The sequence below is a fragment of the Virgisporangium aurantiacum genome (assembly GCF_016863635.1).
GTDB classification, from domain to species: Bacteria; Actinomycetota; Actinomycetes; order Mycobacteriales; family Micromonosporaceae; genus Virgisporangium; species Virgisporangium aurantiacum.
Window position 1 is genome coordinate 1 of record NZ_BOPG01000089.1, and the last position, 57,671, is coordinate 57,671.

47 protein-coding genes and 3 pseudogenes are annotated in these 57,671 nt (G+C 67.6%); 27 read left to right on the forward strand and 23 right to left on the reverse strand.

Going from position 1 to position 57,671, the window contains the following annotated elements; translation table 11 throughout:
• Positions 1 to 143 precede the first annotated feature (143 nt).
• The 7 genes from Vau01_RS53050 to gntD form a co-directional block, all read right to left on the reverse strand.
• A complete protein-coding gene (locus Vau01_RS53050) occupies positions 144 to 1,163 on the reverse strand; it encodes a class I SAM-dependent methyltransferase (protein ID WP_204009187.1) in 1,020 nt (339 codons plus the stop codon).
• A gap of 25 nt (positions 1,164 to 1,188) precedes the next feature.
• Positions 1,189 to 1,425 carry an MbtH family protein gene (locus Vau01_RS53055; protein WP_204009189.1) on the reverse strand — a complete coding sequence of 79 codons (237 nt, stop codon included), beginning with the start codon at positions 1,423 to 1,425 and terminating at the stop codon, positions 1,189 to 1,191.
• Between the two features lie 4 nt (positions 1,426 to 1,429).
• The gene (locus Vau01_RS53060) at positions 1,430 to 3,019 is read right to left on the reverse strand and encodes an MBL fold metallo-hydrolase (RefSeq protein WP_204009192.1); all 1,590 of its coding nucleotides are present in this window, start codon (positions 3,017 to 3,019) and stop codon (positions 1,430 to 1,432) included.
• 87 nt (positions 3,020 to 3,106) lie between these two features.
• A complete protein-coding gene (locus Vau01_RS53065) occupies positions 3,107 to 4,960 on the reverse strand; it encodes an AMP-binding protein (RefSeq protein ID WP_204009193.1) in 1,854 nt (617 codons plus the stop codon).
• A gap of 14 nt (positions 4,961 to 4,974) precedes the next feature.
• Complete coding sequence (locus Vau01_RS53070) at positions 4,975 to 5,937, reverse strand: COG3415 family protein (RefSeq protein ID WP_204009194.1); 963 nt, start codon at positions 5,935 to 5,937, stop codon at positions 4,975 to 4,977.
• Between the two features lie 22 nt (positions 5,938 to 5,959).
• Positions 5,960 to 7,369 carry a CUAEP/CCAEP-tail radical SAM (seleno)protein gene (locus tag Vau01_RS53075; RefSeq protein ID WP_239152724.1) on the reverse strand — a complete coding sequence of 470 codons (1,410 nt, stop codon included), beginning with the start codon at positions 7,367 to 7,369 and terminating at the stop codon, positions 5,960 to 5,962.
• A gap of 81 nt (positions 7,370 to 7,450) precedes the next feature.
• Positions 7,451 to 8,449 (reverse strand): guanitoxin biosynthesis L-enduracididine beta-hydroxylase GntD, encoded by a 999-nt coding sequence (gntD, locus tag Vau01_RS53080; protein WP_204009196.1) that lies wholly within the window; start codon positions 8,447 to 8,449, stop codon positions 7,451 to 7,453.
• Between the two features lie 147 nt (positions 8,450 to 8,596).
• On the opposite strand from gntD, the gene Vau01_RS53085 reads away from it, so the two are divergent.
• A complete protein-coding gene (locus Vau01_RS53085) occupies positions 8,597 to 8,962 on the forward strand; it encodes an ArsR/SmtB family transcription factor (protein ID WP_204009197.1) in 366 nt (121 codons plus the stop codon).
• On the opposite strand, the gene Vau01_RS53090 is transcribed toward Vau01_RS53085, so the two are convergent.
• Together Vau01_RS53090 and Vau01_RS53095 are read right to left on the reverse strand one after the other, a co-directional pair.
• Positions 8,879 to 10,468, reverse strand: a complete 1,590-nt coding sequence (locus Vau01_RS53090; protein ID WP_204009198.1) for a pyridoxal phosphate-dependent decarboxylase family protein — start codon at positions 10,466 to 10,468, stop codon at positions 8,879 to 8,881. The genes Vau01_RS53085 and Vau01_RS53090 overlap by 84 nt on opposite strands.
• 318 nt (positions 10,469 to 10,786) lie before the next feature.
• Complete coding sequence (locus tag Vau01_RS53095) at positions 10,787 to 11,224, reverse strand: cold-shock protein (protein WP_204009199.1); 438 nt, start codon at positions 11,222 to 11,224, stop codon at positions 10,787 to 10,789.
• Positions 11,225 to 11,334: 110 nt separating this feature from the next.
• Between Vau01_RS53095 and Vau01_RS53100 the strand changes: the two genes are divergently transcribed.
• The 3 genes from Vau01_RS53100 (at position 11,335) to Vau01_RS53110 (ending at position 13,850) form a co-directional block, all read left to right on the forward strand.
• Positions 11,335 to 11,742, forward strand: coding sequence for a four-helix bundle copper-binding protein (locus Vau01_RS53100; protein ID WP_204009201.1), 408 nt, complete (start codon positions 11,335 to 11,337; stop codon positions 11,740 to 11,742).
• Between the two features lie 125 nt (positions 11,743 to 11,867).
• Positions 11,868 to 12,191 (forward strand): MbtH family protein, encoded by a 324-nt coding sequence (locus tag Vau01_RS53105; RefSeq protein ID WP_444546057.1) that lies wholly within the window; start codon positions 11,868 to 11,870, stop codon positions 12,189 to 12,191.
• A 69-nt stretch (positions 12,192 to 12,260) separates the two neighbouring features.
• Positions 12,261 to 13,850, forward strand: coding sequence for a tryptophan halogenase family protein (locus Vau01_RS53110; protein ID WP_204009203.1), 1,590 nt, complete (start codon positions 12,261 to 12,263; stop codon positions 13,848 to 13,850).
• A 25-nt stretch (positions 13,851 to 13,875) separates the two neighbouring features.
• Here Vau01_RS53110 and Vau01_RS53115 read toward each other — a convergent pair whose 3' ends face one another.
• Positions 13,876 to 15,168 carry a cation:proton antiporter gene (locus tag Vau01_RS53115; protein WP_239152709.1) on the reverse strand — a complete coding sequence of 431 codons (1,293 nt, stop codon included), beginning with the start codon at positions 15,166 to 15,168 and terminating at the stop codon, positions 13,876 to 13,878.
• Positions 15,169 to 15,333: 165 nt separating this feature from the next.
• Between Vau01_RS53115 and Vau01_RS53120 the strand changes: the two genes are divergently transcribed.
• Genes Vau01_RS53120 through Vau01_RS53130 form a run of 3 tightly spaced genes read left to right on the forward strand, consistent with a single transcriptional unit; the run spans position 15,334 to position 17,569 of the window.
• Positions 15,334 to 15,729, forward strand: coding sequence for a GntR family transcriptional regulator (locus tag Vau01_RS53120; protein ID WP_204009208.1), 396 nt, complete (start codon positions 15,334 to 15,336; stop codon positions 15,727 to 15,729).
• Positions 15,726 to 16,619: an ABC transporter ATP-binding protein gene (locus Vau01_RS53125; RefSeq protein WP_204009209.1), complete on the forward strand. Its 894-nt coding sequence runs from the start codon at positions 15,726 to 15,728 to the stop codon at positions 16,617 to 16,619. Before Vau01_RS53120 ends, Vau01_RS53125 begins: the two co-directional genes overlap by 4 nt.
• Positions 16,520 to 17,569, forward strand: a complete 1,050-nt coding sequence (locus Vau01_RS53130) for an ABC-2 membrane transporter-related protein (protein ID WP_204009210.1) — start codon at positions 16,520 to 16,522, stop codon at positions 17,567 to 17,569. The genes Vau01_RS53125 and Vau01_RS53130 overlap by 100 nt, the downstream gene beginning before the upstream one ends.
• A gap of 16 nt (positions 17,570 to 17,585) precedes the next feature.
• Here the strand turns inward: Vau01_RS53130 and Vau01_RS53135 are convergent, their stop codons facing one another.
• The 3 genes from Vau01_RS53135 to Vau01_RS53145 are packed head-to-tail and all read right to left on the reverse strand — an operon-like array spanning position 17,586 to position 20,857.
• Positions 17,586 to 18,764: a cytochrome P450 gene (locus tag Vau01_RS53135; RefSeq protein ID WP_204009211.1), complete on the reverse strand. Its 1,179-nt coding sequence runs from the start codon at positions 18,762 to 18,764 to the stop codon at positions 17,586 to 17,588.
• A 40-nt stretch (positions 18,765 to 18,804) separates the two neighbouring features.
• Entirely contained in the window at positions 18,805 to 19,998 is a 1,194-nt protein-coding gene (gene vioD, locus Vau01_RS53140; protein ID WP_204009212.1) for a capreomycidine synthase, read from the reverse strand.
• Between the two features lie 16 nt (positions 19,999 to 20,014).
• Positions 20,015 to 20,857, reverse strand: a complete 843-nt coding sequence (locus tag Vau01_RS53145) for an AfsR/SARP family transcriptional regulator (RefSeq protein WP_204009213.1) — start codon at positions 20,855 to 20,857, stop codon at positions 20,015 to 20,017.
• A 434-nt stretch (positions 20,858 to 21,291) separates the two neighbouring features.
• Between Vau01_RS53145 and Vau01_RS53150 the strand changes: the two genes are divergently transcribed.
• Positions 21,292 to 21,657 carry a SaoD/DsrE family protein gene (locus Vau01_RS53150; protein ID WP_204009214.1) on the forward strand — a complete coding sequence of 122 codons (366 nt, stop codon included), beginning with the start codon at positions 21,292 to 21,294 and terminating at the stop codon, positions 21,655 to 21,657.
• Between the two features lie 449 nt (positions 21,658 to 22,106).
• Here the strand turns inward: Vau01_RS53150 and Vau01_RS53155 are convergent, their stop codons facing one another.
• Entirely contained in the window at positions 22,107 to 23,243 is a 1,137-nt protein-coding gene (locus Vau01_RS53155) for a M20 family metallopeptidase (RefSeq protein WP_204009215.1), read from the reverse strand.
• Between the two features lie 116 nt (positions 23,244 to 23,359).
• Here Vau01_RS53155 and Vau01_RS53165 point away from each other — a divergent pair.
• A protein-coding gene (locus tag Vau01_RS53165) for an IS3 family transposase (RefSeq protein ID WP_373320457.1) occupies positions 23,360 to 24,795 on the forward strand; the annotation gives its coding sequence in 2 pieces (ribosomal slippage) (positions 23,360 to 23,699 and positions 23,699 to 24,795; 1,437 coding nt in all).
• 311 nt (positions 24,796 to 25,106) lie between these two features.
• Here the strand turns inward: Vau01_RS53165 and Vau01_RS65110 are convergent.
• Positions 25,107 to 25,567: pseudogene (locus Vau01_RS65110) on the reverse strand (hypothetical protein); the annotation flags it as partial.
• 242 nt (positions 25,568 to 25,809) lie between these two features.
• Between Vau01_RS65110 and Vau01_RS53170 the strand changes: the two are divergent.
• Positions 25,810 to 27,510, forward strand: coding sequence for a hypothetical protein (locus tag Vau01_RS53170; RefSeq protein WP_204009221.1), 1,701 nt, complete (start codon positions 25,810 to 25,812; stop codon positions 27,508 to 27,510).
• Between the two features lie 560 nt (positions 27,511 to 28,070).
• Positions 28,071 to 29,675 carry a hypothetical protein gene (locus Vau01_RS53175; protein ID WP_204009223.1) on the forward strand — a complete coding sequence of 535 codons (1,605 nt, stop codon included), beginning with the start codon at positions 28,071 to 28,073 and terminating at the stop codon, positions 29,673 to 29,675.
• 52 nt (positions 29,676 to 29,727) lie between these two features.
• On the opposite strand, the gene Vau01_RS53180 is transcribed toward Vau01_RS53175, so the two are convergent.
• A complete protein-coding gene (locus Vau01_RS53180; RefSeq protein WP_204009224.1) occupies positions 29,728 to 30,141 on the reverse strand; it encodes a hypothetical protein in 414 nt (137 codons plus the stop codon).
• A gap of 774 nt (positions 30,142 to 30,915) precedes the next feature.
• Here Vau01_RS53180 and Vau01_RS53185 point away from each other — a divergent pair.
• From Vau01_RS53185 to Vau01_RS53200, 4 genes are read left to right on the forward strand one after another with little or no spacing between them, the layout of a single operon-like run.
• Positions 30,916 to 31,395 carry a VOC family protein gene (locus Vau01_RS53185; protein ID WP_204009225.1) on the forward strand — a complete coding sequence of 160 codons (480 nt, stop codon included), beginning with the start codon at positions 30,916 to 30,918 and terminating at the stop codon, positions 31,393 to 31,395.
• Positions 31,392 to 31,733 carry a YciI family protein gene (locus Vau01_RS53190; RefSeq protein WP_204009226.1) on the forward strand — a complete coding sequence of 114 codons (342 nt, stop codon included), beginning with the start codon at positions 31,392 to 31,394 and terminating at the stop codon, positions 31,731 to 31,733. The genes Vau01_RS53185 and Vau01_RS53190 overlap by 4 nt, the downstream gene beginning before the upstream one ends.
• Positions 31,734 to 31,776: 43 nt before the next feature.
• Positions 31,777 to 32,940, forward strand: a complete 1,164-nt coding sequence (locus Vau01_RS53195; RefSeq protein WP_239152714.1) for an RNA polymerase sigma factor — start codon at positions 31,777 to 31,779, stop codon at positions 32,938 to 32,940.
• 16 nt (positions 32,941 to 32,956) lie between these two features.
• A complete protein-coding gene (locus Vau01_RS53200; protein ID WP_204009228.1) occupies positions 32,957 to 33,394 on the forward strand; it encodes an SRPBCC family protein in 438 nt (145 codons plus the stop codon).
• Positions 33,395 to 33,424: 30 nt separating this feature from the next.
• Here the strand turns inward: Vau01_RS53200 and Vau01_RS53205 are convergent.
• A pseudogene (locus Vau01_RS53205) lies at positions 33,425 to 33,553 on the reverse strand (flavodoxin-dependent (E)-4-hydroxy-3-methylbut-2-enyl-diphosphate synthase); the annotation flags it as partial.
• A gap of 1,337 nt (positions 33,554 to 34,890) precedes the next feature.
• Between Vau01_RS53205 and Vau01_RS53210 the strand changes: the two are divergent.
• Positions 34,891 to 35,463, forward strand: coding sequence for a helix-turn-helix domain-containing protein (locus tag Vau01_RS53210; protein WP_204009229.1), 573 nt, complete (start codon positions 34,891 to 34,893; stop codon positions 35,461 to 35,463).
• Here the strand turns inward: Vau01_RS53210 and Vau01_RS53215 are convergent.
• The gene (locus Vau01_RS53215) at positions 35,452 to 38,961 is read right to left on the reverse strand and encodes a tetratricopeptide repeat protein (protein ID WP_204009230.1); all 3,510 of its coding nucleotides are present in this window, start codon (positions 38,959 to 38,961) and stop codon (positions 35,452 to 35,454) included. The genes Vau01_RS53210 and Vau01_RS53215 overlap by 12 nt on opposite strands.
• 80 nt (positions 38,962 to 39,041) lie before the next feature.
• On the opposite strand from Vau01_RS53215, the gene Vau01_RS53220 reads away from it, so the two are divergent.
• Complete coding sequence (locus Vau01_RS53220; protein WP_204009231.1) at positions 39,042 to 40,091, forward strand: hypothetical protein; 1,050 nt, start codon at positions 39,042 to 39,044, stop codon at positions 40,089 to 40,091.
• Between the two features lie 316 nt (positions 40,092 to 40,407).
• Here the strand turns inward: Vau01_RS53220 and Vau01_RS53225 are convergent, their stop codons facing one another.
• Positions 40,408 to 40,605 (reverse strand): hypothetical protein, encoded by a 198-nt coding sequence (locus tag Vau01_RS53225; RefSeq protein WP_204009233.1) that lies wholly within the window; start codon positions 40,603 to 40,605, stop codon positions 40,408 to 40,410.
• A 352-nt stretch (positions 40,606 to 40,957) separates the two neighbouring features.
• Entirely contained in the window at positions 40,958 to 42,013 is a 1,056-nt protein-coding gene (locus tag Vau01_RS53230) for an integrase core domain-containing protein (protein ID WP_239152716.1), read from the reverse strand.
• Positions 42,014 to 42,665: 652 nt separating this feature from the next.
• Here Vau01_RS53230 and Vau01_RS53235 point away from each other — a divergent pair.
• Together Vau01_RS53235 and Vau01_RS53240 are read left to right on the forward strand one after the other, a co-directional pair.
• Complete coding sequence (locus Vau01_RS53235) at positions 42,666 to 43,529, forward strand: GAF domain-containing protein (RefSeq protein ID WP_204009237.1); 864 nt, start codon at positions 42,666 to 42,668, stop codon at positions 43,527 to 43,529.
• A gap of 214 nt (positions 43,530 to 43,743) precedes the next feature.
• Complete coding sequence (locus tag Vau01_RS53240; RefSeq protein ID WP_204009239.1) at positions 43,744 to 43,920, forward strand: hypothetical protein; 177 nt, start codon at positions 43,744 to 43,746, stop codon at positions 43,918 to 43,920.
• Positions 43,921 to 43,943: 23 nt separating this feature from the next.
• Here Vau01_RS53240 and Vau01_RS53245 read toward each other — a convergent pair whose 3' ends face one another.
• The gene (locus tag Vau01_RS53245) at positions 43,944 to 47,777 is read right to left on the reverse strand and encodes a P-loop NTPase fold protein (RefSeq protein ID WP_204009241.1); all 3,834 of its coding nucleotides are present in this window, start codon (positions 47,775 to 47,777) and stop codon (positions 43,944 to 43,946) included.
• 1,392 nt (positions 47,778 to 49,169) lie between these two features.
• On the opposite strand from Vau01_RS53245, the gene Vau01_RS53250 reads away from it, so the two are divergent.
• Together Vau01_RS53250 and Vau01_RS53255 are read left to right on the forward strand one after the other, a co-directional pair.
• Positions 49,170 to 49,457, forward strand: a complete 288-nt coding sequence (locus tag Vau01_RS53250) for a hypothetical protein (RefSeq protein ID WP_204009242.1) — start codon at positions 49,170 to 49,172, stop codon at positions 49,455 to 49,457.
• The gene (locus tag Vau01_RS53255) at positions 49,450 to 49,623 is read left to right on the forward strand and encodes a hypothetical protein (protein ID WP_204009243.1); all 174 of its coding nucleotides are present in this window, start codon (positions 49,450 to 49,452) and stop codon (positions 49,621 to 49,623) included. The genes Vau01_RS53250 and Vau01_RS53255 overlap by 8 nt, the downstream gene beginning before the upstream one ends.
• On the opposite strand, the gene Vau01_RS53260 is transcribed toward Vau01_RS53255, so the two are convergent.
• On the reverse strand, positions 49,598 to 50,677 hold the full coding sequence (locus tag Vau01_RS53260; RefSeq protein ID WP_239152718.1) for an integrase core domain-containing protein: 1,080 nt from the start codon (positions 50,675 to 50,677) through the stop codon (positions 49,598 to 49,600). The genes Vau01_RS53255 and Vau01_RS53260 overlap by 26 nt on opposite strands.
• Between Vau01_RS53260 and Vau01_RS53265 the strand changes: the two genes are divergently transcribed.
• The 6 genes and pseudogenes from Vau01_RS53265 (at position 50,580) to Vau01_RS53290 (ending at position 56,002) form a co-directional block, all read left to right on the forward strand.
• Positions 50,580 to 51,197 (forward strand): ATP-binding cassette domain-containing protein, encoded by a 618-nt coding sequence (locus tag Vau01_RS53265; RefSeq protein ID WP_204009245.1) that lies wholly within the window; start codon positions 50,580 to 50,582, stop codon positions 51,195 to 51,197. The two genes, Vau01_RS53260 and Vau01_RS53265, sit on opposite strands and share 98 nt — an antisense overlap.
• A 3-nt stretch (positions 51,198 to 51,200) precedes the next feature.
• On the forward strand, positions 51,201 to 52,193 hold the full coding sequence (locus Vau01_RS53270) for an ABC transporter permease (RefSeq protein WP_204009246.1): 993 nt from the start codon (positions 51,201 to 51,203) through the stop codon (positions 52,191 to 52,193).
• Between the two features lie 7 nt (positions 52,194 to 52,200).
• Complete coding sequence (locus Vau01_RS53275; protein WP_204009247.1) at positions 52,201 to 52,722, forward strand: Gfo/Idh/MocA family protein; 522 nt, start codon at positions 52,201 to 52,203, stop codon at positions 52,720 to 52,722.
• Complete coding sequence (locus tag Vau01_RS53280) at positions 52,719 to 53,381, forward strand: gluconate 2-dehydrogenase subunit 3 family protein (protein WP_204009248.1); 663 nt, start codon at positions 52,719 to 52,721, stop codon at positions 53,379 to 53,381. The genes Vau01_RS53275 and Vau01_RS53280 overlap by 4 nt, the downstream gene beginning before the upstream one ends.
• Positions 53,371 to 55,014 (forward strand): GMC family oxidoreductase, encoded by a 1,644-nt coding sequence (locus Vau01_RS53285; RefSeq protein WP_204009250.1) that lies wholly within the window; start codon positions 53,371 to 53,373, stop codon positions 55,012 to 55,014. Before Vau01_RS53280 ends, Vau01_RS53285 begins: the two co-directional genes overlap by 11 nt.
• Positions 55,015 to 55,188: 174 nt before the next feature.
• A pseudogene (locus Vau01_RS53290) lies at positions 55,189 to 56,002 on the forward strand (IS5 family transposase).
• Positions 56,003 to 56,080: 78 nt separating this feature from the next.
• Here Vau01_RS53290 and Vau01_RS53295 read toward each other — a convergent pair.
• Positions 56,081 to 56,320, reverse strand: a complete 240-nt coding sequence (locus tag Vau01_RS53295; RefSeq protein WP_204009251.1) for a hypothetical protein — start codon at positions 56,318 to 56,320, stop codon at positions 56,081 to 56,083.
• Positions 56,321 to 57,671: the final 1,351 nt, after the last annotated feature.

A 57,671-nucleotide genomic window follows, 5' to 3' on the forward strand; every position in this document is an offset into this window, starting at 1 on the left:
AGGGATGCCGTACGGCCGACGCGGTATGGCGCCGGCTAGCGGAGCGCCAACTCCGCCGAGAGCCCGTTCGAGCAGTCGTTGCCGGGACGCCGAGAGAGCCGGTCGACTCCCGTCGCTGCGCGGACCGCTCGCGGTGGCGTCGCTCACGACACCCCACCGGGGCGGAGGTGGAAGATCACTGTGGCGGCGGGGATCGTCGCCTGGTGCTCGGCGACGCAGTCCCATCCACTGTCCTCGAACACGCCGCGCCACTCGGCGATGGTGGGCAGGTACTGGCCCATGGCCGCATGCGTGAGCTCGAACCCGAGACTGAAGATCTGGTCGGTCGCCGACGGCACCGCCGCGCAGCGGTGGGTATCACACAGCAGCAGGTGCTCGGCCTGCGGGAAGGCGGCCCGGATCCGGCGGAGGGTGCGGACGCACCGGTCCCGGGGCCAGAAGTCGTGGCCCAGGAAGAAACAGGTTACGAGCTGCACGCCGGTGAAGTCCGGGCGGCGGCGGAGCGTGGACACGTCGGCCTCCACCAACGTGATCCGCGACGCGAGACCGGCGGCGGTCACCGCGGTCGCGGCCACATCGAGTGCCGCCGGTGCGACGTCGACGCCCACGCCGCGGAGTTCGGGCCGCTGCCGCGCCATGGTGATGAGCCGCTGGGCGGATCCACAGCCGAGATCGGCGCAGACATCAAAGGTCAACGACTCGATGACCGATCGGAAGAGGCCGTCCACGTTCACCGCGCTCATGTCGGCGGATGCGATGCTGACCGCCCGGACGTCCCGGCGCGCCACGTCGCCGCCGCGGCCGGCCAGACGCGCGGTGGTGGGAAGGTTGGTCAGAATTTCGCCGTAGCCGCCGATCAGCCAGTAGAAGAACCCTTTGAGCCGACTGATCTCCGCGAAGCACGGCCCCGGCAGCACCTTCTCGCGACCGTCGTCCAACTCGACGATCCGGAAGCTCGCCAGCGCCACGAGAATCGCTTCCAATGTCGGGCGGTGCAGAGCGTTGGCCAGAGCGAACGCGCGAACCTCGAGGTGACCGTCGCGCTCCAGACGGCCGAACACTCCGAGTTGATGGGCCGCGTTGATCGCGGCGGCGGTCACCGCCGAGTTGAAGATGGCAGCGCCGGACATGACGCCGTCAGAAGTCGGTTCATGCGTCGCCATGTCGTCCCCTCCCCGCGTGAGGTGGCTAGCCCGGTTCCGCGGCCCGCCCTGTACCGTCCATCACCTCGCGCAGCGTTCGCGGACGCATGTCGGTCCACACCTCGTCGACGTAGGCCATGCACTGCGGCCTCGTGCCCTGCTTGCCGGTCTCCCACCAGCCACCCGGCGTGTCGAACGACGCCGGCCACAGCGAGTACTGGCCCTCGTCGTTGATGAGCACCTTGAACCGGCGAGCGCCGTCCTCGTCGTCGAAAACGCTCATGCGGTTACCACCGCAGCTCTTTCTGGACCAGCAGATGCTCGCCCTTGACACCTCGCGCGGTGCACGCCTCGAGGAACTCGGCCACCTGCTTCAACTGGTAGGACTGGGGCGTGTAGCTCGTGGCCATGATGTGCTGAACCCACTCCTCCTCCCCCATGGCGTACACGTACGCCTCGTTGACGCCCAGCTTCTCCACGATTCCCATCGCCTGCTCGGCGTTGGAGCCGGACAGCTTCCGGGTGATGCTCATCTTGCGGCTCACCGGCTGGGTGAACAGCGCCCCGTACAACCAGGTCAACGGGGCACCGTCACACTCCATGCCGAGGAACGCGATGTCGGTGGGTCCTACGGCGTCACGGACCCGGCCGTACAGCTCCGGCTCGATGCCCGACGAGTCGGCGTCGACGAAAACGGCCCGACCGCCGATGCGGATCCAGTACGTCGACTTGGCCCGGATGTCGAGATCGGAGTGCTCGCCGAGGAAGGGGCAGGCGATGATCTCGCCGCCGTCCAGCGGCAGCCGGTCGAAGTCGTCGACCTCGCGCACGGCGAAGCCCATGTGCTCGAGGTAGAGCCGCAGCGACGGGTCCTGTAGCTGGCCACCGCCGTTCTTCGGCACCACCACCACGTCGGCCCGACCACGCAGCTGCAGCAGCGACTCCAGCACGGCATGGTCCTGGTGGCCATGGGTGATGAGAACGTAGTCGAAGCGGTCGGGCAGATCGACGTAGGTGTAGTGGTCGCCGGCGGCGTGGTTGGCGTTGATGAAGGGGTCGACGATGATCGACGCGGTCGGGCTCTGCAGCACGAGGCAGGCGTGTCCGAAGTAGCGGATCCGCGCACCGGTCGACACGTGCCGGTCGTCGGGAATCGTCGGTTCTTCGGTCAGGAACGTCCGCAGGGTCGTCGCATCGCTGTCGTCGTCGATCTCCAGCGCCTCCCGGATGCGACTGAACGGCTGCGGCGTGAGCCGCGTGGCGAACAGTGTGTCGATGCCCGGGTGTCGTAGCGGGAGGGGCAGTTGGACGTGACCCGGTGCGGGAAGGCGCGGGGTGCTGAGGATGAACGGGCGCTCGGTGCCGTCGTCGAGCGACAGGTCGATCGACTGGCGCTCCTCCCGGTGGTACCGGCTGCGGTAGAGAAGTGGCTCCAGGAAACGCATCGACGGGTGATGGTTGATGTCGTAGGCGAGCTCGATGAAACCGCGAAGCGCGGCGGGCACCTGCTGGTAAAGCCCGGTGAGTTCGTAGCCGGTCGCCTGTGCCCGGAGCAGTTCGTCGGTCTGCTTGATCGCCGCCGCGAGCTCCACCAGCGCGGCGCTGCCGCTGACGATCCGGTCGCGGAGCCCCCTGATCTCCTCCGTCCGCTTGCCGCCGTAGTTGACGAAGAAGCCGCCCTTCATCTTCGGATTCGCGACGGCGGCGGCGTGTACCTGAGGCTGTTGCACATACGAGTCGAGCATCGACAGGTGCAGATTGGCTAGGTTCATGGCGGCCGGTGCCGGCGGCACGAGATGAAGCCACGCGTAGAACTGGTCGACCAGGCCTTCCACGATCAGGTTGGGCTTGGCGAACAGGATGTCGTCGCTAGGCATCGGGGTCCTCCGTTCGTGCGGGGCCCTTCGCGACCATACCGCCGCGGCTACCTCGATACAACAGGTTATCCGGATCTGTCAGGGCCGTTACGAGGGGCTTCGAGGCTGTGTCAACGGGACTCGGGGCAGTCGCCGGATGGGTGGTGGGGCGGGCCGCCCAGCGCGTGCGACGTCGGAGATCAGATCGGCGACGGCGCCAACGGTCGGATGCTCGAACAGTTCACCCACGGTCAACCGCACGCCGAACTCGTCGCAGATCCGGGCAGCGAGTTGACTCGCGCGCACGGAATCACCGCCCAGGTCGAAGAAGTTGTCATTCGGACCCGGCTCGGTGCCCAGTACCTGGCTCCACAGCGCGCGCACGACACGCTCGCGATCGGGCTCCGATGCCTTCGCGGACGAGGACCGGTCGGGCAACTCGTCGGTCGTGGCGTCGGTTGGCGTCGCGTCCACGGAACCGAAGCGGTCGCGCAACTCGCGTTTCAGCGGCTTCCCGTTCCGGTTTCTCGGTATCGCCTCGACGGCGAAGACGAGCCGGGGGACCTTGTGTCGGGAGAGCCGATCGGCGACGAAGGCGCGCACCTGCTCCACGGTGGCCCCACCGTCGTTGAGCACCACAGCGGCGGCTACCTCCTCGCCGTGGATCCGGTGCGGCAGGCCGAACACGACGGCCTCGCTCACCGCCGGATGCTGGAACAGCACGTCTTCGATCTCGACCGACGAGATGGACTGGCCGGCGGAGATGATCACGTCTTTGAGCCGGTCGACGAGCGTGAGGTGGCCGTGTTCGTCCAGGCGCCCGGCATCACCGGTGCGGGTCCAGCCGTCACCGAACACCGCGTCCGTGGCCGACGGGTCCCGGTAGTAGCTATGTGGACCGAGCCCCGCCCAGCGCAGGCGGATCTCACCGATCTCTCCCCGCGACACCTCCCGGCCGTCGCTCCCGGTGATTCTGACTTCGGTCGCGCCACGGGGACGGCCAACCGCGGCGTTCGGCCCGTCGCCGCACACGGCGTAGGTGCCGACATGCCGGGCCTCGCTGAGCTCGTACATGTTGACCAGCGTCGCGGCGGGGAATGCGCGGGCCAGGTCGGGTACCGCGCTGGCCGGCAGCGGGGCGCAGCCGAACACCACCGTTTGCACACCGGACAGGTCGTGCCGCTCGTGCGCGCCGATGTCCAGGATGGTCAGGGCCATAGTGGGCACGAGCTGCACGACGGCCACGCGGTGTTCGGCGAGGAGCGTGCAGAAGCGTTCGGCGTCGAAGACCGGCAGCGCCAGGGTCGTCATGCCCAGGGGTCCCAGCGGTTCCAGCAGGCGTAGCTGCCCGGCCGCGGACCCGATCGAGTTGGCGTGCAGGTACGTCCGGCCCGCACTCGCCGCCCACCGCTCCGGGTACCAGTGCGGTGCCTCAACCAGCGGACGGACGGAGTGCTGGTGGGTACTGGCGACACCCTTCGGCCGGCCGGTGGTGCCGGACGTGTAGAGCACCTCGCAGATGTCGCCCGGTCGGACGGAACCGGGTACCGGGCCGAGGACACCGTCATCGACAAGGTCGGCGACGGAGGCCACCCAGCCGGAAACGCCGGAGACGGTCCGCCTGCCGGCGTGAACGAGCCCGACCGGCGTGCAGTGGTCAAGGGCCAGAGCGAGTTCCGGCTCCGTCATCCGTCCCGACAGCGGCACCGCGATTCCGCCGACCTTGAGCACACCCAGGTAGGCGACGGCATACTCGATCCACTCGCGGTTGTCGAAGAGCAGAGCGGCGGCGTCACCGGGTCGCAGGCCCCGCCCGAGCAGGCCGTGCGCAACGGCGTTCGACCGTTCCTCCCAGCCGCGGTAGGTCAACGTCCCACCGCCGTCGACGGCGAGAGCGACGCGGTCAGGGTCGGTTCGTACCCACCGGCGCAACAGGTCGGGAACGGTGTGGATCGATTCCATCGGTACGGTCCCCCTCAACCGGTGGTCGCGACGGATGGCTGCCGCAGCAGCGCGCCAGCCGCATCCAGCTCGATGTCCTCGACGGCCCCGTCGGCGACTAGAAAATCCGCGAGGCACCGCGCGGTCCAGGCGGGCTCGGGTACGCCCACTTCCGCAGGCGGACTCGATGCGATCGCCCGGGCGGCGTCCAGTTCGTCCGGACGCAGCGAAACGCGACGCCCGCCCGTGTAGTCGACGGCCAACGACGCCATTCCGTCGGCGTTGAAGTTCTCCACGATCGCGGCGACCCGGTGCTCGCTCATCAATGCCTGCCGAGCCACCGCAGCGATGCTCCAGCCCGAACCGCTCCACAGGACGATCTGCGCGCGCTGCCAGGTGATCACCGATCGGGCACCGTCCTCGACCAGCGACCACAGGTGCTGTACTTCTTCCCCGCGCAACTGACGCACGCCCGGCGTCGGCCCCGGTCCCCGCCGGCGGTCCGGCAGCCGTCGACCGACCCGCCGCCGGCCCACGGTCGGATAGGCCAGCCAGCGTTGTGACCGGTGGTGCCACTCGACGTTCGCCGGCGGCGACGACCGGTCGAAGCCCGACAGGTCGACGGCGAGCAGACCGGCGTAGGCGTGCTCCGGCAGATCGCCCGGCAGCAACACGTTGAGCCCTCCGTGCGAGTCCTCCAGCCGCAGGCCGTGCGGACGGCCCCACCGACGGGCGTCGGCCCGCATGCCGAGCAGGCTCAGCGCCAGTCTGCGGAACACCGTCACACCGTCGCCCGTGCGCACCGCGAAGGTGTCCAGGAACTCGACGAGCGGGACGTTGACCACGATGAGGAACGCCGACGACGGCGGCGGTCCGCCGTAGGAGTGCCCTTCGGCTGCGGCGTCCATTCCGAGCTGGTCGAAGAGCGCCTCGATGTCGGCGATCTCCCCGTCCGACGGGCCGGTATCCAGCAGCACGCGTACCTGCAGTCGACTCACCCGCGTTCCCCCGGCACCTGGATCAGATTCCCGAACGGTTCAGACCCGGACCGGCCAACTGCTGTTCGGTCGGTTCGGCGCAGCAGTACCACGGCTCCGTCGCGTGAGGCGCCGGCGACGGATCCCCGAACAGCGACGCGGGCACCGGCACCGGGTCGGCGTCGAGCGTGGCGTGCGTGAGCGTCCATATCGATCTGAAGACCTCCCGTCGGTTGCGCCCCGCGGCTGCGCCGTCCTCCACGGCGGAACGCACCGCCTGGTACAGGTCATCGACCCGCCGGTCCGGGTGGTGCCACGGATAGCACAACGCGGCCTGGTCGAACGGGTCCAACAGCGCACGGACCCCGGCCAGCTCCAGCAGGCGGGATCCCGCGGGTACAAGCAGGCGGATCGCCAATTGGATCGACGCCACGTTGTCGACGAGGTCGAGCTCCACGAGCAGCCGCAGCAGGTCCGCGTAGCTGTCCAGCGTGGTCCACGGCGAGAACGTGACGAAGGTGGGATTGAGAGTCAGTCCGACTCTCCGGAACTCCGTAACCACCTCGACGAAGTCGGCGCGGGAGTGGTTCTTCTCGTAGATCTGGAGTGTGGCGTCGTCGACCGCCTCGACAGCGGTGGTGACGTAAAGGCAACCGGTGTCGCGCAGCAGGGGCAGCAGGCGACGGTGGGCTAGGAGGTGCTCCACCTTGATCGTGACGTCGTAGGACACCCCGGGGTGCTCGGCGTGCAGCGCTCGGACGATGGTCTCGGAGTGTCGCGGGGCGTTGAAGAAGTCCGGGTCCCCGAAGGTGATGTGGGCGGCGCCGGCGGCAACCTGCCGGCGAACGTCTTCCATGACCACGTCGCGCTGGACGACCCGGAGCCGTCCGCCGTAGACCGGGACGACGGGGCAGTGTCGGCACAGGTGCAGACAGCCCCGCGACGCCTCCGTGCTGCCGGCCATGAGCAGTGTGCCGTCGGCCGTGACGACGTGTGCGTAGCGGTCCGGGGTCGGCAGGCCGTGCCGGTCCGGCACCAGGAACTGCTGGCGGGACAGCGAGATCACCGGCTCCGCCTGTTCAGGTCCGTCGCCGGTGGCCAGCCGGCGGACGAGGGACAGCAGCCCTTCCTCGACCTCGCCACCGAGGACCGTGCCGACGCCCAGGCTTCGCAGGTATCCCTCGTTGACCGGTGCGTACAGGCCGAAGAAGCACAGGTGCGCGGCGGGGTTGATCGCGCGGACCACCGGCAGTTGCGCGACCGCGATCCGCGTGGCCGTGTGCATCGGGACGTAGAAGGCCACCAGATCGGCGGCGGCGACGAGCCCTTCGTCGATCTGCTGGATCGCCAGGTCCAGGCAGTCGACCTCGAACCCGGCCGTACGCAGCCAGGCCGCCGGGGAGGCCAGCCCGAACGGCTGGCGGCCAATCTCATATGTGGAGATCAGTAACACACGCAAGGCTTCGTCAACCTTCCCGCCACGGGAGTCGTCCGCTGCCGATCCGGGCACGTGGCTACCCGGTGACCTGACCGGTCAGCCGATGATCTGGCTCGTCAGGGCGGTGCGGGCGGTGCGGGACTTGCGAAGGTCTCGGGTCGCACAGACCCGCTTGAGCCAGCGGTCGGAGCCGTCGAACCGGGCGGAGAAGGGCCTTCTGCCGTGGACCACCTTGAGGTTGTCCAGGAAGCAGAAGTCACCGGTGGTCAGGACGACGTCGGTCAGGCAGCGTTCCATGGCCGTCTCCAGGGCGTGGAGGGCCTGGGCCGCGCGCTCGTCACCGTCGGGGACGTCCATGAAGTAGGGATCGGCCCGGATGTACGGCCGGTCGGCCGCGCCGAACAGCACCGCAACCGGTGGTGGCGCGGCGTTCAGCGCCTCGATGTGGCTGAAGTCGGTCCCGCCGGATGCGGTGTTGTTCTTGGTCAGATGCGACTCGTCGGGCCGGATGATGAAGCGTTCCTGGAACAGCACCTCGCGGTCTGCCTCGTCGAGTTCGAGATCGTCGACGTTACCGACCGTGGTTGCCGCTCCGTTGGGGTTACGCAGGCAGGCCAGCACGACGTAGTCGCCGCGGTACGGGTGGAACGCATCCTCGGTGTGCCAGGTGAGCAGGGTCTTGCTGCCCGAACCGAGTTGCTCGTTCTCGTGGGCCCGGATGGGCAGCACGTCATGCACGAGCCGGCCGTCCTGCTGCGTCGCCCAGCCGAAGACGTCGCCCAACAGGGAGGTGTAGAGGACGAGGAGGATCTCGTACCTCAGGCTCGACGACGGATCCGGGATCGCGTTCCAGTGGTGCGGAGTGGCGCCGAGTGCCGCGTCGTCGATGACGTGTCCGCCGATCATGCAGCTGCCGATCTCGGCCCGGCGGAAATGGTTGAGGAACGAACGGATCCGCGGCGGAAGGTCGTGGGCGAGTACCGGCGCGGCAATAAGGAAGTCCGGGTCGTCGACCCGGCCGTAGCGCTCACCGATCGAGTCGGCAAGCTCGTAGGCATGGTGCAGTTCTGCGCTGTTCAGGCGAAGCTGCTCCATGGGCCACTCCTCGCTAGCGGTCTAGCCTATCGGTGGTTGGCGGCTGATACAACAGGTTTTCGTGGACTGTCAGCGAACGTGTACGGTCGGCCGGCAACCGGCCCGCAGCCGCGTGCCGCGGGCCTCGTTGTCGCATAGCATCTGAACATGACCGTGGTAACGACCGAAGACGCCGCGAACGCTGACGTCGCGTTAACCGACGCCGCGAACGCGCGCCTGTTCCGTGTGCTGGGTGACTCGACGAGACTGGCCATCGTCCGTCTGCTGCTCACAGGACCGCAGACGGTCGGCGAGGTCGTCGCAGCGCTCGGCGTTCCCCAGAGCCGCGTCTCCAATCACCTGGCGTGCCTGCGGTGGTGCCAGTTCGTCACCACCGAGCGGCGCGGCAGGCAGGTGATCTACTCCATCAAGGACCTCCGACTGCGTAAGCTACTCGACCTCGCCGGACGGTTGTCCAGTGAAAACCGGGACCACCTGGCGACCTGCGGACGTATCGGCCCGGACTGGGCCTAGCCGTCCTTGCTCGGCCCCCGCCGAGCACGCGCCCTCCTGAAAGTCGTCCGTCGTGGATGCGCCGTCGTCGTCCGCTCGCGCGAGCGCCTGTCCACGGACGTCGCCGAGCAGTTCGACCAGCAGGTCGACGTCCTCGGCGGTCGTGGCGTAGTTCGTGATGGCTGCCCGCAGCACGGGCCGGCCGGCGAGTGTCGCGACGAAGATCTTTGCCTGGCCCGACCGGCTCACGCCTCGTGCCACCGTCCGGAGAAAGCGATGGCGCTCCTCCGGCTCGTCTGGTCCATCGACAAAGCAGACGACGGGAAGCCTGGTGTCGTTCACCACGGCCCAACCGTCCGCCATCAGGCCGCCGCGCAGGCGTTCACCCAGCCACACCTGCTGCCGCAGCGCCGACTCGTAGCCGCTCCAGCCGGCCACCGCCAGCGACAGCAGGAGCTTCAAGCTCCCGAAGCTGCGCGACCATCGGATGGAGCGCGTGCACGGATCGGGGGCGGGCGCGTCGTCTCCGTCGGCCACAAAACCGTCCACCCCGAGACCGAACACCCGCTCGAGCAGCCCGCGCCGACGGGTGAGGAACAGGCCGCACCCCAACGGAACCGACATCCACTTGTGGGGATCAAACGTTATCGAGTCGGACCGCTCGACTCCGGCGAACTCGGCGCGCAGCTCGGGCACGAGCATACCCGCGCCGCCCCACGCAGCATCGGTGTGCAGCCACAAGCCGTGCCGGCCCGCCACCTCCGCGACGTCACGGATGGGGTCGACCAGGCCGGCACCAGTGGTACCCGCCGTGACCACGACGAGCAGGGGCGTGCCGCCACGGATCCGGTCCGCTGTCACCATGGCGTCCAGGGCGCGCGGGTCCATCCGGTGCCGGGAGTCGGTCGGTACCTCGCGCACCGCCGCGGCACCCAGGCCGGTCACCTGTGCGGCCTTGCGGATCGAGGGGTGGGCCCCGGACGTCTGGTATATCAACGGACGCGCGTGCGGACCGGGCAGGCCCGACTCGCGATGATCGGGGAACCGCGCCGTCAGCGCGAGCAGGACGGCGTTGAGGTTGGCCTCGGAGCCGCCACCGGTCACGACTCCGTCGGCGGCGTCGACGGGATAGCCGAAGACCCGGGCGAATGCATCCACCAGCATTCCGTCGGTTTCTACCCCCAGCGGGCTGCCGGCCCACGATGCCAGGCAGGGATTGAAGGCCGCGGCCAACGCGTCGGCCACGACGCCGATCGCGGTCGGAGCCGGATCGAACAGACCGAAGTGTCGTGGATGGCTGACGTGCGGCTGGAACCGTCGCAACCCGTCGACCACGCGATCCAGCGCAGCCGCCGGATCCATCGGCCGGTCGAAGTCGAAGCCCGCAAGAAACTGCCGCACCTCGGCCTGATCGACGGTTCGCCCGGCAGGCAATGCCTGAACCTGGCGGACGTAGGTTTCGACCGACTCGCCGAGCACCGACCACAACTGGCCTCGGGCGGCGCCATCGAGCCGGAACGGATCCACGCCGCGCCGGACCGCGGCAGTCTTTTCCCCCCGTGGCGACATACCACGCCTTCCCCATGCCGGACGCGGGCTACCGCTCCTGGTGTAGAGGCGACCAGGACGGGCCCACCGTCCTTGATTGATTGATGGGCGGCTCAACTCACGATAGCCATGGGGCGTTCCGCTTTCAACAGGAAGTGCTGATTTATCGCCGGGCCGGCGCTACCCTGAGCGCAACCTAGGGAGCCGTCCGAGGGAGGCTAAGTGAACGCTGTCGCGCTGGATCGCCGGCAGCTCAACGCCGTTGGCGTCGCCCCGGGTCTCCATCGCTCGCCAGGGTCACTCGACCCACCCGTGCGCCCTGGCGAAGCCGGCCAGAGCCTTGCGGATGTCGACGATCTGGCCGGCTGTCAAGGTCGGTCCGGCGTTGACGAGCAGCTCGGTTACCTCCGCGACGAACTCCTTCTCGGAGAGCACGTCGAACTCGTCGTCGACCTCCGGCGTCGGCGGTGCCGGCACCACCTGAGGCGCCCGCACTACGGGGGTTGCGGCCCCGTTCGACCCGTCGTCGGCCAACACCCGCACGTCGAAGGCCTTCAGCCCCCGCCCGCCGTCGACGATCTGGAACCTGACCCGGGTTCCGACGGCGACCGCGTGGCCGTCTGCCTCCAGATCGTTGGTGTGGACGAACACATCGTCGCCACCTCCGTCAGGCGCGATGAACCCATAGCCGCGCCCGCGGTCGAACCGCACCACCCTGCCCGTCGTCACGTCCATCGTCCCACCCACCAAAGAGAACCGAACCAACCAAGAGCGCCGTGCGGGCGCGTCAGACCACGCTACTGCGCGTCGGCCCGGCCGACGACCATGAGACAGAAGGAAACGTGATGACAACGGCCAGCTCCATACTGAAGACCCATCCTGACGATCTCGGTGGCGTGGACCGCGCGCTGCTTGCCAGCTGCATCGAGGCCTGCTTCGACTGTGCCCAGGCGTGCACCACGTGCGCCGACGCCTGCCTGGGCGAGGGCGATGTCGCCAACCTGATCGCGTGCGTGCGCGCCAACCTCGACTGCGCCGACGTCTGCGGCGCCACCGGGCGGGTGCTCTCACGAAGTGCCGGATACGACACGGACGTTGCCCGCGCGATGCTGCAGGCCTGTGTCAGTGCCTGCCGGGCGTGCGGCGACGAATGCGCCGACTCCGCCGGGCTGCCGGCGCACAGCAGGGTATGTGCCGAGGTGTGCCGCCGCTGCGAGGAGGCGTGCGCAGCGCTGCTGAGCGCTCTCGCATGAGTTCCCGTCTGTAGGAGGTCGACGGCGTCCGCGTGTCGACCGCGCGGGCGCCGATATCGACCAGCCTCTTGTCACAGCCGCGGAAGGAGAGGACGCTGTGACATCAGTTGCCACAGGAAAACCTGATGGGTTTGGAGATCATGCGTACGACCTCCTTTGACTTCGAGAACGAAGAGGCCGTGTTCAAGGTGCTCGTCAACCATGAGGAGCAGTACTCGTTCTGGCCCGCCGATCTGCCGGTTCCCGGCGGGTGGCGCGAGACCGGCCAGCAGGGCTCCAAAGACGAGTGCGACGAGTACATCCGCACAGTGTGGACCGACATGCGCCCGAAGAGCCTCCGCGAGGTGATGGACCGGTCGAGGGCCGAGGAGTCATCGGCCGACTCGCCCGCCGAACCGAACGGTCCGGGCGTACACGACGCCACCGCCGGCGCCGACGCGAACCAGTAGCGGGCGGTCGAGCCCACGTCGTCCGTCGCGCCGACGGTGCCCGGCCGGGGCGCCCACCGAGGAGCGATCATGGATGAGCGCATCAGAAGCGTGGTGGTTCTCGGCGGTGGCACGGCCGGCTGGATGACCGCCTCCTACCTCGGCAAGGCGCTGCAGAACACCGTCAGGATCACCGTCCTGGAGGCCCCGACCATTCCGAAGATCGGTGTTGGCGAGGCCACCGTGCCCAACCTTCAACGGGCCTTCTTCGACTACCTCGGGCTCGACGAGGACGAGTGGATGAGGGAGTGCAACGCCGGGTTCAAGATGGCCGTGAAGTTCATCAACTGGCGGACGCCCGGCGAGGCCAGCCAGGCGCCACGCCATCGCGACGGCCGGTCTGATCACTTCTACCACCCGTTCGGCCTGCTCCCGCAGTACGACGACATCCCGCTGTCGCACTACTGGTACCACGCCCGTGTGCGCGGGGAGTGCGACGACCCCTACGACTACGCCTGTTTCAAAGAGCCGGTGTTGATGGACGCCAAGCGGGCACCGCGGTATCGCGACGGCCGGCGCGCCACCCAGTACGCATGGCACTTCGACGCCCACCTGGTCGCCGACTTCCTCTGCCGCTTCGCCACCCAGCGCCAGGGTGTGGTGCACGTCCGCGATGAGATGCAGGAGGTTCTCCTCGACGAGCGCGGCTACATCCAGGCGTTGAAGACCAAGTCTGGTCAGGTGCTCGACGGCGACCTGTTCATCGACTGCTCCGGTTTCCGCAGCTTGTTGATCAATCAGGCGCTGGGCGAGCCGTTCATCGACATGAGCGACCACCTACTGTGTGACCGCGCGGTCGCCACCGCGCTACGCAACGACGACGCGAAGCTGGGCGTCGAGCCGTACACGTCGGCGATCGCGATGAAGGCCGGCTGGACCTGGAAGATCCCCATGCTGGGCCGATTCGGCACCGGGTACGTCTACGCCAGCCGTTTCACCACCGCCGACGACGCGACCGAGGAGTTCTGCCGGCTGTGGAACCTCGATCCGGCCGAGGCCCAGCTCAACCACGTGCGGTTCCGGGTAGGACGCAACCGGCGGGCCTGGGTGAAGAACTGCGTCGGCATCGGACTGTCGTCGTGCTTCCTCGAACCGCTGGAGTCCACCGGCATCTACTTCATCTACGCGGCCCTGTACCAGCTCCTCAAGCACTTCCCCGACCGCGGATTCAACGAGACCCTCGTCAACCGCTTCAACCGCGAGATCGAGCTGATGTTCGACGACACTCGCGACTTCATCCAGGCACACTTCTACTTCGCCCAGCGCGCCGACACACCGTTCTGGTTGGCCAACAAGGAACTTCACCTGACCGACAACATCACGGAGAAGGTGGAGATGTTCAGGGCGGGTCTGCCGGTCAACCCGCCCATCGCCGACGAGGCGACCTACTACACGAACCTCGATGCGGAGTTTCGGAACTTCTGGACCAACGGCAGCTACTACTGCATCCTCACCGGGTTGAACGTCCTGCCCGACCGGCCGTTGCCCGCGATGTCCCACAAACCGGACTCCGTCAAGCAGGGCGCGCTGCTGCTGGCCGGCGTCAAGCGGCAGCAGCAGGCTCTGCTCGATAGTTTGCCGACCAACTACGAATATCTTCGGGCGCTGCATGGCCGTTGACCGTCGGGCACTCCGCCGGAACCGGCTAACGGGCCGGGCCTTCGGCGAGATCGTCGGTGGCCATGCGCAGCTCGCTGCCTGCCACCTCCTCGATCCGCCGGGTCGCGAGCCGCAGCACAGGTGGGGCCATCACCGAGGTGACGATGGCTACTAGGACCACCATGGTGTACGTCTCCGTGTTCAGCACACCGAGACGAAGCCCCACCATCGCGACCACCACCTCGACGACTCCCCTCGCGTTCATGCCCGCTCCCAACGCGACGGCCTCCCATCGATTCAGCCGGCTGGCCAAGGCGCCGATGAAGGCACCGGTGAACTTGCCGACGATGGCCACCAGCAGTACGACGACGGCCGCACCGAGCACGATCGGCTCAGCTAGGGCGGTCAGGTCCATGCGCAGGCCGGCTGTGGCGAAGAACAGTGGGGCGAGAACCGAGAGCACGACCGATTGCAGCGGCGCGAGCCGCTCCTTGTCGAAGGCGCTGGACGAGCCGATCAGCAGGCCGGCGACAAAGGCGCCGAAGATCGCTTCCATGCCCAACGCGTGGGTTGCGGCCGCGGCGAGAAGGACGATGACGACGGCCGTTGCGACCGTCGGACCCGGTTCGCGGGACCGCGCACTCAGCCGGAGAACCGCTCGCACCAACGGTCTCCCGACGAGTAGCGCGACCAGAACCACGCCGACCAGGTACAGCACCGACAATCCTACGCGTCCGAGGTGGACACCGATCGTCGCCATCGAGGCCACGACCGACAGCAGAAGCCAGCCAAACACGTCGTCGACCATGCCGGCGGCCAGGATGAGCTGGCCGACGTTGCGGTGCAACAGGTTCATGTCCAGCAAGGTCTTGGCGATCACGGGGATGGCACTGACGCACATGGCCACGCCGAGGAACAGAGCGAAGACCGTGCGGTCAGCCGTCGACGGCAGGAAGGAGTCCGGCAGGAGGTAGCCAGTGGCGATGCCGAGCCCGAGCGGCACGACGAACCCCGCCGCGCTCACCCGCGCGGCGGTCAGGCCACGGCGACGCACCAGCGCGAAGTCGACGTTGAGGCCGACCAGACCAACCAGCAGCAGCACGCCGAGTTGTCCGACGGCGTCGAGAAGGTGGTACTGCTCACCGTCCTTCGGCAACAGCCATTCGGCGAATGCCGGAGCCACGTTGCCGAGCACCGATGGGCCTACCAGGACGCCGGCGCACAACTCCCCGACCACTGCTGGCATACCGATCAATATCCCGAGCCGGCCGAGCACGAGGGCGAGCAGAAGCAGCAGCCCGAGTTGGAGGAGGAGCAGAAGAAGCTGATGAGAGGCCATTGGAGCGACCGGTGCGGAGAGCATCATGCGGCATCCCCCGACAAGAAGCGAACAGCGCTCCCCACAGTGTGTCCCGACAATCGGCCAACGCACGACCCGGTTGAAATTGCAGCCCGGGAATGTACCATCTTTCTAGTACAAGAAGACATTCGATCGGAGGGCGGCATGTTCGCGTTCCGGTTGGACTCCCGCTCCGGTGTTCCCACCTACCTGCAACTCGTCAAACAGGTGCGGCGGGCGCTGCTGGTCGGCTATCTGCGGCCCGGCGACCGGTTGCCGACCGTGCGGGAGGTCGCCGCCGCACTCGTCGTCAACCCGAACACCGTCGTGAAGGCCTATCGCGATCTCGAACACGCCGGGCTCGTCACCGCGCGGGCCGGTCAGGGAACCTTCATCACCGGAACACTCAAGCCCATTCCGCCACCCAGCTACACACGCTTGTCCCGCTCCTTGCACACCTGGTTACGCGGGGCACGCAACGCAGGTCTGGATGCCGAGCAGATCGGCGCTCTGGTCGCTGCGGTCATCGACGACAGCGAGGCCGAGGGGGGAGCAGCATGACCGCCGTCCTGGAGACCGAAAAACTCGGCAAGCGATACGGCCGACGCACATGGGGGCTGCGCGAGTGCACCCTGACCCTTCCGCAGGGCCGGATCATCGCTCTGGTGGGGCCTAACGGGGCCGGCAAGACCACTTTGCTGCACCTCGCGATCGGACTGCTCCGACCCACTGAAGGCCAGGTTCGGATGTTCGGCGAACCTGTACGCATCGACCAGTCCTCCGGGCTGGCACAGATCGGCTTCGTCGCACAGGATCATCCGCTCTACCGGACGTTCACCGTCGAGAACCTGCTCCACATGGGTCGCTCGCTGAACCCGCGCTGGGACGAGGCATTCGCGGAGAGACGCCTCGAACAGCTCCGCATTCCGTTGGGCCATCGGGCGGGCAAGCTTTCGGGTGGCCAGCAGGCACAGGTCTCGCTCACGCTCGCGTTGGCGAAGCGGCCGCGGCTGCTGGTCCTGGACGAGCCGGTGTCCAGCCTCGACCCGATCGCCCGTCGTGACTTCATGAAGAGCCTTGTCGACGCCGTCGCCGACGGCGAGTTGACCGTCCTGCTGTCCTCGCACGTCGTGTCGGAGCTGGAACGGGTCTGTGACCACCTCGTCCTTCTGCAGGACGGTCACGTCCGCCTGGCCGGGAGCTTCGAGGCATTGCTGCAGAGCCACCGGATGCTGGTCGGCCCCCGTTCCGACACCTCGGCACCACCCGGCGAGGTGATCGCGGTCAGCCACGGGGAACGGCACAGCAACCTCCTCGTCCGGCTGCCCGACGACACCGAGCCACACCCGCAGTGGGAACAACATCCGATCAGCCTGGAAGAGCTGGTACTGGCCTATCTCGACCAGTCCGTCGAGGCGCCGGCACGCCAACTCGGACCTACGGAGGCGTGACCATGGTGTGGATGACCTGGCGGCAACACCGGATCGAGCTGATTGCCGCCGTCACCTTGTTCGTACTCGTCTCAGCCGGGCTACTCATCAGCGGCCTGTCGATGCACGCCGCGTACCGCACCGAAGGCATCGAAGGCTGCCTCGCCGACACGCAGCGCGGTGCCTGCGGGCAGATCATCACCAGCTTCCGGGACCGGTACGTCGGCTGGGGTGACACACTCACGCTGCTGAACCTGCTGCCGGCACTCGCCGGCGTGTTCATCGGCGCACCGCTGCTGTCGCGCGAACTCGAGCACGGAACGTGGAAACTGGTCTTCGTCCAGTCGGTCACCCGCATTCGCTGGCTGACCATCAAGATCGCGTTGGTCGGTGGCGCGGTCATCGTCATCGCCGCCGCGTTTGCGGCCATGCTCACGTGGTGGCGGCAGCCGCTCGACGCGGTTGGCGGTCGGATCGACCCGGCGGCATTCAACTTCGAGGGCCTGTCTCTCGCCGCCGCCGCCCTCTTCGGCTTCGCCGTCGGCACATTCATCGGCGTTGTCCTGCGACGCATGATCGCCGCGATGGCTGTCACCCTCCTCGTCTACTTCGCAATCCGTACTCCCGTCGAACAACTCCTCCGACCGCGCTACCAGGACCCGTTGGTGCGGACGTTCGACATCAACTCGCCGCCGGTCGCCAACCAGGACTGGATTCTCGGCCAGGGCTGGATGGACAGTACGGGCCACCGGCTCTCCACCGCCGAACAACTGGCTTACCTACGCGGGGTCCGCGAAGACCGCAACGACTTCGATCAGTACATGCTCGACCAGGGCTTCCGGCCGTTCGTCGAATACCATCCCAACGGCCGGTTCTGGACCTTCCAGTTCATCGAGGCAGGGCTGCTCGTCGCCCTGGCCGCCCTGTTCATCGCGGCAGCGGTTCTGCTGATTCGCCGTCGCACGACCTGACCGCCGTAAGGTCATGTCACGCTGCGGTCAGCCGGACCGGAAGCCGCTCCAGTCCGTTGACGACGACGGACCGCAGCCGTGTCGCGCGGCCGTCCGGTTCGATCCGTGCCACGTGAGCGGCCAGTACCTCGAACAAGATCCGCAACTCGACGCGGGCCAGGAGGGCGCCGATACAGAGGTGCTCGCCGGAGCCCAGCGAGAGATGGCGGTTCGGGCTGCGCCGCACGTCGAACCGGTCCGCCCCGGGAAACACGGCGTCGTCACGGTTCGCCGACGGATTCCAGAGTGTGACGCGGTCACCCGTCGCTATCCGCCGGCCGTCGAGCATGACCGGCACGGTCGCGGTGCGCATGATGTGGGTCGCCGGGGAGGTCCAGCGCAGCACCTCCTCGACGGCACCGCGCACCAGCCCCGGTTCGTCGCGCAGCAGCTGCCATTGGGCCGGGTGGTCCATCAGGGCGAGCATGCCGCCCGCGGCGGCCAACCGGACGTTCTCGGTTCCGCCCACGATGAGGTTGTCGCAGTTGAGAAGCACCTCGTCCAGGCTCAACCGGCGACCACCGACCATTGCGGTGACCAGCGCACTGACCAGGTCGTCGCCGGGGCGGCGGGTACGGTCGGCGACGAGGGCCTCGAAGTACTGAAGGATCTCGAAGTGGGCCGTGCTACGGTCCTCGGCCCTGCCGGCTCCGAAGGCGCGGCTGGTCATCGCGAACATCGCCTCGTGATCCGAATCCGGTACGCCCATGAGCGTGCATATGACCTGCAACGGCAGCCGGGCCGCGACGTCGAAGACGAAATCGCAGGATCCCCGCTCAACCGCGTCACGCACGATCCGCGCGGCCGCCGACCGCATGGGCGGCTCCATCGCGCGTACCGATGTCGTGGCGAACCACCTGTCGACAACGGCGCGGAGCTCGCCGTGCCGGGGCGGGTCGGTCAGCGCGAGGGTGCGCCCGCCACCCGGATCGCGACCATGCGACTCGGGGCGCAACAGAATGCCGGCCGCCGAGCTGAAACGCGCGTGGTCGCGATACACGGCGCGGACGTTGTCGTAGGTGGTGACGGCCCAGAACCCCGGTAGGTGCGTAGGCGGATGCCAGTGCACCGGATCGTGAACGCGTAACCAGCGCCAGACCGCGTGCGGATCGCCGTGCTCGTACAGGTCGGGATCGACGAGATTGATGCCGTCCATCTTCACCGCCCAGCCCCGGCGATCCGCATTCCGGTGCGCTTCAGGCCGCCTTGAGCGCTCGTTCGACCAGCGCGAGTCCCTGCTCCAACTCGTCGGTGCGACCGCCGAACCCCAGCCGCACATGCTCGCTCATGCCGAAGCAGCTACCGGGAACGAGCAGCACACCGTGCTCGTGCAGCAGCCGATCGCAGAACTCGTCCGTCGACGCCATGTCGACCAGGCGGGGAAATGCGATGACACCGGCGTCCGGACGTACCCAGGCCAGCCGGTCCTGGTGCACGCCGATCCACTCCTCCAGCAGGCCGAGGTTGCGACGGGCCTGCGCCAGCCTGGGCTGGAGAAGCGCATCCGCATTCTCCACGGCCCGCAGCGCCACCAACTCCACCAGCGGAGAAAGTGCCAGGGTCGTGTAGTCGCGCACGGTCACGCAGCCGGTGACGACATCCGGCGGCGCGACGCACCAGCCGACCCGCAGACCGGGCAGCCCGTATGCCTTCGACAGGGTTCCGGTCACGATGGCCCGCTCGTAGCCGGTCGGCGTCCGGGCCGGCGGAGGATCGGCGTAGGTCAGCTCGTGGAATGCCGCATCCCACAGCAGGTAGGCGCCGACATCGGCGGCCACGTCCGCGATCTCATCGGCCATTCCGTCGGCCAGGGAAGCGCCGGTGGGGTTGTGCGGAAAGTTCACGACCACCATGCGGGTCGCCGGCGAGATGAGGGACGCCAGTTCGTCGACGTCGGGCCGGAACCCACTCTCGAAGCGAAGCGGCCAGGGCACAAGCCGGCAACCGATGGCCGACGCGATCGAACACAGGGCGTGGTAGGCCGGTTCGACCACCACCACCTCGTCTCCGGGTCGCAGCAAAGTTGTCAGGACCGCGAAGAGAATCTCGGTGGACCCGTTCGCCACCATCACACGGGCCGGATCGCCGCCGTCCCAGCGTCGTGCGATCGCCACGCGCAGCCCGGGGTCACCGCAGGTGGGGCTGTCACGAAAGTCGAGAGCCTCGAAGTGATCCGCCCGAAGCCCGACCAACGAACGGACTTCCGTGAAGGTGTACGGCTCGACACCGCTGCTGCTGATGTCGATGTCCGCGGTGAAGTAGTAGTCGCGCAACCAGTCTTCCAACGGCGCACGAGGCAACTTCACGGCGGCCTCCTCGAGGCGATCCATCGATGGGCCAAGGGTAGCGTCCGGCCGGCGATTAATCAGCATTTCCTGTTGAGAAGGCAAAATCGGTCCGGCTGCGTCAATCGCGGGCCCGGCGCCGCCCGGTCCCGCGTCGCGGCCTCGCCTCCTCCAACCGACGAACGTCGTGGAGCTGCACGACCTGACCGAAGCGGGCACCCGGCTCGACGCCCAACTCGTCGCGCAGTCTCCTCCGATAGCCGTCGTAGTGCCGGCGCGCGTCGGCGATGTTCCCCTCGGCCAGGTAGGCCGCGACCAACGTGATGCGTGCGCTCTCACGGAATGGATCGGCACGAACGGCCGCGAGCCCGGTGTCGACCGCCGCCCCGTACCAGCGGGCGGCGACCAGCCGCTCGCAAAGCGCCTCCAGACAATGCAGGCGCAACTGCCGGTAGCGCTCGCGCTCCTCCTGCAACCACTCCTCGTCTGGCCAGTCGGGCAGCAGGTCGTCGTCCAGGTTCGTTGACAACGCCGTGCTGAGCTGTGCGTCGCCGCACGGCCGCGAGCGATCCAGGAGCAGTCTCGCGAGATCGTTGAGCCGCTGGGTGTCGACCGTGGAGTCCCGGTTCAGGTGCAGGTCGGCCGTGCTCGACCCGACCAGGTGGGGGTTGGTCCGTTGGAGCCGGTACAGCACCGACCGCAGATTCGCGGCCGCGCGGCGCGCCGTGGCATCGGGCCACAGTGTGTGCGCGGCGCGGCGGCGAGACACCGCACCTCCGGCCAGCGCCAGAAGGGCGACCAGACGTTGGACTCCTGCGCCAGGCGTGGCCTGGTACTCCCCCACCGTCAACTCGAAGCGACCGAGCAACCGGATATTGAACCGACAGCATTGACGCGGCGGATCAAGCGCCGCGGGCGGCACCGCGCCCAGTTCCGCGTTCCCCCACGCCACATGATCGTTCATCCGGGCCCCCGTCGAGATCGGGGCCTGGTCGAGCCCCAGTCGCCGCCCTCGCCTCGCACGCACCGCTCGTCGACAAATCCACGTGTCGCCGAACGTCTACCGATTGACCCATGTGGACACTCGGCCTGGTGCCCACTTCGCAAGATGATCAGAACGCACGCGCACGCCGATCATCACGCAACACGCCTCCCGACCGCTGCCGTGGTGATGCGGCCAGGTCGATCGATCAGGCTTTCCTGATGTTAGCGGCTGACATCACTCGCAGCTACCCCGGATCGATTCGGCAATAGATCCGGCAATCGAGCTGGTCCCCCGCCTGGCCTGGTCCCGAGGAGGCGCCGGCGCGACGCCGACGTCACGGTGGAGCGACGCCCCGGCGACGCGTCGTACGGCACGCTCTCGACGTACGACTGGGACCAGATTGGAGTGAGGCCATGCGGATCGCCTACGTTTTCGTCACGTCGGGCCACACCGCCAGCTACAAGTTGGGCAAGATGATCCTTCCCCAGCTTGAGGAAGGTAGGCACGGCGTCGAGGTCGTCGGGATGTTCTTCTTCGACGACAACAACTACGTCCTGCGTCGCGGCGACCCGATCGGCGAGCGCCTGGCCAAGGTCGCGCGCGAGAACAACATGCTCCTGATGATGTGCGACCAGTGCGCGCTCGAACGGGGCCTGGCGAAGGGCGAGGCGGGCAACTGCACGGTCGCCGACACGGTCGACGGTGTCACCGTCGGATGCTTCCCTGACCTCTACGGCGCGCTCGCCGGGAACCCGCCGGACCACGTCATCTCGCTCTAGCAGAACCACTGTCTCTCATGATCGCGGCGACCGGATCCCCCGGCCGGTCGCCGCTTGAGCGTGAGGCCAGCGTCCGGCCTCCCCACGCAAGACTCGGTCGGTCCCACAGCACCAGGGATCAGCTCTGCGTTATACGTGCGCCGCAGTGGCGCCCCGAGAGCAGCAGGAGAACGCAGACTGGCCCCACAGCACCCAGGAGAACGTCATCGGCACCCATTGCGTCAGCGGGTTGCGCTCCTCCGCCGCCGGCTCCCGCCCAGCGGCACCGCCCGGCGCGATCAGGCGGGGTGGCCCTGTAACGACATGCGGGTAGCCAGGAGCGAAGGGCTCTGCGCCGACACGACGTCGGCTAGCCGGCCCCGCCAGGTGCAGCGTCATTCGCGCGGCCCGCCGGTCGCCTGTGGTCGCGGCCGGGCCGGTACCGATCTCCTGACGTCACCGGGACTCCCCTATCGGGCTGGCAGTTCGTGGACCAGCGCGTCCGCGAACGCGCGGACCTGGCCGAGGTCGACCCATTCGTCGACGGCGTGCAGACCACCGCCTGAAGGACCGCAGATCAGCGTGGGACACACCTGCTGCCACAGCGGCGCCTCCATCCAGTACGGAGCGTCGAACGTCGGACCGGTGCCCAGTCGCGCACCGAGGGCCGCACCGAGCGTCGGGGCCGGGCCGGCCTCGTCCATCCGCCACCCGTCGCGGGCCGCGACGAGCTCGGCGTCGGCCCGCCAGCGTGGATCGAGCAGCGCCCGTACCTCGGCGAGCGCGTCCGTGCTGGCCTGCTCCGGGGTGGTGCGCATCTCCACCAGGCACTCGGCGTGGTCCGGTACGACGAACGCCGACGAGCCGCCACGCACGACCGTCACCATGAGGTCCCCGCCCCGGGTGCGCACCGCCGACGCCCGCTCATCGACGACGTGCAGCAGCCGCCCCAGGTGCGTCACCGCGTTGACACCGAGCTCGGCCTGCGAGCTGTGCGCAGCCCGCCCGGGGAAGGACACCCGAACCACGGCGAAGCCGCGCAGCGACCGGGCCAGGACCAGGTCGGTCGGCTCCGCGATCAGGCAGGCGTCGGGCCGCACACCGAGGCCGGGCAGGGCCGCGATCACGGCTTCGCTGCCCACGCTGGCGTCTTCCTCATCGGCGACCAGGGCCAGGACCGGCCGCACCGGCGCGCCCGCCGCGACGAGGTGCTCCGCGGCCACGACCAGCGCCGCGACGCCGCCCTTCATGTCCGCCGCGCCCCGGCCGTACAACCGGTCGTCCTCCACCCGCGGGGTGAACGGATCCGCCATACCCGCAACGCCGACCGTGTCGAGGTGGCCGTTGAGGACCACCGTCGGGACCTCGGCGGCCGACGGCGGGACCGCGACGAGGCTCGGCCGCCCCTCCCGGCCCGGGGCCGGCACCACGGTGACCGTGAAGCCCGACCGTGCCAGCCGCGCCGACAGCCGATCCACGATGCGCCGCTCACCGGCTGCGCCCGCCACGAGTCCCGGGTTCACACTGTCGATCGACACCAGTTCGGCCAACAGCTCTACCGCCCCCGCGCCGACCTCGCTCAGGTGGGCTCGCTTTTCACCGTTCATGAACAAACCTTGCGCGATGACCCACGAACGCACCAGCCCTCTGTGTCAAGATCGAGTGAGGCAGGATCTTGGCTAGAAATGTTGATCCTTGAGGGCGAGCTGGGAGCTACTCCGCTGTGAGTTCTACGAACCAGGTGCCCGATCCGGAAGTCCCGGCCAGAGCGCAGACCCGGCGTTATTCGGCCGCGTACAAGACGAAGATCCTCGAAGAGTACGAGGCGTTGGACAAGGCCGGGAAGGGTTCGCTGCTACGGCGCGAGGGCCTCTACACGTCGCTGATCGCAGCGTGGCGGTCCCAGCGTGACCAGGCGGTGAAGGAGGCGTTGGCCCGGCCGGCGGGGCGTCCGCCGGCGGATACGCGGGACAAGGAGCTGGCCCGGCTGCGTCAGCGGGTCCTGCATCTTGAGGGCGAGTTGGGCAAGGCCCGGAAAGTCATTGATATTCAGGGAAAACTCTCGGATCTGTTGGGCGAACTCGCGACCGACAGCCAGCCCAGCGGGAGCGAGCCCACACCGTGACCGACGACGCGATCACGGAGCTGACCCCGGTGCTGGGGTCGATCCGCAGAGCGTGCAAGGCGGCCGGTCGGCCACAGGCCAACCACTACCGACGTCACCGCCAGTCGCCGCAGCCGCAACGGCCGGTGCGCGAGCGCAGGCCACAGCCGCGAGCGCTCACCGAGGCCGAGCGGGCCACGGTCCGGTCGGTACTCAACGGTGCCACGTTCGTCGACATGGCCCCGGCCAGCGTCTACCACGAGCTCCTCGACGAGGGGGTGCACCTGTGCTCGCCCTCGACCATGTACCGCATCCTGCACGCCCACAACGAGGTGAAGGAACGCCGCCGTCAGGCCGTCCATCCGGCCCGGGTGAAGCCTGAACTTGTTGCCACCCAACCGAACCAGTGCTGGTCGTGGGACATCACGAAGCTGCACGGGCCAGCGAAGTGGACCTCGTACCACCTGTACGTGATCATCGACATCTACTCGCGGTACGTCGTGGGATGGCTGATCGCCGAGACCGAGTCGAAGGTGCTGGCCGAGAAGCTCCTCGCCGACACGATCGCCAAGCAGAACATCGACCGCGATCAGCTGACCATCCACGCCGACAACGGTTCGTCCATGGCGTCCAAGCCGGTCGCGTTCCTCCTGGCCGACCTCGGGGTCACCAAGTCGCACTCCCGACCGCATACGAGCAATGACAACCCCTTTAGCGAGGCGCAGTTCCGAACTCTCAAGTACCGGCCCGACTTTCCCGACACGTTCGGCTCCATCGCTGACGCACGAGCGTTCTGCCAACGATTCTTCGCCTGGTACAACGCCGAGCACTACCACTCCGGTATCGCCTGGCTGCATCCGATCGACGTCCACCACGGACGAGCCGAAACGGTCCGCGCAGCCCGCGCCGAGGTCCTCACCGCCGCCTACGCCCGCAACCCCGACCGGTTCGTCAACAAGCCACCCGAGCCCGTCGCGCTACCCACCGCCGTCTGGATCAACCAACCGCCCGAACAGAACAGGAACTGCCAGACGGCTCAGCCAATGAATCCCTGAACTTCCTGCCTCAAAAATCTTGACGCGCACCGCAGGGCCGCACAACAACAACAGCGCCGGAGATGACGCCGTGCGCGCAACGTCGTTGCAGGCCCGGACCCTCGACGGTGGCGAATCACGGAACAGGGCGCATGCACGATCGTCGCTCGGGCCTTGGCCAAGCGCAGACAAGCGGGGCCAGCCGGGCGCTGGAACGTTGCCTCAGCCCGACGATTCAGCCAAGATCCTTTGTTGACCACGAGGTATCCGGACGGGGCTGGAGAATCCGTGTACCGCGGTGACCCGCTCGGCCTGGCATTGTGGGCTGTCGATCAGAAGTCGTGGGCTATCCGCCCGGATGGTCCGGCCCCGATCAGGATGGCCGTCGGCCTCGTGAGCGTCCGCGTACGGACGGCAGGTGCGGATGCTTCCTCTGATGTGCAGCGGCCGTCGGCGCATCCGTCGCCCGCGTTGGGGGCGGCCGGTGACGTGAATCCGGCGGTGGGCGTGCAGCAGGTGTCGCCGCCCCATGCCTCGCAGCCTTCCTGGACCGCCGCTGCGGCGATGACAAAGCCGTGAGCGGATCGGCCCGCCGCCAGCCGAACAGTGAGTTGACGGCGAGTCCGACCAACAGCGCTCGGGACAGATAGGTGCACGGCATGGTCTGCTCGGAGTCGGCCATCGCCGGCTGCGAGCCGAGTGCCCGGCCAGTGCGCCGCTGCGCTGCGGACAGCACCGGCATGACGAGCAGCGATAGCGTCGCCAGAACCAGTCCGACTGTGGGGTGCTCAGCCCGCTCCACATCGGACCAGCGCGCGCATCGCGAATGCCGTGGTCGACCGGGTCGTGGACCGCCCGCAGACCGGCGAGATCGCCTGGCGCCGATCTCCTCCGGGCCGGGGTGCAGTACTACGCGCGCCACCCTCGGTCACTGTGATGACGATCAATGGGATGCAACGTGGTTGCAACAGCGGCGTAGACGATACCCCCGTTCGGACTCTGTTGCTCTGTCCCACGATGCGAAGGAGAAGAGCAATGAAAAGTCGATCAGTTCTGGGCATTGCCATCCTCGTGATTGCTGGCGGCGCGCTCGGCCCGTTGCCCGCCGCCGGGGCGGCGGAGCCTGCCGCAGCGGCCGAGGCATCCGCCGAGGCCCGGCAGGCCGTGCCCGCGCCCGACGCGGACAAGGGCGGCGCACAAACGCAGGTGACGCCCGGCGAGGAGTCCACACCGACCCCACTGTTGACCGCGACCGACTCGAAGACCTACCAGCAGCAGAAGAAGGCTGCTGCCACGGCGCCGAGCGGCGACCGGCCGGACGTGCCGCCGGTTCGTGGCGGGCCGACGACGCAGGTCGTGACGACTCTCTTCAATGGGCTGGACCGGCCCGGCTCGGCCAACAACGGCTCCGTCTTCAACCCGCCGGACACCATCGTCGGCAAGAGCCCGAACCGGATCGTGGAGGCCACGAACAGCGCGGTGCGGCTGTCCACCGCCACCGGGACCGCGCTACAGACGCTCGACCTGAACACCTTCACCGGCGCGGCCATCGCCGACGGGCGGCTGTTCGACCCCAAGGTCTACTACGACCGCAACGCGGCCAACCCGCGCGTCTTCGTCACCGCGCTGCAGGTGGCCGGGCGGGACAACACCAACGCCGCCGACGACGTCTCGCGCATCTGGATCGCCATCTCCCGGGCCGCCGACCCGGCCAGCCTCTCCGCCGGCTGGTGCTTCTACAACATCGAGGGACGCCGTAACGTAGGCACCGCGGACGCCAGCTGGTCGGACTACCCGGGCCTCGGCGCCGGCGCGGACAGCTTCTCGGTGACCACGAACCAGTTCCGGTTCACCAACCGGACGTTCACCTTCGCGATCATCCGGACGTTCAACAAGACCATCGCGGAGAACAACGCGGCCTCATGCCCGACGATCCCGTTCTTCACCTTCCAGCCCGCCGCGACCGCCGGTGACGGCACCCAGTTCACCATCCAACCGGCCCAGCACTACACCAGCCCATCGTCGTTCCTGAACACGACGAACCCGGCGTACTTCCTGAGCACCACGTCCGGGACCAGCAACCAGTACCACGTATGGCGGGTCCGCAACGTCGCCAGCGGCGCACCGACACTGGCCCATCTCATCCTCACCAGCACCGGATACGGTGTCCCACCCGACTCACCCCAGCCGGGCGGGACGGGAGTCCTCATCGACACCGGAGACAACCGGATACTGCAGACCGGCGCCATCGGCAACACCGTGATCGGAACCCTGACCACGGTCTGCAACTTCACCGGCGGAACAGCCAACGAATCCTGCACCCTGACCCCCCGCGTGGCGGTCGGCGCCACCGCCACCGGCGGCCTCACCGCCAGCATCGTGGTGAACGTCTTCACCGGCCTGGGCGACAACATCTTCGTCCACCACAACAGCATCGCCCCCAACTCGGCGCTGCAGGCCGCCGCAACGTGGGAATTCAGCGGGGCAGGAGCCTTCCTCAGCTCCGAGGCGATGATCGCCAGCACCGGCGGCGGCTGGACCAGGGTCCAGACCTACGCACCCGGCACATGCACACTGCCCGCCACCGCCCCGAGCACCACCACCGCCCGCAGCGGTGACTACTCCGGCGCCCAGACCGACCCCAACCTGAACACCCAGTGGATCGCCGGAGAACAAGCGGTAACCATCTCCGGTACCTGCCAATGGCGCACCCGCATCGCACAGCACGTCCCCTAACCGTCGACCGCAGAACCAGCAAAAGGCGGGCGCGCAGACCCCGAGCGCGCCCGCCAGCCCGCCGTCCAGGGACCGGGCCGTTACAACCGGCGTGCAGGTACAGGCTTCGGCCGATCCTCTCGGCGTGGAGAAGATCGGCCACGCCGGGTCGGTGCGCGGTTCGCGAAATGGGGCATGTATTTCAGGGGCGTGATGTGCTGATGGAGAAAGAAAAAGTGCGCCGGGCAGATTTTGCGAAATGTGACATCAAGTGCGTGTCCACAGTTCCCCTGAATTGCTGGGGCACGCTGCCCGAGCGAACGAGGGGTGAGGCGACACGGGAGGCCTGATCTGGAGCAAAGGCACGGCCCTATGGGGCCGATCTCGATATCGCCCTTTGCCTGCTCACGCCCTTGACAGCCAATCGTGATCGACGAGTCTCGATGAATGTTCGGATCGAACCATACATCCGGCGAAACGACCAGGCAAAGTTCTGGATACGACAGGGCCGACCGATTGGACATCGATAGCCATCAGAATGCTTTCGGCGATAGAAGTCGCCGCCGTTCCGAGGAGGCAACATGATGGCGAAACCCGCGCGACCCCTACCCGCCGCGGCGGCCCTGGCGGTGCTGGCGGGCATCCTGGTGGCGGTCGGTGGCGCACCGGCGGCCGCGGCACCCGAGCCCGCGGGTGCCTCGGTATCTGCGGCGACCGGCGCAGTACGCCCAGAGGGACCCCTGAGCCCGTCGACGTCCCGCGCGGCCGACCGGGCCGCCCTCGCCGACCGGCTCGACCAGGTCCGCGAAAAGGTGGCGGCAGCGCAGCCCGCCGCGCCCGGTGGGCCGGCCGCTCCCGACGCCAAGGTCGGCGTGGAACCGACGAACCTGCCCGGCGCGATCGGGACCCAGGCCCTGCTCATCCGCCGCAACGAGGCCAACGATCGAGCGACCGCGGTGAGTAGCACCCTGGCTGAGCCAGCCGCGGCCAACGAGGGCAACACCGTCTTCTACACCGGCAACACCTACGCCTCGTCGTCGTTGGACAACGGCGTCAACTGGGCCGACGTGGCCCTGCCCGCCGGGCCGGCCGACGCCCCCAACGCCTGCTGCGACCAGGACGTCGTGCGGGCCCACCCACGGGACCGCTTTTTCAGCATCCTGCTGTACACCAATGCCGCCCTCACCAACGGCGTCATCCGCATCTTCGTACGCGACGCGGTCAACGCCGCGCCGTTGTGCACCTATCTCATCGACCCCGGTGGCGCGGCCGACAACGTCCTGCCCGACTACCCGCACCTTGCGTTGACCTCCGGGTTTTTGTACCTGAGCAGCAGCAACCTGACCAACGGCAGCACCTGGACCGCGGCACAGATCCGCCGGTTCGACCTGGCCCAGATGTCGGCCTGCATGACCGCCACGACGAACACGTTCACCCACACCGGCACCGTGGGCCAGCGCATCCTCACACCGGTCGAGGGCGCGGCGAACCTGACCACCATGTACTTCGCCGCCATCGAGAGCACCTCCTCGATGCGGGCGTTCACCTGGCCGGAGTCCTCGACCACCATCACCAACGTGGTACGCACCATCCAGACCTCCACCTTCAACAACCCCGACTGCCGCGGTGGCACCGGCGACTTCGACTTCATCGAGCGCACCACATCGTTCTCCGCCGCCGGGTTCCGGATGCGTGGCGCGGTGCACGGCGCCAACGTCACCTGGTTCTGGAACGCCTCCGCCGGTGGCGGTGTCACTCAAGGACACGTGCGGGCCGCCTCGTTCCGCCGCTCGGACATGGTGCTGCTCTCCGAACCGCACATCTTCAACGCCGACCACTGCTTCGGCTACCCGACGGTCAGCGGCAACGTGTTCGGTGACCTCGGCATCACCATTGCCGCCGGCGGACGGGCCGGAGGCGGGGGCAGCGCCGCGCAGGGCTTCGTCGGCGTCGACGACACCCCGGCCGACGCCATCCACTTCGGCACCGTCATCCTGACCGCCTCGGGCACCCACAACCGTGCAGACGGCCGCTACGGCGACTACTTCACCGTGCGCACCAACGCCCGCTGCACCAACGCGTGGGTGGCCACCAACTACGCAATGCTCAACGGCAACACCACGTCGGCACACGTCAACGCCCGCTACGTCGAGTTCGGCAGCACACTCGACAGCGCCTGCTTCTAGATCTCAAAGCCGGACGGTGCAGTCCCCGGTCCCAACGCCGGGAACTGCACCGTCACGTCACCACAAACGTCGCCGAGACCGCCAACTGCGGCTCCTCACCCGACGGCTCGGCGGCCGGCCGGTAGCCGACCACCCCCCGATACGTGCCCGGCGTCACCGGCTGCGGCCGGAAGTTCTCACTTCCCAGATCAATCCGGGCGACGTGCACCGCCCCGGGTTCCAGGTGCACGACCGCCGGTGCCCGCTCGGCTCCGCAGGCCCGCAACCCCACCCAGCCCTGCCCAATCCGGCGCTCCAACAATGCCACGGTGCAATCGCTCTTCTGATCGTCGGTGAACACCGGGACCGGGCCGCCGTTGCGCACGCTCACCACGATCACCGCCCGACCCGCCGGATAATGCCCGGCGTCCACCGACACCGAAACCGATCCGCCCGACGACGGATCCGGGCCTGCCGGCGACGCCATGCCGGTCACCGACCCCACCGGTTCCGGTACAGACCCGCCCGCCGAACAACCGGCCAGCACTGTGAACAGCACCGCCACGGCCAGCCCGGACCGACCTCCGCCATTGCCCACACCCCGATCCGACGCGGCACGCACCCCCACGGTTCCCGCCCTCACAGCGACGGACCACGGTCGACCGCACCATCCCGCCGGGGCCGGTCACGCGTCCGCAGAACGATGCGCCGGTTACAAGGCCCTGGTTGACCAGCGGCACGTCTCGGCCGGGTCGAACGTCGATGAGTCTGCTCTGGGCTCCTTTGACGATCGCGTCGCAAACCGGCTTCATGATCACTGGGGTGTCATGGGCAGGCCCGCGAGACCTTGACCCCTCGGCGGTCCCGCTCGCCGGTCTTCCGGTCAACTCCTTGATCATCCGCTACCTTCAACCGGACGTGACATGGGACGAGCAGCCAGGCGGCGAGCACCGGCCGGCAAGGAGGTGGCACCCGCTGAGTTGCCCGAGGACGGATGGCGAGGCCGGCATATGATCTTGCAATCCAATCTGAGTCAGCCCAGCTCAGCGGTATGCAGCTGCCCCATCTGCGTTCGCGGCGGTCAGGTTCATGCGTTCCTGGCTGGCGCCAAACAGCAGCGGGACGACGCCGGAGCCCGCCGCTCCTGGCTGTCTTTCAAGATTCTTTTCGCCGTTGTCGGATCGTGGCACCCGCCGGTCGTCTACCCAATGAAGACGCGGACCGCGACGTTCCATACAACACCAACCGCGAAAGAGGAAAGATGACAGCCAAGCCCAACCCGATTCCGCAGCGCTACCGCCGGGTAACGCCCTGCCTCGTCGTCCAGGGCGCCGTGAAGGCACTGGACTTCTACGCCACAGTGTTCGGCGCCACCGAGCGGATGCGGATGCCCGGCCCAGGCGGCACCATCGCCCACGCCGAGATCGAGATCGGCGACTCGGTTCTGATAGTCGAAGACGAGAACCCATACACAGGCACCACCGCTCCACCTGCCGGTGGACTGGCCGGCAGCCCGGTGTTCCAGTTCATCTACGTCGAGGACGTCGACTCCACCGTGGCCAAGGCCGTCGAGCTCGGCGCGACCCTGAAGCGGGCTCCGGAGGACCAGTTCTACGGCGACCGCGACGGCTACATCATCGACCCGTTCGGCCACGGGTGGACGGTCGCCTCGCACGTGGAGGATGTGAGCGAAGAGGAGATGGGCAAGCGGATGGCCGCGATGTTCGGAGGCGCCGAATGAAGTACGTGTTGCTGTTCGTCGAGACCGAGCAGTTCGCCGCCGATCTCGCGGCGATGGACGGACCCGAGCGTGAGCGCGCCTACGGCCGGGTGCAGCAGTGGTTCATGGACAACCACGACAAGATCACCCACCACGCCCACCTCATGCCGGCCGAGTCCGCCACCACCGTGCGGCTGGAGGGTGGCGAGCCGCTGGTCACCGACGGCCCGTTCGTCGAGGGCAAGGAGGTCGTCAGCGGCTACGCGGAGATCGATGTCGCCGACCTCGACGAGGCGCTGCGCATCGCCCGGTCGTGGCCCGCCTGTCCGCTGGTGGAGATCCGGCCGATCGCGTCTTGAGCCGCATATCTTGACGGAGATCCCACACGCTGAGCTTGCCCGCGTGGTCCGCGACCACGCGGGCCGGCTCGCCGCGGCCCTGGTGCCGTTGATCGGCGACTTCGCCGCTGCCGAGGATCTCGTCCAGGACGCCGTCGAGGCGGCACTGACGACCTGGCCGGTGGACGGTATCCCGCAGCGGCCCGACGCATGGCTGTTCACCGTGGCCCGCCGCCGGGGGCTCGACGTCCTGCGGCGGGAGATCCGCCACCGAGACAAGCTCGCACTCGTGCCGTGGCCCGCCGAACCGGAACCCGACGACCGGCTGCGCCTGATCTTCACCTGCTGCCACCCGGCGCTGCCCCGCAGCGCCCAGGTCGCCCTGACCCTGCGCGTCGTGTGCGGGCTGACCACTGCCCAGATCGCCAAGGCGTTCCTCGTCCCGGAGAGCACCGTTGGACAACGCATCACCCGGGCCAAACGCAAGATCAGCGACGCCGGAATCCCGTACCGGATCCCGGCCGCAGATGAGCTCGCCGGTCGGCTGGCCGAGGTCCTGGCGGTGATCTACCTGCTGTTCAACGAGGGCTACCTGAGTAGCGGGGGTGCTCAGGCCCAGTCCCGGGACCTCACCGACGACGCCGAGTTCCTCGCCGCGATGCTGCACCAGCTCATGCCCACTGAACCGGAGGTGGCCGGGCTGCTCGCTCTCATCCGGCTCCATCGGGCGCGGGTCGCCGCGCGGTTCGACCTCAACGGCGACATCATCCAGTTGCCGCACCAGGACCGGTCCCGCTGGAACCACGATGCGATCGCCGACGCCGGCCACCTGATCGCCCGCGCCGCCGCACACAAGCGACCAGGCCCGTACCAGCTCCAGGCGGCCATCGTCGCCTGCCACGCCGAGGCGAAGCGATGGGAGGACACCGACTGGGCACAGATCGTCGTGCTCTACGACATCCTGCTCTACGTCGCACCGTCACCGGTGACCCGGCTGCACCGCGCGGTCGCCTTCAGATACGTCGCCGGGCCGGCTGCCGCACTCGCCGAAGCAGACGCCCTGGCCGACCAACTCGACGACTACCACCTCCTCCACGCCACCCGCGCCGAACTCCTACGCGACCTCGGCCGCACCGACGAGGCACGCGAGGCCGACATCCGCACCCTCGCCCGCACCGCCAACCCCGCAGAACAATCCCTTCTCCAGCAACGACTCACCTGGAGATGACAGCAGAAAGGCCAACATGGCACCGATCATCACCAGCATTGACGTCGACCGACCCGCCAAGGACGTGTACGCCTACGCCATCGACCCCACCCATTTCCACGAATGGCAGAAGGGCGTCATCGACGGCCACATGGACGGCTCCGGCCCACCCACCGTCGGAACCCGATGCATGACGACCCGACGCATCGGCGGCGCCAACCGCTCCAGCACGTCCGAGGTCACCCACATCGACCCGCCAGCCACCTGGGGCGTCCGCGGCATCGACGGACCGATCCGAGCCGTCGTCGACCTCCGCGTCGAACCAATCACCGACGACCGGTCCCGCCTCACGATCTCGGTCGACTTCACCGGCCACGGCATCGGCAAGGTCCTCGTCCCGCTGTTCGTCCGTCGGGAAGCGACAAAGGAGATGCCCGCCAACCTGGCGGCACTCAAACAGCGCCTCGAACGCTGAATCCTTCCCTCATTGCGAAGACGCTCGCGGTCAGTGGACGGTGACCGTCGGGCCGCTCAGCCCGCGGAGGTCCTCGGGCAGCTCCACACCCATCTCGTCGGCGAGCCGCAGCGCCTCCTCGACGAGCGTCTCGACGATGACCGACTCCGGAACCGCACGCTGTCGCGGCGCAACGGCACCGCTTGGTCGAAGCGGCCGCAGGAGCATTGTGACCTTCCCCCGGTCGCCGGTCCTCCGCCTGGGTTTCCGAGCCGCGCGGGGTGTCCGTGCGGAGTCACGGGCCACGCTCCGATCTGCATCAGCAGCGCCCTGGCAACAGTCCCGCCTCTGTTCGGAAATCGTTGTCCGACCTGCGCGCAGCAGACCGAGCAGAGCATCTGCCGCAACCCCATCTGCCAGCAGCCACCGCACAAGCGGGGTTTCGGCACCGTGTCCGCCGTCTCGGTGCACCCCTCACCGGCAGCTGATTGGAATCTTTCTGTCTGTACCGATTTAACCGATCTGCGCGGTCACCAAGGCCGGCTGCACGGAGGTGCGGGTTCCCCAACGTTAGTCCAGATCAGATGCGCCGCACCCGTTGCATCATACTGGGCGCCGGCTGAGACCATCCGTATCGATCTTGTAGCCATGCTCAGACTGGAAGATGCCGTTGACGAGGTGGTCCGTTTGGCGAAGTACCTCTTGTAGCACCGACTTCGGTGCTCGGCGAGGTGAGGTAATTCCAGCAGTCGTCGTTGGTCGAATGGCGGCCACTGTGTTCCAGCATTAGCGTCAAGCCGACCGGCAGACCGGCCGCTACAGGCCTGGAAGGCCACGCTCCGGCCCGGGCGGGTGGGGGATGGTTCTTTCGGCCGTACCAGGTAGACCCAGCCTGTTCAGCTGAGCGAAGCGTTCCGTCCCGGACTGGGTAAGCGAGAAGTAGTCGCCGTCATCCCATGTCTGATGATTAATCAGCCCACTCCGCACCAGTTGGCCGAAAATCGTCTGGTTGTCCTTGTCCCAGGAGAGACCGGCCGCCTCACAAACCCGATCACCGGGGAAGGAACCGCCACCTCGCTCCCTGGCGGCATCGCCCAGCACGACCAAGACTCGGTCTACGCCGCCCAAGGACCGCAGTCTTGCCTCGGCAACAGGAGGCACCGTCCATTGCCGGTCGTCGTTGGCGCGGACAGGCTCGAGCGGAGTGCCGTTCCGGTCACGGTCGTAAAGCATGGCCCCTCCCGCCGCGAGACGTATCCGGCCTGGTTGGCCGACTCGCCGCTGACGCTAGGTGGGAAAACTTCCGCAGGTCCAGGACCAACTTCACTAAATGTGATCTACAAGTGACGTTACGTACGACGGATGGCGGTGTTCTGCCAGCAGCTTCCCGCCATCTCGTGACACGCCCGAGCATCCAGCTTCCCGACGCGCCGCACGCCGTCGATGATCGGTGCGGTTAATGCCGGCGACGGGAGTGGTGGCTGAGCGTGCGGGTGGCTGTTGTTGATCCTCTACCGATGTTCCGTTACGGCATCGTGGCGCTGCTTGCCAAGGCGGGACACGAAGTAGAGACCCCCGCCGATCCGCTCGGGTGGGCTCGGCGCTACGAGCAGGCTACCGTGCTGCTCACTGTGGACAATGATCTCGATTGGGCAATGCTTTCCCGACTCGGGAGGGCTGGTCGCGGCGTGGCGGTGGTCGCGGTCCTGGCGTCGATTACCGCCGCCAGCGGCGCTGAAGCCGTCCGCGCGGGGGCGACTTCAGTCATCAGCCGGTCCGCATCGCCCGACTCGGTGCTGCGCGTCATGGCCGGGCTGTCCGATGGCGACGCCACGCTCCCGCAGGAGGTTCTGCGGATGCTCTCGACCGAGCCGGACGAGCCGGACAACGGCGACCGGCCACCGCCGGACCAGATCGGCTGGCTCCGGGCGCTGGCTGGCGGGTCGACCGTCGCCACCCTGGCCAACGACGTCGGTTACTCCGAGCGGGCGATGTTCCGTCTACTCCACGGCCTGTACAAGCGCCTCGGCGTCCGCACCCGAACGGAGGCGCTGATGCGGGCCTACGAACGGGGCTGGCTACGCGGTTGAGGGCGCCCCTCCAAGGTCTCCCAACGCCGCCGCAATCGCCGGCTCAAGCCGGCCGCTTCCCGCGTCGAGAGTCTTGAGGAGGGAACCGAGGCGGTCGACCAACCCGGCCGGGCGGCAAATGCTGCGCGCCCGATCGAATGCGTACTCCGCCTCGGACAGCGAGGCCCGACCGTTCAGGACCAGACCACAGAGCGCGAAGCCCTCGAAGTCCCAGGCCGCGAAGTCTTTCCCGTCTCTGCGCCGACGGGCGACGGCCTCATCGCGGAGCCGGTCGAATACATCCCCGGTCTCCGGTTCCCGCAGCAGGGTCCGAACCAACGCCTGCATGCCGAGAACAAGCAGCGAGTCCCCGATGGATCGTCGTCGGGCCGCAACCTCGATCTCGTGCCGGGCTTCCTTCAGCCGCGGCGGCCTCTCGTCCAGGTAGACAGCGGCCAGAGTGGTACGGGCCTGGACGAAGACGCGTGGGTCTCCGAGGTCCGCCGCAAGATTGGCGGCGCGTCGCGCGAACACCAGCGCCAGATCTGTTTCCCCGCGCGCCAGGTTGAGGTCCGCCTCGATGTCGTAGCGGTGGCACGCCGTCAGTGGATCGGCACGCTCGTCGAGGATTTCTGCCACCTGCCGGATGCGATCCCCCGCTTCGCCGTATCGGGCACACTCGATGTCGCGACGGGCCAGCTTGAGCAGCAGCCCCATGACCCGCCCGCCTCGCCGCTCCACGTCGCCCGCCAACCGTAGGGCCTCTTCGAGGCACTCCTTGGCAGCAGCGAAGTCGCCGTAGTGGCGATAACAGCCGGCGAGCCCCTCGAGCGGCGCGACCTCCTCGGCCGGCCGACCATTCTCACGTGCGATTGACAATGCATCTTCGTAGGTTGTGACGGCGTCGTCGATGTCGCCACGCTGGAACAGCACACCCGCCAGATTGGTGAGAATGCGCTTTCGACGTGGCATGTGCCGAGCACCGTCAGCCAGCGCCAGCGCCTCCCGATAGCGCTTCTCCGCTTCGTCGAAGCGGCCAACCTCCACATACTCCGCGGCGAGCCAGTTCAGGTTGGCAAGCACATCACCGGTGCTACGAAGATGGGGCCGTATCCGTTCTCGCTGATCGATGAGAAGCCAGCTGTAGCCCCACTTCCGCAGGTACTCCTCAACGTCGTCCATGAGTTGGACTGCTCCGGAAAAGTCGCCGCACGAGATCAGGATGTCGATGCGCGCACGGTGCGCCCACAGATCGGGCAGGCGTTCGATTCGCCCAACCGGTATGCCAGCAAGGTACGCCTCGGCGCGCATACCCAGATCCCGTATCGCGGCCTCACCGCCCAGCGCGTCAATCACACGGCTGTCGTCCGGCGCCTGCAGGTAGAAACGGCCATGATCGTCTTGCCTGATAACATTTCTAGCGGCCAGCCTCCGAAGAGTTCTACCGACACGCTCCGCACCGACGACGGTCTGGACCGCATCAACGCCCACAGCGATCCTGTATACCGCCAGAGTCAGCAGGACCTGGTGGTGGAGGTCGTCCAGGCCCTCCAGAACTGCGCCGAATAGAGCATCGAGAACATCCGTGGGCTGCACTCCGGCCACGAACGCGGCCACGTCGCCAAGCGTTTCGAACTCGCTCTCGGTGAAGTCGAGCAACGCGAACATCAACTCGGCCGCGCGAGGATTGCCACGGGTCCGTTCGTGCAGCAGATCCCACGTCGCATCGCCGACGTGGGCCACGCGGTAGACGCCCTTGCCGTCCAGGACCGCGAAGAACGCCTTCAACTCCTCCCTTGTCAGCCCTTCGTCAAATTTGTGTACGTCGGCGTCGTCGACCCATCCACGATTGCGCTTCGGCTGCTCACGACCGACGAGCAGCACTGAGACCCGATGGTCGGTGCGGTCGGATAGCAGCTGCAGGGCATCGTCGAGGCTAACGTCGCGAAGCGCCCGGGATCGGTCAACCAGGTGATCGGCCGAATCGAGCGCCACGACTACGCGCTGATGTGCGTTCCGATCGAGCAGCGGATCGAGCCGGCCGAGAAGAAGGTCGCCCGAGCGGCCGGATGCACTTGCCAACGGGCTGTTCTTGCGGCCGAATGCCTGTTCAAGCGCCGCTACTAGGTCAGCCGCACCGAACGTGGACCCCGCATGGATGTCGATTGGGCGCACGGCGAGATCATTTTCAGAAGCCTGCTGCAGGGCGTTGAGGCGCCGCCGGAGGGCATATGTCTTGCCGATCCCTTCCGGGCCCGCCACGATGAGGATACGAAACGCCACATCGTCGATCAGATGAGCCCAGGAGGCAAATCCCTCTCTCGTACCTCTAACGCGTGCGGGCTCCGGAGGCGGCAGACGGTTGAGCGCCTCCTGCGCGGCGCGGGCGGCAAAGGTGACGAACCACCGGTTGGCCCGCAGGCCGCCCGAGGTTTTCCGACCCGCGAAGATCAGCGCGGTCCCGGTAAGCGCCAGCAGGAGATTGGGCTCCCAGTCGTTCAGAGTCCAATTGTCGGCAAGGATCGACCGTCGGCACGCACGGGAAACGAGCCTCCCCACACGGCCGATGTCATCAGGAAACGTCCGAGATCGCTTGCGCTCACCGAGCATCAGGTCGATCAGCGGTGCGCCGTCGTCAGGCAGATCCTCCATGCGTCTCGCGAGGATTGAGCAGACGAGGTACATGGGGTCGTACGCGAGGAAGCCATCCGTTCGGTACGTGGACAGGTCGATCAGTAAGAAACGTCCGAAGTGGCGGGCGCCAGTGCGCGCGGCCGGAATCAGAATGTTCTCGGTGTGCAGGTCGCCGTGACTGTGTCCCCGGAGGACCAGCATCGTACGTCCCCTCAGGGCACCGCCATACCGGACTAAATGCACAGGATTGGGAAGGGTATCGCCGTCGCCGGGCAACTGCTCGCGGCCCCTGTCGAGCAGCTCAGGCCAGTTCGTCCGGAGCCATTCGTGGAGCGGACCCCGCGCCTTACAGGTCCACCCTGCCATCTCCTTCAGATACTCGTCGGCCGTCTCTTGCTTGACCTGCCGCTCGGGGGCACCGTTCCAGTCTTCGACAATGGCCTTCACCACACCTTCGCAGGCGGCACCGAGCCGTTCGTCCCCAAGGAGCACGCTCAGCGGGTCAGGTTCACGGCCACCAAGCGTCGCGCACTCCATGAAAATGATGATCGAGTCACGCGCAACTGTCACCAGATGCCCTTTTCGTACGCCCACGAGCCTTCCCTGGAACGGTTGGGGCGCAGCGGTCGTGGCCGCCTCGAACTGCTTGTACTCCAGCCTCGTCCGCTCGCGGGGTGGCAGGTATTTCATGACCAGAGGGCGCGCGTCGGTGCCGTCCGCGTTCGAGACGATGACCTTGGCCACCAGCGCCGGCGTGAACCCGCCGTCGAGTTGACGAACCAACTCGACCCTCTGTCTCAGGTTCTGGCACCACGTCTCCAACATGCCGGACGCCTGCCGGGGCAGCAGGCGACGCAGTTCTGGGTCGAGCGGCGCATCGATCATCGTCCCTCCCGACCAACGATTGACGTAGGCATCGCCACCTTGACACAGTGTGACGGTTGTATCACTCGAAGGGTAGGGACATGGCCGGATCTAGCGGTGGGGAGATCGGACGGGCCGCCGGCCGCACCGAGTTGATCTGGGGAATCGTCTCGGTTGGGGTCGGAGCGGGTGCGATCGTCATCTATGCCGTATCGGCCGACCAATTCGCATCCGTGCTGGCGTCGGCGTTCATGCTGGCCGCAGCATCTGCGGTTGCGGGCGGCCTACTCGGCTTTCTGTTCGGTGTGCCCCGAGCCGCCGCAGGCCCCGGCAGTGACGGTGCACCTTCCAGCCGTCGGTACCGCGCGAACACCAACCTCGAGCAAATCTCTGACTGGCTCACCAAGATCCTTGTAGGCGTGGGGCTCGTTCAGTTCGACCAGCTCATCTTTTTCGGCGGCAGGCTGCTGCGCGGTGTCGCCCCCGCGCTCGGTGGCACCTCCACCAGCGTGCCGTTCGGCGGTGCACTGCTGTGCTACTTCACGATCCTCGGTTTTCTCGGCGGATGGTTACTCACGCAGCTCTATCTCGGCCGCGCATTGTCATCCGCAGACCACGCTCTCGATCTGCTGCTCGCCGCGGACCAGGCACAGCAGAAGGGTGCTGACGTACAGGCCGCCAAATTCAGGGAGGAAGCGATCCAACTGCTCGCCGCAGCCGGGGATCCAGCTGGTAGATACGAGTCGACCCGACGGAACCTGCCATCGGGACCAGGCCGCACCGACGAACTGGAGCGGACAGTATCCACTGCACGGCACGAGGCTGCCATCGGCCGCTGGAATGCTGACCAGGTGCGCGCCCTGTTCGACTCGGGGCGCGACGGCGACCGCATCACCGCACTCGGCCTCATGCAGGGAGACATAGCGCATTTGGCCGATCTCGACTGCGTGTTAGAAGCCATCGGCGAGTCGCGTTCTGGGTTTGAGCAATATCACGCGCTACTGACGGCATTCATGCTGCTCGAATCCCTTGACGCCGGCCAGAAGCAGCGTCTAACCAATGCTGTCGAGGCGCAGCGTGGTCCAGGCGGACACATACGGCCCGGCAAGGAAAGATATCTGCTAGCCGAACGCATTCTTGCCGCGCGATGACCGGCTCGTCGAGCGGGCTCGGCCGTTGACGGTTTTCCGGCTGCGGTTGTGCCGGGAGCTCGCCGGAAATTGCCTCGCCTGAGACGATGGAGGAACGTGTTTGCATCCTCCGGATTGGCTGGGATTCGTACACCTGTACCCACCTCACCTGCAAACGCAGACAGCGCGTCACACCGCGTTTGTCGACGCGCCGACCGCGGACATCAACGACCAAGCCAACAGCGCGCTCCCATCAGGCGCACGCGGCATAGTCCGCGTGGAGTTACGGTGTCGATCTCTCTCTCGGACACGTTAACCCCCACCGTGGTCGTCAGGTTCATGACGGATCAGGTGGGGGTCGCTGTTTCAGTGCCAGGCTCAGGCTTGTGGTCGGCTGGCTCGTGATAATGATCGTGTTCCTGTCGCAGACCACGGTCAGATGGTTGGCCCGCAGGTAGGCTGCCATGTCACCGGCATCGGCGCCAGCGTCTCCGGCCGGACTTGCGGCCTGCAGTCCGATCTTGGCGACGAGCACGTCCTCCCGGAGGTAGATCGGCTTCGGCCCGCCGGCCGGCGCTGGTCCTGCCCTAACATTTCCGTGCCTGCACCGATACCCCGGATGCCCGTGTACCAGTGCGCGTCGTAACGCCGTCCACACGGGCGACAGATCACCAGCCCGGTGAGTGCGTACCGGTAGTCGGCCAGGGCCGGCACAGCATTGACGGACTGCGCCCTGACGAAGTCGGCCTCGCTGATCAGCGGCTCATGAGCGACGCAGGTCGAGATCACCCACTGGGCTTTCGGATTCCACCGCCGTACCGCCCCACGACTGGTGCGCTTGTCCTGTACCGTGCCAGAACTCGTTTCGGCTGGTGGTGGAACCGGGTTCAGGCCGCTCGGTGGTACTCGTTGATCGTGCCGCCGAGGATGCGTCGTCGTCGGATCGCCGCGTCGAGCGGGATCACGACGGTGGGGTCGTGCTCAGGTGGATGTTGGGCCAGGCTCTGGTGCGGGCGGTGCCGGTTGAAGTGGGCGACATACTGGTCGAGGACCTGCCGTGCGTGGCCCTCGTCGTAGATCAGCACCCGGTCGGTGCACTCGTGCCGGACGGTCCGTACGAACCGTTCGATGTAGCAGTTCGCCCGCGGCGTCCGCGGCGGGATCCTGACCACCTCGATGTCCTCGTCGGCGAGGACGGCGTCTAACGAGCCGGTGTACTTGCCATCGCGATCCCGGATCAGGAACCGGAAGCCGTCGATGCGACAGCCCAGGCTCATCACGAGGTTACGGACCTGTTGGGTACACCAGTCCCCGGTCGGCTGCGCGGTGACGCCGAGCAGGTTCACCCTTCGTGTCCCGACCTCCATCGCGACCAGCACATACAGCCGGCGCAGCAGCACCGTGTCCACGTGGAAGAAGTCGACCGCCAGCAGTCCTTGCGCCTGCGCGCGGAGAAAGGTTCGCCACTGGGTGTCCACGCCGCGGGGTGCCGGCCCGAGCCGGGCTGTGGCGAGGATGCGTCGGATAGTGCCGGCCCCGACATGATGGCCGAGGCCGACCAGCTCCCCCTGGATCCGGCGGTGCCCCCAGCGCGGATTCTCTTCCGCCAGACGCAGGACCAGGTCGCGGACCTCGCCGCTGACCGGAGGCCGGCCCGTCCGGTTCGGGTAGGTCCAATGTCGTTGGACCAACCTGCGGTGCCACGCCAGCAGCGTCGCCGGGGTGACGATCCGATGCGCCCACAAGCGACGCGGCAGCACCCGGGACAGCGCCGACAGCACCGCCCGATCCGGCCACGACAGCCGGGGCCGACCGACCTGGCGGCGCAGCACCGCCACCTCGTGACGCAGGACCAGCAGCTCCGCGGTCTTGGCCTCGTCGTCACGGGTCAGTGACGCCAGCCAGCCGAACACCTGCACCGACACCCGATACAACAACCGCACGAACACAAACCCCGACCATCACCCACCCGGCCGTCGGCCCAGCTCACACACCGTGCGACGAGTTTTGGCACGGTACAGGGTCAGATCGAACGCCTCCAAAATTTCCACGATCTCCCTGTCAGACTTGGTCACGGATCCCCTCGGAACGGGTCGGCTACCTGATCAGCAATCAGCAGCCAACCCCAACCGAGGGGATCTCCCGTTCATCGACGAAAGTCAGGCGTTTCCGGAAGATCATGTGACCGCGGGCACGGAATTCTCATGTCCGCCAGCCCGGACCAAACTGTCCGCCAACCCGGATTTTTCCGTGTCCGCTGGCAGGCACGGCCGGTCGTGTGGGCCGGCGGGTGAGCCTGACGGGTACGGCGGTCATGCTGAGGTCCTTTCGCTGTGCTGGCAGTAGGTTTGCAGTGGTGCCTTCGCTTCCTAGCAGATGCGGGTTAGCGGGGGGTTAGCGGCCGGCAGACCCAGCAGGTGGCCGACAGCGTGCAGCCCCTGCACTCACCGGTGCGAAGCATCTGCCGACCGAGGTACTGGCCACGTCATGATCGTCGACACGGGCGCAGCCGGACTGGTAGTCGCCTCGATAACCGGTCGGGTGCCAATTCGTTGATGAGACATCGTGTTATGAAGGAGGGGACGGTCTTCAAGCATGGCGGAATCCGCCCTGGGTGACGGCAGCCGGAGGCGAAGGGCCCTGGCCGCGTCGGTTCTGATCCTGCCGACGTTGGCGGCCCTGTTCTTGATTGGCGCTGTCTTTCTGCGTGGCTCGGCAAGGACATACTCCGGTCTGCTCGGCATCGCCGCGATCCTCGGCGCCACGTACGTGGCGGTATGGAGTCACCTGGTTCTCAACGAGGTGGCGGTCATCCTCCAGGGCACAGTCGATCGGTTCGACGAGGTTGTCGACAACGTCATGCCGCCGTTGGCGGCGTTGATCGCCATACCTCCGGGTGAAAAGCGCAACGGCGAGGCCCGCCGGTTTGTGTCGTTGATCCTGGCCCTGGCGCACCAGCAGTGCGGGTTGAACCCGTTCCCCAGGAGAACGATCCGAAGCGTGCTGTACAGCCTTTCACCCGATGGGATGGCTCTGCGCCGGTACGACTCGGAAGGGTTCCGGGGCGACCCACCCCGGTTGTCGTTCACTGACTCCGATGATGATCCGGATCGTCGGGTGGTGCAGATCGCCCGCAGTGACGAGGCACTGCACGAGGAGGACATCGACGATCAGGCTCGTAGCTACCGTTCGAGGATCCTGACGCCGGTCCGTACCAGTGCCAGAAAGTACGGCATCCTCATCGTCGATTCGGACATCCCGATGTCGCTGACAAGTCACGATGTTCGTCTCTTGATTTTTCTGGCTCGCTCGTTAGGCGTCGCTCTTGCGCATCTGGGTGGTTACGCGACGGAGTTTCTCGGGCACAATGGTGCCATCGGCGACGAAGGTGTTCCCGGTGTGCCAACGCAGCAGAAGCGCGACGACACGACCGGCAAAGTGGGGTCGAGCAATGACTAGGTTCACCGGGCGACTGCTACTCCGAAAATCCCTCAGCTCTGCGCGATCCGGGTCCGAAGTCGAAACGGGATCCCGGCCGAGGTCGATCTCGCTGAGGTCCGACGAAGGTCGGTTGTACATCGAGGGCCACCTCGGCCGGGATGCCTATCTAGGCAACCGCCCCACGGTGATCGACGAACAGCCACAGGTCATCTCGGACCTTTCCATCCGCCGGGTGGCTCACTGGTCCCCGTTGACGCTGATGCACCTTGCCGGCGCCGCGCTGTACGCCGGTACGGCGATCACGTTGTTCTTCCTCGGTCGTTCCACCCAGGCGGTCGTAGCACTCATCTGCGCGGGCGGCGGAGCCGCGTTCGCGTTGGCCCGGTTCACCCGATCCAAGGCCCGCTGACAGGCCCGGGCCGGGACGTGGTCTCAGCAGAGGTGGACAGCCAGCGCCGCGGCATGTGTGGCGTCGTCGCCCTGCAACGCGATCCGCAGCTGTTTGACAGCCGTGGAATCCTGCCGTCCGTCGAGTTTCAGCTGGCCGATCGCGCGTCCCCAGGCGACGTCGTCGTTCGCCGCCGACACCAGCAGGCCGAGACCGCGGCCCGCGTCGATCGGTGCGTGCAGCCGACGTTGCAGCGCCGGCCATCGCGTGACGATCTCCGCCAGCAGCAGGAGATGTCTGGCGCGATCGACGGCAGCCTCTCCGCTGCGCGGGAACCGCTGATCGAGTACCTGCGCGTAGAAAGACCACACCGTTAGCAGCCGCTTGATGTCCCGGGCCGACCGATGTGCGTATGCCCCCAGCCGCCTACGGAGGAATTCGCGCACCTCGGGATGACGTTCCAGCGGAGCCGTCGTCACGATCGGGATGGCCGCCAGGGAGTCGTCATCGGTCGCGGCGACCGGTTCGTCTTCACTCCAGCCGAAGTCGGCGCCGACACCGGTCACCGGCGCCGGATCGTCGTCGCCCGGCACCGACACCTCTGAGCCCGAAGCTACACAGACCGAAGCCTCCTCGACCGACGGCATTCCCGTCGCCGACGCACCGCGCAACGGCTCCAGCTCCACCGTCGTCGAGATCTCCTTGCCCAGCAGATGATCGACGAGTCCGTCCGTCGTCTCGTCGTCGGGACGGGGCAGTGCGATCGGAAGCTGGATCAGCTTGCGAAGGAAGGTCCAACCCGGCGACGGATCCTCAGGGTGCAGCAGATCCGTCGGTGTGGTCACGTCGCGGTAGATGCAGTCCAGATGCGCCGCAACGATGACTGGGTCGAGCCCTAGAACGAAACGGCAGTGCGGCAGTTGATCGGAGAGGAACAGGTTGACCGCTTCGAGCACCTCCGCCGTCGTCTTGGGACCGCACCGGTCCAGATCGTCGATGAACACGACCAATTCCACATCGGACGTCCGAAGGTCGCTCAGGACTTCCGCGATGTCGTGCTGAAGCAGGTACAAGTAACCGGACCGGGCCTGATACAACGGGTCGACCACCGGCAGCGGCAGACCCCAACCGGTGGTTCCCGCACCACCGCTGGACAACGGGCCGCCGAAGAGCTCCGGTGGTAGCCATCGAGACGCGCGGCTGGTGACATACCTGAACCACCAATGCAGAAGCCCGAGAAGGAACAGGACGACAGGAAGAATGACAGCGACATGCGTGCCGTGCAATTTCGTGTCGATGAAAGCTGCCTTGATCGGGTAGCGGATTTGTGGGTCCAGGAGCCGGGCCGCCGCCGGCGCTAGGAGTGCGAACGCCGCGAACGCGAAGACGGGTGATATCGTCCGGCGGCGCAACAGCCGCTGGAGCGCCCGGACGTCGACGTGGCGGGCGTTGCGACTGAACCAGTAGGACTCGCGCTCCCGGTCAGTCGGGTAGAGCACCGGCGCGGCCGCGTGCAGGATCGCGTTCGCGAGCCCCGCCCACACCTGTTCGCTGGTCTGATGCGCCCACGGATTGAACCACGCAGTGACCCGGCGCTGTGTTGGCGGATCCGCCTGTGGTTCCACGGTCGGCCGACGCCCCGCCGCCTTTACCCACCCCATCGCCTTGGTAATGAGCCGCACACCCGACTTCAGCGGCTGTGGCCGGCCGAGCCGGGCGTCAGCCCGGGCCGCGGTCAACGTCGGGGTACGCCGGCGTTCGGTGGGCTGCGGATGACCACTCTCGCGCAGTTCGCTTTCGACCATCCGAAGGAGGCTGGTCTTGCCCGAGCCCCACGCCCCTTCGACCGAGCAGACCGTCGGCCCGACGGCATCGGTGGGAACACCGCCGGGTTGGTACCGCGACGTGCTGATGGTCGACGCGAGCGCTGCAACGAGGTCACCCCGGTCGAGTTGGTCGGTGTCGGCGGCGCCGTCGGCGGAACCTGGGAAGAGAACGGACCGAAACTCCGTCGTGGGATCGAGGAGTCCGACGTGTCGCGCGGAACCAGCGAAGGCGAGCAGCGGCCCGCGGCCGGCGACCGGGAACGGCGTCACGCAGAACACTACCGATGACGGTGTCTCGTGCAGGCTCGTCGACCGGCGTGGGCCGGTCGCGTCGGTTAGGCCGACCACGCCGTCGCTGCCTGCCCAGGACAGTAGAGTCCGCCGGTCGGAGGTCGGTATGACGGCGAGGGTGAGAACCCAGCTTCTGCGTTGCACCAGTACGTCACACCGGGGCGTGGTGGTGAGGTCGAGCCATCGTCGGACGGAGCCGTCCTGGCCGGCTGACGCCAGGAACGGCGTACCGTCAGGGAGCGTCGTCGCGGCCAGCGCGTACACCGATCCCACGTGTCCGGTTAGGGGTGCGACCCGCTCGGCCAGTGTCGCCATGTCCCACAACCGCACGGTACCGTCCGATCCCGCCGAGGCCAGGAGTACCTCGTCGGCCGACAGCCGTACGGTCGTGAGCGCTCGAACGGGCATGGTGTGACCGGCCATCGGCGCACCGACGCGTTGCCCGGTGACCGGATCCCACAGCCGGATCCTGCCGTCTCTGCCGGCTGCGGCGAGGACGGTGTCACCATTCGGCATCGGGACGGTGGTGATCGTGTAGATCGGAGCACCGGTGCCGTTCGAAATCGCCGGCTGTGGCCCGTCGCCGGCGCCAAGCTCCCACACTCTGATGGTGCCGTCCTGTCCGGCCGCGGCGATGCGGGATCGTCCATCGTCGACGGCGACGGTCGTCAGGGCGAAGACGGCCCTACCGGGCTCGGTTTCGATCCGATGTACCGGAGCCGATCGGAGGGGATCGCGGATAACAATCCCGCCGTCGTCGTCGGCGACCGCGAGGAGATGACCGTCGCGGAAGGCGACCGGCGCGACGGCCCAGATCCATCCGGTCGCCGGATCGACGGTGGAGACGCCGCTGTGCAGGTCCCACAGCCGCACCCGACCGTCCCGGCCCGCGGAGGCCAGGATGGTCGCCGCTTCGCGCGATCGCAGGGCGGAGAGGGCGAACACGGTGCCGATGTGGCCGGTCAGCGGCGGACGGCTCGCTGGCCGGCCCGCCAGGACGTCCCAGAAACGGACGGTGCCGTCCTGACCGGCCGATGCGAGCGTACCCCTGTCGGGGTCGTTCGTGATGACGGCGAGGGCGTGCACCGCGCCGTGATGGCCCGCCATCGGTGATTGAAGCTGTTGGTCGGCGTTCAGGTCCCACGTGACAATCAGGCCGTCCTCGCCGCTCGACGCGAGCACGCCGCCGTCGCTCGTGGGAACGCAGGCCAGTGCGTATACCGCGCCCCTGTGGCGCAGGGGCAGCGACCTGATCAGCCGACCGGTTTCGGGCGACCACAAGCGGACGACGCCGTCCTCGCCGGCCGTGGCGAGCATCTGACCGTTGCGCGTCGGGACGGAAGTGAGCGCGGACACCGAACGGCCGTCGCCGACGGTCATCTCCGCGATCTGCTCGGCGACACCGGGCTGCCACACCCGGACGGTGCCGTCCCCGCTCGCCGATGCGAGCAGCGACTGGCCATCCGACGCCGCGAACGAGGCAAGGGCGAGGACCGAGCGCTGGTGCCCTCGCATCGGTTCGTGGATGAATCGGCGGCTCTCGATGTCCCACAGCCTGAGGTCGCAGCGCTGGTCGCCCCACACGAGCACGTGCTCGCCAGTCGGCAGGCGCAGGCTCGTCAGCGCTCGCATGGGATCGGTGCGGAACGCGCCGTAGCCGCGTGCCCGTCGGCCCGTTGCGGGATCCCAGAAGCCGAGGTGCCCGTCCTCGCCCGCCGAGGCGATGACTGATCTATCAGGCGAGAGCATGACTTCGGTCAACGCTCGAATCGGTCCTGACACGACGATGAGGCCGCCCTTCCTACAACGAACAGGGGCGCGGCCGCTACGCGACGCGCGGGTTACACGTTCCGCTTGACGATGTGTCTTTCGCGGTAGGCCTTGCGATGAGGCTCGCTGAACGCGCGGCCTCCGCTCTTGATCCCGACGACGACATCCGCAGGGACCGCGCGGGCCATTCCGCTAACGACCCCAGCGCCCGCGAACAGCGTTTCAATGACGGCCACCATGCGAAGGCGCGACGGTCCGCTTCGCCTCAGCGCGGCAACCGGTCGTGCCCGGATCTGCCAAGACTCGTAACGTCAACCTCAGACCTCGCACTCCTTGGCCCGCGCCGCAACTACGGTGTCCGCGGCCCGGTCTGTCGCTCCGCTCGGCGGTCAACCTCGTCATATCAAACCGGAATCGCTCGGCTGCCGCCCGAACGATTGCGTCAGGCTCAGTCCCATCACCCATAACGGTTCCACCGAATGGCCTGCACGCCTACGTGCCGCAACAGACGCGTTACATTAGGTAGCAGTACTGGCACTTAGGGTCACGAACGGCGGCCGCCACGCCAGGCGGATCAAACAACTAGCTTCGATTCATTTCCGTGATTCCTCGAATGGTCGGTCATGCGGAAATCATGATCGGCCGAGAGAACCGGCCCTGCGGGGACTCGGTTCGTTTGGTTCTCGGACAGGCCCCGTCACGCCAGTTGAAGACGATGCGCCGGTCAGACGCACTCGCAGATGCAGATCTGTCGGAGTCCGCCCGGGTCATCCAACAGACCCGCACTCGCTCAATCAGCCGATTTTAAGCCGACCGCCTGCTCGATCAGGAGACGCTTTCCCTGCTCAGCAATTGTTTGCGACCGTCCGCGTGGCCTGCCCTGTTGCACGAACCCACGCTTCGCCACCCGGAGGCGGGCAACCACCTTCCTTCACGCGACGATGAGATCCGCCGAGAGCACCGACCTCGGTTGGAAAATGGTTCGTGTTGAGCCTCGGACACCAGTCTTCGCGGAATCCCACGCCAAGTGGACATTCGGCCGGTTGGCGGGAACTACCGGACGCCGGATCAGCACACCTGATCGAGACTTGGATCGAGGGGCCGTGGCCCGTCGAGCGGTCTGATCTTGCCGTTTTCCCGAGCCTGCGTCATCGGCTCGGTCGACGATGAACGGCATGGGCGTCTCTGGGAGCACCAGGGCAGGTCGTCCAGAACAGCTGATCGGGGCGCTGGTACCGCCCGCGACGCGGCGCTCTACACCCCCGGTTCCGCTGGAGGTGCCGGCGCTCCCCCGGCTCCAGTTGCCGGCCAATGCCGGGTCTGAGCCGTTTCTCATCGATGTGGCGCGTCTGGACGCGTCCGGGCGGGTTCTGCTCGCGCCCGGTGCTGGCCGCACTGGCGTGGAAGCCGGGCCGTCGTGTAGAGCTGCGCGTCGGCGCCGACGCCGTGCTGATCGGCTCTTGTACGGCGGGCCGGCAGGTGGTGGGCGGCCGTGGCGAGCTGACGCTGCCGGCGTCTGCGCGGCTGCTGGCAGGGCTCGACACGCAGACGCGGGTTGTGCTGATCGCGCTGCCCACGCAGGATCTGCTACTCGAACAGTCGCCGGCGCTCATCGCTCACCTACTCATTGAGCACTACGGTCGGCAGCCGGAGACCTGCGACGATGGCTGAGCCGGACCGGGTCGCGAAGGCACGCGCGGTGCTGGCGCAGTTGGGCGTGTCCGTCGCCGAACTGCAGACCGCCGAGGCCGTCGGCGTCGCCATGCCCTGTGGGGTGCCAAAAGTCGTTTCGCCTGGTGGTGGTGTGCGGTTCAGGCAGCTCGGTGGTATTCGTTGATGGCGCCGCCGAGGACTCGTCGTCGCCGGACCCCCGCATCGAGCGGGACCACAACGGTGGGATCATGCTTGGGCGGGTGTTGGCCCAGGCTCTGGTGCGGGCGGTGCCGGTTGAAGTGCGCGATGTACTCGTCGAGGACCTGCCGGGCGTGGTCCGCGTTGTAGATCAGCATGCGGTCGGTGCACTCGCGGCGGACGGTCCCGATGAACCGTTCGATGTAGCAGTTTGCCCGCGGCGTCCGCGGCGGAATCTTCACCACCTCGACGCCCTCGTCAGCGAGCACGGCGTCGAACGCGGCGGTGTACTTGCCGTCCCGGTCGCGGATCAGGAACCGGAACTCGCCGAGGCGCCGGCCCAGGTCCATGACCAGGTTACGGACCTGCTGCGTGCACCATTGCCCGGTCGGGCGCCCGGTGACGCCCAGCAGGTGAACCCGTCGTGTACCGACCTCCATCGCTACCAGCACGTACAGCCGGCGTAGCAAGACGGTGTCGACGTGGAAGAAGTCGACGGCCAGCATGCCCTGTGCCTGGGTGCGCAGGAAGGTCCGCCACTGGGTGTCCGCGTCGCGTGGAGCCGGCCCGAGCCTGGCTGTGGCGAGGATGCGTCGAATGGTGCCGGCCCCGACCCGGTGGCCGAGGCCGACCAGCTCACCCTGGATCCTGCGGTGCCCCCAGGACGGATTTTCCTGCGCCAAGCGCAGGACGAGTTCGCGGATCTCGCTGCCGACCGGTGGCCGGCCTGTCTGGTTGGGGTAGGTCCAATGCCGTTGGACCAGCCGACGGTGCCAAGCCAGCATCGTTGCCGGAGTGACGATCCGGTGCGCCCACAACCGGCGCGGAAGGACCCGGGACAGCGCCGACAGCACCGCCCGGTCCAACCACGACAGCTGCGGCCTGCCGACCTGACGACGTAGGACCGCCACCTCGTGCCGCAAGACCAGCAGCTCCGCGGTCTTGGCGTCCCCGTCGCGGGTCAGCGACGCCAGCCAGCCGAACACCTGCACCGACACCCGATACAGCAACCGCACGAACACGAACCGATCATCACGCACCCGAACACCGACCCAGCCCACACACCGTGCGACGACTTTTGGCACGGCACAGGGGCTCGTCCTAGACCATTCGGTCCGCGACAACCTGCTCCTGCCCCTGCTCGGGCGCATCGGGCGGGGTCCGTTCCTCAGCGACCGCGAGGGCAACTCGCTCGCACGCTCGCTGATCCAGCGGTTCTCCATCAAGGTCGCCAACCCGAACCGCCCGGTCCGGCTGCTGTCCGGCGGCAACCAGCAGAAGGTGGTCATCGCCAAATGGCTGGGGATCGAGCCCGACGTCCTGATCATGGACGAGCCAACGGCGGGCGTCGACATCGGGACCAAGTCCGAGATTCTCGACATGATCCGCAGCCTTGCCGACGACGGCAAGGGCATCATCGTCATCTCCTCCGAGCTACCGGAACTCCTCGCCGTCTGCGACCGGATCCTCGTACTGCGCGACGGTTCCGTGGCCCAGGATCTGCACCGCCGGGACGTTCGCGATGAGGAGTCCCTCCAACTCGCCGTCCAAGGAGTCTGAACCATGACACGTACTACCGCGCCCGCCGCCGCCGGCGAAGCCACCCCCGCAGGCCGGCGAGGCCTGGGGAGGATCGGCGAGTTCGACTGGCGGCGCTACGTCATCTACATCGGCTTCGTCGTCGTCTTTCTCTTCTTCGCCGTGTTCCTGCGCGACGAAGGCTTCCTGACGCCCAACAACCTGCTCAACATCTTCCGGCAGACCGCGATCATCACGGTCATCGCGGTGGCCATGACGTACGTCATCGCGGCCGCGGAGATCGACCTGAGCGTGGGCTCGGTCGCCGGCCTGTCCAGCGTCTGCACCGCGATGGCCCTGTCCCACTGGGGACTGGCGGCGGGCATCATCGCCGGCCTGGCCGTCGGACTCGTCGTCGGCTCCATCAACGGCGGCCTGGTCAGCACGCTCGGCATTCCGTCGTTCCTCGTCACCCTCGGCATGCTGGGCATCGCGGCTGGGGTCGCCCAGTGGATCACCGCTTCGGCCCCCCAGCCGATCCTCAACGACACCTACAACCTCATCTTCGGATCCGGCAACGTGGGCCCGATCCCGGGACTGCTGCTGTGGTCGGCGGCGTTCGTCGTGGTGGGCGCAGTCGTGTTGGCGAAGACGCGGTTCGGCCGGCAGGTCCTGGCCACCGGCGGCAACCGGACCGCCGCCGAGTTCACCGGGGTGAACACCCGCCGGATCAAGTTCTCGGTACTGCTGGTGTCCAGTGTGGTGGCCAGCATCGCGGGGATGCTCTACGCCGGCCGGCTGCAGTCCGGCCGCTTCCAGTGGGGCACCGGCGACGAACTGTCCGCCATCGCGGCCGTCATCCTCGGCGGCACGAGCCTGTTCGGCGGGTACGGCTCGGTCATCGGCACCCTCTTCGGGGCCCTGCTCATCGGTCTGATCAACAACGGCCTGATCCTCGCGGGGCTCGAGGCCAGCCAACAACAGGTGGTCCGCGGCGTGATCATCATCCTCGCCGTCGCGCTGGCCCGCCGGAAGTGAGGCCGTCATGACCGCCCGGTTCCGTGCCGGGATCGTCGGCGCCGGTTTCATGGGCACCGTCCACGCGCATGCCGTCCGGGCCGTCGGCGGGGTGGTGAGCCGGGTCGCGGGCCGCACGCTCGACGAGGCCGAGCAGGCCGCGGCCCGCATGGGCGCCGAACGGCCGGCAGCCTCGATCGACGACCTGGTGGCCGCCGACGACGTCGACGCCGTGCACATCTGCATCCCGAACAAGACCCACCTCCCGCTCGCCGAGGCCGTCCTGCGCGCCGGCAGGCACGTCGTATGCGAGAAGCCACTGGCGACCGACCCGGACGACGCCAGGCGGCTCACCGAGGCCGCCGCGGATGCCGGCGCGCAGGGTTATCACGATTCGTTCACCGCCTTCGTGTCGGACGTCTACGCCGCGGTAGCCGGGCACAAGCCCGAAGGGCTGCCCACCTTCGCCGACGGCCTGCGGGCGGCCGTCCTCACGCAAGCCGTCGTGGACTCGACGCGAGACGAGACCTGGGTGGAGGTGCCCGCGTGACGGCAGAACGATTCTTCGACCCGCATCAGCGAGAAACGGTGGCGGCGGCGATGGCCCGCATCATCCCCACCGACGACCGGCCCGGCGCGCGGGAGGCGGGCACGATCGACTTCCTCGACCGGTACCTGTCCAGCCTCGACCACGTCTACGCCAAGCCGGACGGCAGCGGTTTCGAGAAGCTCGAAGGCAAGCGGGCACAGGCGTGGCAGCAGCGGCTGGATATCCTGCGCGACAAGTACGTCGTCGGGGTTCAGGAACTCGACCGTCGGGCCGATACGCGGTTCGGCGCCGACTTCGCGGCACTGACCGGCGAGCAGCAGGACGAGGTCCTCACCGAGCTGGAGAAGGGCTGCCGGCAGACCGCGGACAACCTGGCCGAGGCGCAGGCGACCGCGGGGTTCGCGCCGGTGGAGACGCCCCTGCAACAGACGAGTGTGGAGATCGAGCTGGATTTCCTGCCGCTGCTCGCCCTGCACACCCGCCAGGGCTTCTACGCCGACCCCACCTACGGCGGCAACCGCGACCGGGTCGGCTGGGACTTCATCGGCTTCCCGGGGCCGGCTTCCCTCGCCGACGTGCACTCCGGCCGGTACAGCGTCGTCGAGTACTTCGCCGACCCCCTCGGGTACCCGGGGAAGGAGGACAACCGTGGCGCCTAAGCCGAAACCGGAGCGGGTCGACGTCTGCATCATCGGTGCCGGAGCCTCCGGCGCGACCGCCGCGAAGGTGCTCACCGAGCGCGGGTGGCGGGTGGTGGCGCTGGAACGCGGCCCGTGGCGCACCCGTGAGACGTTCGGCGGTGACGAACTGGCCAACGTCAGCCGCTACAACCTGTGGCCGGACCCGTTGCTCAACCCCCGGACCGTGCGCACGTCGGCGACCGAGGAGCCCAGGGTCGAGCTGTTCTGCCCCGTGCCGCAGATGGTCGGCGGAGGGACGGTGCACTGGCAGGGCTGGCTGCCGCGGTTCACGGAGAACGACTTCCGGCCGCGCACGGTCATCGGCGACCTGCCGGGGGCGACCCTCGCGGACTGGCCGATCAGCTACGCCGACCTGGAGCCCTACTACAGCCGGATCGAGTGGGCATTCGGCGTCTCCGGCCAGGCCGGGGCGAACCGGTTCGAAGGCCCGCGCAGCCGCGACTACCCGTGCCCGCCGCTGCCGCTGTCGCGGTACGCGCAGAAGTTTCACGCCGGATGCGCCGCGCTCGGCTACAACTCGTTCCCGACGCCGCAGGCGGCGCTGTCCCGGCCGTTGAACGGGCGCCGGCCGACGGTCATCAGCGCCTTCGCCCAGCAGCACGGCGATCCGACCGGGACCCGGTCAAGCGCGCTGAACGTGTTCGTGCCCGACGCACTCGCGACGGGCCGGTACGACCTGCGTCCCGACAGCTACGTGCGGGAACTGACCGTGGACGAGCGCGGACGCGTCCGCGGCGCGGTCTACGAGGACGCCGACGGCGACCCGGTCGAGCAGGAGGCGGACGTATTCGTGCTCGCCTGCGGCGCGATCGAAACGGCGCGGCTGCTGCTGCTGTCGCGCTCGGGCCGCTTCCCGAACGGCCTGGCCAACGGCAGCGACCTGGTCGGCCGCAACGTCACGTTCCACGAGTACAGCGCCGCGGTGGGGCTCTTCGAGGACCCGATCTACGCCTGGGCCGGCGGCGGCTACATCAGCGCCAGCAGCTTCCAGTTCTACGAGCATGACGACTCGCGCGGCTTCGCCGGCGGCGGACACATGGCGTGCGCCGGTGTGGGCATCCCGCTGCCGATCAACTGGGGGCTGCCGGACCGGCCGCTGTGGGGTGCCGAGGCCAAACGCATCGACCGGGAGTACTTCAACCACAGCATGGCCGCCGCGATGGTCGTGCACGACATGCCGCAGCTCGACAACCGCGTGGAACTCGATGAGAAAGTGACCGACGCGTGGGGCCTCCCGGTGGCCCGGATCACGCTGCGGCCGCACCCCAACGACCTGGCGATGGGACGCTACCTGATCGACCGGAACGCGGAGATCCTGGAGGCGGCCGGGGCGAAGAAGGTCTACCGGGTGTACATCGACCGGATCACCGGCAACTGCTCGCACCAGCACGGCACGACCCGAATGGGCACCGATCCGGAGACGTCGGTGCTGAACCCGTGGTGCCAGGCGCACGAGTCCGACAATCTCTTCGTGGTCGACGGCGGCCCGTTCCCCACCGGAACCGGAGCCAACCCGACACTGTCCATCATGGCCAACGCCTGGCGGATAGCCGAACACATCGCCAACGGTCGTCGCGAGGTACCGACATAAAACTGCCTACCAACCGGACACTGGAGGAGATCGCCGAGCGGGCCGCGGTGAACCCTCACGTGAGGGGTGCCAGCTCGCGGATCGATCTGCGACTACGAAATTAGGGCTCATCCCAGATGGGTGGGCGCTGACCTGGTCGGTGATCATGGTTGAGTGACGGCTGTCGTTGAGAACATGGTCAAGACGTGGGCTCCGGATGACTTCTGGCAGGTGGCGCAGCCGTTGATCCCAGTTCCGCCGCCGCGTCGGCAGGGCGGTGGAAGAAACGGGCCGATGACCGGGCGGTGCTGGCGGCGATCGTTTACCTGGTTCAGGCCGGCTTGTCCTGGCCGAAACTGCCCGCTGCCCTGTTCGGGGTCAGCCGATCAACGGTGCACCGCCGGTTCGGCGAGTGGACCCGATCCGGGCTATGGCCGCGGCTGCACCAGCAGTTCCTGCACCGCCTCGCCGTCGTCTCCGAGATCGACTGGTCGAGGGTCGTCGTCGACTCGATCGCCGTCAGGGCTCAAAAGGGGGCGCTGAAACCGGGCCGAGCCCGACCGACCGCGGCAAACCGGGGTCGAAGATCCACCTCATCTGCGACCGCACCGGGATCCCGCTGACCTGCCTCATCTCGGCCGGCAACGTCCCAGACGCCCACCTACTCATCCCGCTGCTGGACTCCATCGCCCCGATCCAAGGCCGCCGCGGACGACCCCGGCACCGACCCGGCAAGCTCCACGGCGACAAAGCCTATGACGTACACGCCCTACGCCACGAGGTCCGCCGACGCGGCATCGGCGTACGCATCGCCCGCAAAGGGATCGAGTCCTCCGAACGCCTGGGCCGCCACCGCTGGATCGTCGAGTCCTGCCTGTCCTGGCTCCAACACAACCGCCGACTCGTCCGCCGCTACGACCGCAAAGCCGACCACTTCCAAGCATTCGCCGACCTCGGCTGCATCCTGCTCTGCTACCGCCGCCTACTCAAGAACAACCATCTGGGATGAGCCCTAAAGGCATCGAGTCCTCGACCAAACTTGGCCGGCACTGGAATGGATCACCCGATTCCGGCGCCTGGCCCGCCGCTACGCCGGATCGTCGTCGTGCACATCCCGGGCCCTGGTTCGGGCAGCGATCAGCCGACGGATACGCGCCAATCGATCTGCGTCGCTACCTGCGGCGGCAGCGGCCACGTTGATTGCTGCGAGGACCACGCGGTCACGGGTCGTCGCGTCCGTGTTGGCGGCCAGGTATTCGAACATCTGATCCTCAGTGCCAGAAATCCAATCGGTCGGTCGGGCGGGGTCGGCCGGCGTGGTGTCCATGCCCACCATCCTGCGGGCCACGGTCCGTGTACACGGATGAAATCGGAGAGAAAACTGCCTGTGGGGTTCGTAAATGGTGTTCGGTGGCTGTGACGTGCGGACTTTGTCCGCTGGGCGGCGGCGGGGTGACGGCGACGATCCATGTCACGACACGATCCAGCCCCGCGACCACTGGTCGATCTTCCTCGTCACCCGGCCACCCCTGAGCCCAGGACGATCTTCTTGATGGAAGGGAGAACCTTGAACGGCTGCTCCGAGGAAGTATCTGCAGGAACTGCGAGACCGGGCGGTTCGGCTCGCCCGTGAGTCGCACCGGCCGCTGGCCCATGTGGCGCGGGATCCGGGAGTGCATCCGGCGATCCGCCTGATCGCCCCGGCACTCAACGCCGGGTGCGCCGGACGCCCGGACCGGCCACGCGCTGGCCACGTTGAAAGGAGGGTTGAACAGGCCCAGCCAGTACCCGGATGACTCATTGGGGTTTACTTCTGACGTTTCCGTGGCAAACTCTTTTTGATCAATAATGTTATTCACGATACGCGGAGACCAGCAATGAGTGGATTCACGGTCACGATCACGCCCACCGGCACCGGCCGCGGCGCACGGGCGGGTCAGACGTCCGGGTCGAAAACGACGATCCAGGTCGACACGACAGGTGGGATCGCCAGGGTCACTGAGCTTACCGTCCACACCGACGGCTCCGGCCTTTCCCAGCAGGACCTTCCGATAGTCGACCTCGCCGCGTTGGTGGCCGCTCTGACGCCACCCGCTCCTACCGCGCCGGACACCCCATCGTCCACACAGGTTTCAGCTCAGCCGTCGCGTAGGCGGCGCACCCGAAACCCCGCCGCGGAGGCACCGAAGAAGTCCACGCAACGTCGACAGCGTGGCCGGGTTGCCGACCAGACCCCGACCCGAAAGACGGCACGAACCAGCCGTGCCTACCGGCGGATGCCGGAACAGGCGGATGTGGTCGCAGCGTGGAACGACTCCCGCAGCACCATCCAGGTAGCCGACCACTTCGGTGTCCCCCGGCACACAGCCACCAGTTGGCTGCGCCGACTACGCCAGACCGGTGTCATCGAGTAGGCGTCAAAGAGCAGCGCGTCCACAGGTACTCGTTGACGGGTACACGTTGACGGTGGCCACCGGGTGGTGCTCGATCCGTTCGCCCCGCCGCCATCCGTTGAATGCACAGACATGGTAGGCCGCGTCCCCGGTTACCCTCGCAAACTCTGCGATCGTCACGCCTCCGGTGTCGGTAACGCGTTCGCGCTTGGCCGCGCAATATCCACCCGTCTTACCCGCCGAGCCGGCCGAGCCGGCCGGCCGCTCCAGCAATGGCAACGCCAA

Bases quoted from the DNA above. Each gene is read 5' to 3' on its own strand.
- Vau01_RS53055 (WP_204009189.1), bottom strand. From the start codon at position 1,425: ATGAGCGTTTTCGACGACGAGGACGGCGCTCGCCGGTTCAAGGTGCTC.
- Vau01_RS53200 (WP_204009228.1), top strand. From the start codon at position 32,957: ATGGCACCGATCATCACCAGCATTGACGTCGACCGACCCGCCAAGGAC.
- gntD (WP_204009196.1), bottom strand. From the start codon at position 8,449: ATGGAGCAGCTTCGCCTGAACAGCGCAGAACTGCACCATGCCTACGAG.
- Vau01_RS53095 (WP_204009199.1), bottom strand. From the start codon at position 11,224: ATGGACGTGACGACGGGCAGGGTGGTGCGGTTCGACCGCGGGCGCGGC.
- Vau01_RS53295 (WP_204009251.1), bottom strand. From the start codon at position 56,320: ATGGACACCACGCCGGCCGACCCCGCCCGACCGACCGATTGGATTTCT.
- Vau01_RS53060 (WP_204009192.1), bottom strand. From the start codon at position 3,019: ATGCCTAGCGACGACATCCTGTTCGCCAAGCCCAACCTGATCGTGGAA.
- Vau01_RS53170 (WP_204009221.1), top strand. From the start codon at position 25,810: ATGAAAAGTCGATCAGTTCTGGGCATTGCCATCCTCGTGATTGCTGGC.
- Vau01_RS53085 (WP_204009197.1), top strand. From the start codon at position 8,597: ATGACCGTGGTAACGACCGAAGACGCCGCGAACGCTGACGTCGCGTTA.
- Vau01_RS53150 (WP_204009214.1), top strand. From the start codon at position 21,292: ATGCGGATCGCCTACGTTTTCGTCACGTCGGGCCACACCGCCAGCTAC.
- Vau01_RS53270 (WP_204009246.1), top strand. From the start codon at position 51,201: ATGACACGTACTACCGCGCCCGCCGCCGCCGGCGAAGCCACCCCCGCA.
- Vau01_RS53190 (WP_204009226.1), top strand. From the start codon at position 31,392: ATGAAGTACGTGTTGCTGTTCGTCGAGACCGAGCAGTTCGCCGCCGAT.
- Vau01_RS53110 (WP_204009203.1), top strand. From the start codon at position 12,261: ATGGATGAGCGCATCAGAAGCGTGGTGGTTCTCGGCGGTGGCACGGCC.
- Vau01_RS53275 (WP_204009247.1), top strand. From the start codon at position 52,201: ATGACCGCCCGGTTCCGTGCCGGGATCGTCGGCGCCGGTTTCATGGGC.
- Vau01_RS53050 (WP_204009187.1), bottom strand. From the start codon at position 1,163: ATGGCGACGCATGAACCGACTTCTGACGGCGTCATGTCCGGCGCTGCC.
- Vau01_RS53175 (WP_204009223.1), top strand. From the start codon at position 28,071: ATGATGGCGAAACCCGCGCGACCCCTACCCGCCGCGGCGGCCCTGGCG.
- Vau01_RS53220 (WP_204009231.1), top strand. From the start codon at position 39,042: ATGGCCGGATCTAGCGGTGGGGAGATCGGACGGGCCGCCGGCCGCACC.
- Vau01_RS53120 (WP_204009208.1), top strand. From the start codon at position 15,334: ATGTTCGCGTTCCGGTTGGACTCCCGCTCCGGTGTTCCCACCTACCTG.
- Vau01_RS53155 (WP_204009215.1), bottom strand. From the start codon at position 23,243: ATGAACGGTGAAAAGCGAGCCCACCTGAGCGAGGTCGGCGCGGGGGCG.
- Vau01_RS53210 (WP_204009229.1), top strand. From the start codon at position 34,891: ATGTTCCGTTACGGCATCGTGGCGCTGCTTGCCAAGGCGGGACACGAA.
- Vau01_RS53255 (WP_204009243.1), top strand. From the start codon at position 49,450: ATGGCTGAGCCGGACCGGGTCGCGAAGGCACGCGCGGTGCTGGCGCAG.
- Vau01_RS53065 (WP_204009193.1), bottom strand. From the start codon at position 4,960: ATGGAATCGATCCACACCGTTCCCGACCTGTTGCGCCGGTGGGTACGA.
- Vau01_RS53215 (WP_204009230.1), bottom strand. From the start codon at position 38,961: ATGATCGATGCGCCGCTCGACCCAGAACTGCGTCGCCTGCTGCCCCGG.
- Vau01_RS53100 (WP_204009201.1), top strand. From the start codon at position 11,335: ATGACAACGGCCAGCTCCATACTGAAGACCCATCCTGACGATCTCGGT.
- Vau01_RS53115 (WP_239152709.1), bottom strand. From the start codon at position 15,168: ATGGCCTCTCATCAGCTTCTTCTGCTCCTCCTCCAACTCGGGCTGCTG.
- Vau01_RS53180 (WP_204009224.1), bottom strand. From the start codon at position 30,141: ATGGCGTCGCCGGCAGGCCCGGATCCGTCGTCGGGCGGATCGGTTTCG.
- Vau01_RS53145 (WP_204009213.1), bottom strand. From the start codon at position 20,857: ATGAACGATCATGTGGCGTGGGGGAACGCGGAACTGGGCGCGGTGCCG.
- Vau01_RS53235 (WP_204009237.1), top strand. From the start codon at position 42,666: ATGGCGGAATCCGCCCTGGGTGACGGCAGCCGGAGGCGAAGGGCCCTG.
- Vau01_RS53135 (WP_204009211.1), bottom strand. From the start codon at position 18,764: ATGGACGGCATCAATCTCGTCGATCCCGACCTGTACGAGCACGGCGAT.
- Vau01_RS53125 (WP_204009209.1), top strand. From the start codon at position 15,726: ATGACCGCCGTCCTGGAGACCGAAAAACTCGGCAAGCGATACGGCCGA.
- Vau01_RS53185 (WP_204009225.1), top strand. From the start codon at position 30,916: ATGACAGCCAAGCCCAACCCGATTCCGCAGCGCTACCGCCGGGTAACG.
- Vau01_RS53105 (WP_444546057.1), top strand. From the start codon at position 11,868: ATGGGTTTGGAGATCATGCGTACGACCTCCTTTGACTTCGAGAACGAA.